We start from the raw sequence: 53,981 nt of genomic DNA on the forward strand, positions 1-53,981 counted from the left end.
GACAGCGTCCTCGGGCGCCATCGCCCCGTCCGTACGGAGTCCGGCGCGCAGGTCTCGACCGTCGACGAGTCGCATGTCGAGGAAGAGCACGCCGTCGATCTCGCCGTAGTCGTGGATCGGGATGATGTGCGGCTCGCCGAGCTTGGCGACTGCCTGTGACTCGCGCCGAAAACGCTCCTTGTACGTCTCGTCCTCAGCGAGTTCGGTCTTGAGCAGCTTCAACGCCACTTCACGGTCGCGGGCGGTGTCGAACGCGCGGTACACCTGTCCCATTCCGCCTCTGCCAATGACGGCGCCGAGGCGGTACGGACCGAAATCGGAGTCTTCGTTCATGTCGACGATCATTCCTCATGAGTCCGACAGTTTCGACACTCGTCTAGACGACTGTCATCCCTTCGTACGCCACTGCGCCATGCCGAGGAAGACCATTACGAGTTGCTTCTCGGTTCGCGCGACGAGGCTGCGCTCAGACGACTCCCGACCGTCACCGTCGAGGAGTTCGGCGACGGCGGTCATCATGATCGTGACGATCAGATCCGCGGCGACTTCGAGGTCTTCGGCCTCCCACGCGACGAGCGCAGGCGTGCGGGCCAGGTCGATCGCGAGCTCACGCGACAGAAGCCGGAGCTCGGTGCCGATCGCCCGGCGCACCTCGGTGACCCCACCGTGCTGTTCACGGACGAGGAAGCGGAACTGCTTCTCGTCGGACTTCACCTTCTTGAGCAGGATCGCCAGCGAGTCTCTCGCCGTCGGCATCCCGCGGCCGGCCAGATCGCGTCGAGCCTCGCGCAAGGCGCCGCGCAGTACCCGCATGGCGTCTTCGACAAGAGTGACGCCGAGGTCCTCCATGGAGGCGAAATGGCGATAGAACGCGGTGGGCACAATGCCCGCTCCGCGCGCGACTTCCCGCAGGCTGATGCTTCCGAATGAACGGTCGTCCACCAATTCGATGGTGGTGTCGAGCAGCGCCTGCCGAGTCTGTTCCTTCTTCTCCGCTCGGCTTCCGGCCACCAGAGCAGTCTAGTTCACCCGGCATTCACGCACGTCGGCACCGCCGATGAGGACACCCGGACTGGTGATGACCGACACATCGAACGCCGCTTGACACACATCCGTACAGCAGCCATTCTTTTTTGTGTACAGATGTTCACTGAAATCTTGAACGAACTGAAGGAGACCCGGCATGGCAAACCGCATCGCGACTCTCGTCGGATCACTCGTCGAAGCCACAGCGACCCCGTACCCGGTCGATCGCTACCTGGAGTTCATCGACCCCATGCTCACCTGGCGCGACACTCGCGCCAAGGTCGTCGACATCCGCCGCCAGACCGACCGCTCGACCACGCTGACGCTGCGCACCACACACCAGTGGAAGGGCCATACCGCAGGACAGTATGTCGAGGTCGGAGTGGTCATCAACGGCACTCGCCATCGCCGCTTCTACTCTCCGGCCAACGCCGAGGCACAGCGCGGCGACATCGAGCTGACCGTCGCCGTCCACGAGAACGGCCTGGTCTCGAATCACCTCCGCAGCAACGTCCGCGTCGGCGACGTCCTCAGCCTCGAGACCGCAGGCGGAACGTTCGCACTTCCCGCTCAGCGTCCGGCAGAGATCGTCCTCATCAGCGGCGGCAGCGGCATCACACCTGTCCTCTCAATGTTGCGCACGTTGGTCTCCGAAGGCCACACCGGACCGATCACCTTCGTGCACTACGCCCGCAGCCCGCAGGACGTGCCGTACAGCGTTGAACTCGACGCGATCGCCCGCTCGGTGCCCGGCGTCGAAGTCCGCCTGCACTACACCCGCACCGCGTCGCCCGAACACTTCGCCGCCGACCACATCAACGACGTCGCCGAGCGCGACGGTGCACAGGTGTACATGTGCGGCCCGGCCGCACTGATGAGCGCCGTCCGTGAGTACGCCGACACCGTGGGCATCTCCGACCGCATCCACTCCGAAGCATTCACCATCGAGGCGCCGACTCCGGCCTCCGCCGATCAACTGGGCGGCGACCTGGTGTTCGCCAAGTCGAATGTGACCGCTGAGAACGACGGCCGCACCATCCTCGAACAAGCCGAAGCCGCCGGCCTGACGCCGGAGTTCGGATGCCGCATGGGCATCTGCTTCAGCTGCACCAAGGTCCGCAAGACCGGAACCACCCGCAACGTGGTCACCGGCGACCTGGACTCCGAACCCGACAAGCACATCCAGATCTGTGTCACGGCGCCGTGCGGCGACGTCGAGATCGACGTCTGACCAGCGCCGGCCGCCCACTCACCCGAGACAACGAAGGATCACGCACATGACCATCGCACCCCTCGCACTCCGCAAGAAGCAGCCCACCGAGATCGACCTCACCTTCGACCAGGTGGAAGCGATCGGCGCCGAACTCGAAGCACTTCGGGCCCGCATCATGGCCGACGTCGGCGAAAGCGACCGCGACTACATCTACAAGATCATCGGCATCCAGCGGAAGCTGGAGTTCGCAGGTCGCGCCGCCATGTACGTGCCGTTCCTGCCGCCGGTCTGGCTCGCCGGTGTCGCCGCACTCGGCGTCTCCAAGATCCTCGACAACATGGAGATCGGCCACAACGTCATGCACGGCCAGTACGACTGGATGCGTGAAGACACCTACAACTCACGCGAGTTCGACTGGGACACCGTCTGCCCGGGTGAGCAGTGGAAGCACAGCCACAACTACATGCACCACACGTACACCAATGTGCTCGGCGAGGACCGCGACGTGGGCTACGGCATCCTCCGCATGGACCGCGACCAGAAGTGGAACCCCTACTACCTGGGCAACCTCGGCTACGCGACCGCTCTGATGCTGCTGTTCGAGTGGGGTGTCATGCTCCACGACCTCGAGGTCGAGAACATCATCCAGGGCAAGCGGAAGTGGAGCGACGTCAAGGGGCTCCTGAAGGGCATGTGGCGCAAGGCGAGCAAGCAGGTCGCCAAGGACTACATCATCTACCCGGCGCTGACCGGCCCGTTCTTCCTGACGACAGTCGTCGGCAATGCGGCGGCCAACCTCATCCGCAACGTCTGGACGTACTCGATCATCTTCTGCGGCCACTTCCCCAGCGGCGCGCAGACGTTCAAGGCCGAGGACTGCATCGATGAGACCAAGGGCCAGTGGTACATCCGTCAGATGCTCGGCTCGGCCAACATCAACGGCGGCCGACTGTTCCACATCATGAGCGGCAACCTGTCGCACCAGATCGAGCACCACCTCTTCCCCGACGTGCCCGCCAACCGGTACCCGGAGATGTCTCCCGAGGTCAAGGCGATTTGCGAGAAGTACGGGCTGCCGTACAACACGGGCTCGCTCAGCGCCCAGCTCGGATCGACGTGGAAGAAGATCGCGAAGCTGTCGCTCCCCAACTGGATGACGCGCGACGACAACAACGTCGTCGTCAACATCGAGCGCACCAAGGCCGTCGAAGCGGCCTGATCGTCGCGCCTGCGGGGATAAGGTGCGGGCCATGGCGCTCCACGAGATCACATTCCCCTCACACAACGGTTCCGACACGATCCACGGCTGGATCTACCAGCCGACGCGCCCGGCGCGAGCAGTCGTGCATCTGATTCACGGTCTCGGTGAGCATTCTCGCCGCTACCTGCATCTGATCACGCGACTGCTCGACGCCGGGTTCGTCGTTGCTGCGGACGATCACGCAGGCCACGGCAAGACCGCTGCGGTCTCCGGGGTCTGGGCCGATTCCGGCGACGACGGCGCGGAGACGGCGATCGCCGATGAAGAGACGCTCCGGGCCAAGGTCCGCGAGTTGCATCCAGATCTGCCATACGTCGTGTTCGGGCACTCGTGGGGATCGATGATCGCTCGGCCGCTCGCGTCCCGCCTCGGGGACGACCTCGACGGCCTGATTCTCTGCGGCATCGCAGCTCAGATCCCCGGAGCCGACGCATTCGACCGTGCCGCTCTCGCCGCCGAGCCGGACCGTGCAGGCGCCGCCGACCTCGCGTACGTCGGGGCCCTCTTCGACGGGTTCGTGTCGCGTTATGGCGACGGCGCGGGACCGACCGACTGGGTGGCCCGCAGCCCCGAGGTCGTGGCCGACCATGCGATCGACCCGCTCAACAACTTCGGAGCTCCGATGAGCGTCCGCTTCCTGCAGGGCTTCGTGGCGGTGTACGACCAGGCCAACAGTGACGACTGGTACGCATCCGTCCGCGCTGACCTGCCCGTTCTCATTCTCGCCGGCGACCAGGATCCGGTCACCAACTATGGCGAAGGCGCCTACCATGTCGCCAACAAGCTGGTCGCGAGCGGCCACCCGAGTGTCCGGACCCGCGTCTACCCCGGGTTCCGCCACGAGGTGCACAACGAACCCGAGATTCGCGACGACGTCGAGTGCGAGGTGATCGACTTCGTGGAGCGGGCGATCGGCGTGTGACCGGCGGTCACCGAGTGTCTGCGGTACGGTGCTGCCCGCGGAAGCTCGACGGCGTCTCCCCCACAGCACGTTTGAACATCGTCGCGAAGTTCGACTGGTCGTCGTAGCCGAGCGCTCTGGCGATGGATGCGACGGGTGCGTCTTCGTGCACCAACATGCGCTGCGCCTCGAGGACGACCCGTTGCTCGATCAGCTGACGGGGCGACTGCCCGGTGCCCGCGGTCACCAGCCGGTACAGCGATCGCTCGGAGCACGCGAGCCGTCTGGCGTAGGAGCCGACGGACCTGTCTGTCAGGAAGTGGGCGTCGACGTCGCTGCGGAACTGCCGCACCCTGTCGTCGCCGACCACTCCAGACGACTGACCGTCAGCAGTGGTCACCATTGCGAGCACCGCCGCCGACAAGACGTGGGCCAGAATCGTGTCGGCGAACGCGGAGCCCGCCACCCGTGACTGCATGTCGAGCAGCGTCCGGAAGTCTCTCGTGAACCGGTCTCCGCTCGACGGCCAGTGGGATCGGCGCCAACCGCCACGCACACCGATGACCTCCGAGTCGCCCGGACTGATCATGCTCGTCGGAAACATGCACATCACGCCGTCGACGGCATGGATGTCGCCCCACTCCTGAACCTGACCGGCGTGGACCCAGAGGACATCGCCTGCGGTCAACGAGTACGTCGCGAAGTCGACGCTGTGCTCAGTGGCGCCGGACTCGACCGCGACGACGAGTTCAAAGCCGAGTCGTTGCGACCCGGTGAACTCACCGTCGGCCGCAGCGTCGCGGATGTCGGCGATCGCAGTGACGTCGACTGTTCCGACTCCAGGGTCGGGCGAGTACCCGACGTCGCGGATCGATGTCTGAAAATCACCCATTCTTGTCATCATAGAACCTGGTGGACGGGCGTCGGCAAACATAGCGTGGCAGAGGTGAAAATATCGACGCTGGTCAGAACCCTCCTCTCAACAGTCTCCGCGGTGATCGTTGCAGTCGCGCTTGCAGCCTGCGGATCATCCGACTCCGGTCAGGTTTCCGAGGGAGACCACACATCTCAGGAGGCGAACCGCGCTCTCGTCGTCGACTTCTACAACGGCTTCTTCAACAGCCACGACATCAACGCCGCCTCGGTGGTCGCCGACGACTACAAGCAGCACAACCCGCAGGTCCCGGACGGCAAGGCGCCGTTCGTCTCCTACTTCGCCGACTACTTCCGGGCCAACCCGCAGGCGAGCAACCGGATCGTCCGCAGTGCCACCGACGCCGACCTCGTGTACCTCCACGTGCATTCGGCATCCGGTCCGGGCGACCGCGGACAGGCCGTCGTCGACATCTTCCGGGTCGCCGACGGCAAGATCGTCGAACACTGGGACGTGATCCAGGACGTGCCCGCTGAATCCGCCAACGGCAACTCGATGTTCTGACGCCCGACCAACTATCCTCGCGGGAGCAGCTACATCGGGAGGAGCAGTCGTGGTCGGTCGACTCGAACGGAACAAGGACCTTGCGCAGGAAGTGGTGGAGAGCACCGCCCGCCGGGTCGGGAACATCGCGTCGATAATCACGACGGCGGTCGCCGCCGTCGCCCATGAGATCGGCGAGCTCGTCACCGACGGTTTCGAGATGCGTGAGGCGGCGAAGGCGGCGAGCGCCGACGATTCGCCCGCGCGCAAACCCGCCATGGAACTCGACTCCGTCAACGGCTACGACGCCGACGACGAGGACGTCTGATCTGTGTCGACTCCGCACGAGGTGCTCCGCACCGTCTTCGGATACGAACAGTTCCGCGGCGACCAGGAGCAGATCGTCTCGCAGGTCGTCTCGGGCGGCGACGCCGTCGTCCTGATGCCGACCGGCGGAGGAAAGAGCCTCTGCTACCAGGTGCCTGCGCTCATCCGCGACGGGTGCGCGGTGGTCGTCTCACCACTCATCGCGTTGATGTCCGATCAGGTCGGAGCGCTGCGTCAGCTCGGTGTCCGCGCCGCCTACCTGAACTCCACCCAGTCGTCCGAGGAACGATCGGCGACCGAGCGCGCGTACCTCGCCGGTGAACTGGACCTGATCTACGTCGCGCCGGAAGGCCTCAGCCGGCCGTACACGCGCGACTTCCTGTCGCGGGGCAAGCTGTCGTTGATCGCCATCGACGAGGCGCACTGCGTGTCGCAGTGGGGCCACGACTTCCGGCCCGACTATCTCGCCCTCGGCGATCTCGCCGAACTCTGGCCGGACGTCCCACGCATCGCGCTCACCGCCACCGCGACGCGTCGGACGCACGAGGAGATCACCGAACGGCTGCACCTGCAGAACGCGCGACATTTCGTCTCGAGCTTCGATCGCCCCAACATCACGTACCGCATCGAGCCGAAGAACCAGCCCACCAAACAGCTTCTCGACTTCATCCGCACCGAGGGCGTCGTCGACGGTGAACAGGCCACCGGCATCGTCTACGCGCTCAGCCGCAAATCGGTCGAGTCGACGGCCGCGTACCTGGTCAAGAACGGCATCAATGCCCTGCCGTACCACGCGGGGCTGGACAAGCGTCTCCGTGACGAGACCCTGCACCGGTTCCTTCGGGAGGACGGGATCGTCGTCGTCGCGACCATCGCATTCGGCATGGGCATCGACAAACCCGACGTGCGGTTCGTCGCGCACATCGACCTGCCGAAGAGCGTGGAGGGCTACTACCAGGAGACCGGTCGCGCCGGCCGTGACGGCCTACCGTCGGTGGCGTGGATGGCCTACGGCCTGGCCGACGTGGTCCAACAGCAGCGGTTGATTCAGATGTCCGACGGCGACGCGGCTCACCGCAGATCGCAGTCGGCGCACCTGAATGCGATGCTCGCCCTGTGCGAGACGGCATCGTGCCGTCGTCAACAGTTGCTGCGGTACTTCGACCAAGACAGCGGCCCCTGCGGAAACTGTGACACCTGCCTGACGCCGCCCAACACATGGGACGGCACCGTCGCGGCTCAAAAGTTGATGGCGACCATCTGGCGCCTCGACCGCGAGTACCGGCAGCACTACGGCGCCGGTCATCTCATCGACATCCTGCGGGGTGTCTCCAACAAGCGGATCGAGCAACTCGGCCACACGAACCTGTCGACATACGGCATCGGCACCGAACTCGATGCCGCCGGATGGAGCAGTGTCGTCCGACAACTCCTCGCGTCCGGCTATCTGGAGACGCGCGGCGAGTACGGCCAGTACTTTCTCACCGAGGCCGGTGTTCCCGTCATGCACGGCAAGGTTCCGCTCGAGTTCCGAGAGGATGCGAAGAAGGCGGGCCGATCGTCACGGCCGGCCAGGGCCGCATCCGTCGCCGCCGATCTGTCCGAGGACGACGCCGCTCTGTTCGAGTCGCTGCGGAAGTGGCGGGCGGCTGTGGCCAAGGAGGCCGAGCTTCCCGCATACACGGTCCTCGGCAACAAGACTCTCGAAGCGATAGCGCACATCCGGCCGTCCACGCGCGGGCAACTGCTGGCGATCAACGGGATCGGCGAAGCGAAGCTCGAGCGATACGGCGACGCGGTCCTCGAAGTGATCAGCGCGTACGACAGCGGGGCTTGACCCGCGGTGCGCTAAACCCTCGACGCGGCATCAGTACATCCGTACTGTGGGGCCGTCTCGATCGAAGGAGCCGCCCGTGTCCAGCACTGAATCCGCTACGTCGCCCCTGTTCACGCAGGTCGACTCGTCGATCGCAGTCGAGTCGACGCCGTCGTGGCATCGCGGCGTCTTCGACTTCCCGAACCCGGTGAACGACTACGCCGCCCGCTCCACCGCAGGTCTGGTAATCGCGCTCGCCGCGGTGTCGATCGTGGTGAATCAGCCGTGGCTGTACGGCGTCCTCGCGCTCGGATTCGTTCTGCGCGTGGCGGGCGGCCCTCGGTACTCACCGTTCGGGCGTCTCGCCGTCCACGTGATCGCACCCAAGGTGTGGCGCAAGGAGAAGACCGTCCCGGGCCCGCCGAAGCGATTCGCCCAGACCGTCGGACTCGTGTTCTCCGGCACCGCCTTTGTGCTGTCCCTGTTCGGGTTCGGGCTCGCCGCCCAGATCGTCGTCGGCGCGCTCATCGTCGCGGCGTTCCTCGAGTTCGCGTTCGGCATCTGCCTCGGATGCATCGCCTTCGGTTACCTGCAGCGTGCGGGCGTCATCCCCGACGACGTCTGCGAAGCCTGCAACGACGTCACGCTGTTCGGACGTTCGTAGTCCGACCCCCTCGGCTCAAATCACGGAGTCAACGAGCCCATCCGGATCGTCTCGATCCGATCGACGCGCACATCACGAACACGTGTGAGTGATGCCCACGCCGCGGCTCCGCCCTTCGTTCGCAGAAGTGGGCCGACCGTGCGGTGGAACCTCGCGATCTCGTCGGGCGAACTCGACCGTTGCGGCCCGACGGCGCCGACCAGCCGAATCCCCGGCGGGCGCGAGAACCGCCCCCGCATCAGAGCTCGGCTCCAGAGCATCGGCCCGCTGTCGACCGCGAGGATCGTCACTTCTGGGGATCTGTCGACGTTGGCGGAGAGACGGGCGTTGAACACGTCGAAGTAGATACCTCGACCGAGGGGACCGAGCAGAAGGGAACCGATCGGCGTGACATGCGCCGAGCCGTCGGCGTTGACGCTCGCGATGCTGCAGTGCAGGCAAGACCGCACGGCGCGACGCGTCACGAGTCGCGCCTGCGTCCACTCGCGTTCGTTGATCATGACGACCGACCACCACCGGTCGCCACAGCGCTCCCCTGTCCGACGGCGCACTGCCGCTCGGTGCCGTCCGGCATCACGTTGTGGATCACGACAGTCGACGACGCCCCCGAGCGTCCTTGCTCCACGACGGTGGCCGTCGCTCGAAGGCGGCCGACCCTGGCCGTCCTCGAGTAGGTGACGGACATGCCCTCGGTGATGATGTCGGCACCCAGAACTGTGCCGCATGCAAAAGTGAGGGCGTTGTCGACCAGGTAGGCGAGCACACCGCCGTGGACGACGCCGTACTGCTGGCGGTGACAGTCTCGGATCTCCAGTTCAAGGATCGCCTCGCCTCCCTCGAATCGCTCGATCGTGGCGCCGACCAGGTTGTTGAACGGTTGCGATGCGAGGACCTGCGCCGCCGATGTGAGACCGATGTTCGTTGATGACATGCCGAACCTCCTAATAGAGTGAACACTCTAGAATTAGTAGAGCATATACTCCACAACTATGGGAAGGCCTGCCAAGCACGATGCCGACGACTTCATCGACGCAGCCGTCGCAGTGTTCGCCGCACGCGGCGTCCGGGCAGTGACGCTCGCGGCCGTGGCAGATCGACTCGGGGCGACGAACGGCTCGATCTACTACCGCTTCCCCGACCGGACGAGCCTGCTGCAGGCCGTCTGGCTGCGCACCACAGCAGAGTTCCGCCGGAACTATCTGGAGGTCGTCGGTGAACACCCGACAGTCCACGCCGCCGTCGACGCTTCCGCGTGGGTGGTCGAGTGGTGTCGCGACAATCTGGAGAAGGCTCAGGTCCTCCAGTCCGGGCCACGAACCTTCGACGCCGACGGCGAACCCGCTCAGCGGTCCGACGAAACCGCGACCGAGGCCGAGCTGCGGACCATCGTCACATCACTGACCGGCAAGACCGCCGCCACGGCGGACGAGATCGCATTTGTGATGATCGAGCTGCCGCTGGCGGTCGTCCGGCGACGTCTTCAGGCGGGCACGCCACCCGGCGACCGTGAAATCGACCTCGTCCGCGGTCTTGCAACGGCCGTCCTCGTCGGCAGGTGACCGGATGAGCACCGTCAGTCGACGAGGCCGGGCCCGACGCTCAGGCCTGCAATGATCGCGGCGTTCACGTCGTCCGCCGGATCGATCGGCAAGCCGTGGTGGCTCCCCGACGGCAGGATTGTCACAGATGCCTCCGGCAGACTGCGGCGCACTCCTTGTTCCACGGCTCGGACATCGTGCACACGACTGTCCGGTGCCAGAACAACCGTTGTCGGCATGGACAGCGCCGCGAGCGCTTCGCGCGACGGCCGTCTGGGGACCACCTTCTTCGCGGTCGGGCAGTGCTCCGTGCCATAGGAAGTCAGCGCGATCCATTCCGGGTCGAGGCCCACGCCCGACTCCCAGGCCAGGAGCGCGGATTGGCGTTCGGCGGAGGGCCGGATCAACACCGGCAGCGCATGCAGCAGGTACCGAATCGCCATCCCTGCAAAACACGAGGTCGGGTCGAGTAGTACGAGGTTGCGCACCCTCCCCGGTGAGGCCAGGGCAAAGGCGAGCCCGACCATCGCGCCGTACGAATGGCCTACGAACGATGCAGCCCTGACCCCCAGTCCGTCGAGCGTGTTCGACAGCCAGTCGACCAGTTCACCCGTCGTCGACGGCGCATTCGTGGCGACACTGGCGCCGACGTCACCGATCATGTCGATCGCATACACACGATGCCCATCGTCAACGAGGGCCGAAACGTTGGCAAACCACACCGTCGACGTCGCACCGGCACCCGACAGCAGAACCGTCGGGCGTCCGTCCGCGGCGCCACAGACGTTCACCCGAGTGCTTCCGAAGCGGCTGGACACAACAAGACTTGAGACGCCTGACGGCCACTTCGCCAGAACCGCCTCGTACCGCCGCTGAAACTCGACGCCAGTCGATCGGGAAACTCTCACCGCAGACTCCAATTTCTCTCGATAATCGAGAGACTAGTTTGTCGAGTGAATATTGTCTAGCATCGAGACATGACGTCAGACACCGCGATGAGAACCATCCACCTCCTGCGGGCAGTGACATTGCAGACGAACATGCTGGCGGCCGATTTCGCACGAGCGAACGCGCTGAACACCACAGATGTGCGCGCCCTGATCGGGCTCCTCGACCGCGAACGATCCGGTCTTCAAGCCACCCCCGGTTGGCTCGCAGAGCACCTCGCCGTCAACTCTGCATCAACGACAGCGTTGGTCGACCGGCTCGTCCGTCGCGGACTCGTCACACGCAGCCGAGACCACGTCGATCGACGTAGGGTCGTACTAGTTGTCACGCCGGCAGCTCGTGATCTAGGCGAATCATTCTTCGAGCCTGTCTTCAACCGGATCAGTGACGCTGCCAACGCCTTCAGCGCTGATGAGATGGACATCGTCGACCGCTTTCTCGTTGACGTCGCCTCGGCCCTGCGCTGAACTCCGAGTCAGTCCAGGAGACCGAGTGCGATGCCGTCGAGGATGTCGTGCTCGGAGACCACCATCTCGCTGATGCCCGCACGATCGGCGAAATTGCGGGCCAACTCCTGCGTGACGAGTGCACCGCCGCCGATCACGTCGGCGCGCCCGGGATGCATCGGGCCGAGGCCCATCCGCTCGTCGCGGGTCATCGCGACGATTCGTGAACACAATGCGTGCAGGTCGGCGAGGCCGATCCGCGAATGGTGGATCACCTCGGGGTCGTAGTGATCCAGGCCCGCGTGCACCGCCGCGAACGTCGTCAGAGTGCCCGCGACGCCCACCCACGTCCGCGCATAGGAGACGTCGACCGCGTCGAACGCCTTGGCGAGTTCGTCATGCGCGTAGCCGACCGCGGCATTGCGCTCGTCGAGCGTCGGCGGATCCGAGTGAAGAGCCCGCTCAGTGAGGCGGACGCAACCGATGTTCGACGAGTACGCACCGTGCACACCGGTCGACAGGTCGCCGACGACCACTTCCGTGCTGCCGCCGCCGAGGTCGGTGACGACGAACGGACCGTCGGCCGCGTCGAGTCCTCCGACGGCGCCTCGGAACGACAGTCTGGCCTCCTCGTCGCCGGAGATCACTTCGGCGACGGCACCGGGCTGAACACGGCCCAGCAGGTCGGCGGTCATCGCGAAGAACTCATCTCGATTCCCCGCGTCACGCGTCGCCGATGTCGCGACCATCCGGACCCGCTCGACTCCGGCGTCCAGCATCCGCTGCACGTAGCCGTCGAGTTCCACGCGGACACGTTCGATGGCCTCCGGCGCGAACTCGCCGGTCGCGTCGACGCCCTGCCCGAGACGAACCACCTTCATGTCGCGAGCTACGTCGACAAGCGACCCGTCCGACGCAGGCTCGGCGATCAACAGACGCAGCGAGTTGGTTCCGCAGTCGACGGCGGCGACTCGAGTCACGGCGTCTCGACTGCCGATGAATCGTCGCTGAACGTCGGCCAGTCGGCAGGGACCGCGATGCCGCGCAGCTTGTCCTCGTCGGCGATCATCGCGACGGCCTCGTCGCCGAACGGATTGACGCCCGGACCCTTCGCCAGCGCATGAGCGACAAGAACGTGCAGACACTTCACCCGGTCCGGCATGCCGCCGCCGGTGAAGTCCGTGCCGAGCGACTCGATGGCGTCGCGTTCAGCGAGGTAGCTCTCCCCCGCCGCTTTGTACGCTGCGGCGAGGTCGGCGTCGTCGGCGAGCCTCGCCTGCATCCCTCGCATCACGCCGCCCGATTCGAGTCGGCTGCAAGCCGCAGTGAGCCGTTGGTCGGTCAAGTAGTAGAGGGTCGGGAACGGTGTGCCGTCCGGCAGTCGCGGCGCGGTCTTCACCACCGCGGGCTGCCCGTCCGGTGTTCGATAACTGATGTCGAGCACGCCTCGCGGAGTCCGGCCGAGTTGCTTCTCGACGGCTGCCAGGTCGTTGTCCGAAACGCTCACTTGCCCTCCGGCGGTGTAGACACCGCATCCCACATGTTCTGGTACCACGGGTTGGCGGCGCGTACACGCTCCGCCTCGTCCGCGGCTTCTTGTTGTTCTCTGTTCGGCGCGATCACGACGACCTGCTTCTCACCGCGCTTGACGTACTGCAGTCGGGCGCGCGCCTGCGCCTCGATGTACGCCGGGTCGTTCTGCTCGGTGACCTTCTTCTGCAGGTCGGCCACCTCCGCGGACAGTGCCGCGTTCGACTCCTGCAGTCGATTGAACTCAGACCGCTGAGCGAGGTAGGTCCTCAGCGGCACAGCCAGCGTCAACGCGAGGAAGACGACGACGAGCCCGATGATCGCGGCCCGCTTCGGGTCCACGCGGGCCCACCTCGTCACGCGCGACGGCCGCGAGGTCTCACGCGACGCCCACCCTCGTGAAGTCGACGGCTTCTTCTCCGCGACGGCCTCGACCAGGACATCGAGGTCGTCGTCGGATCGTGTCCGGGCGCGTCGGGTGCGCGGACGTGACCGTGCGGATTCTGGTGTCCGACGGTCACTCCGGTCCCGACTGCTGCGCCCGGACGACGATCCTCCCATGTGTTTCAGCTAAGCACGATCAGACGGTGAAACGCGGGAACGCCAGGTCACCGGCGTAGCGAGCGGCGTCGCCCAGGCCCTCTTCGATGCGGAGGAGCTGGTTGTACTTCGCGACGCGCTCCGAACGAGCGGGTGCACCGGTCTTGATCTGTCCCGAACCGCATGCGACGGCGAGGTCGGCGATCGTGGTGTCCTCGGTCTCGCCGCTGCGGTGGCTCATCATCGACTTGTAGCCGTTGTTGTGCGCGAGGGCGACGGCGTCGAGAGTCTCGGTCAGGGTGCCGATCTGATTGACCTTCACCAGAAGAGCGTTGGCGATGCCCTCGTTGATGCCGCGCTCGAGGCGCTCCGGGTTGGTCACGAACAGGTCGTCGCCGACGAGCTGAACCCTGTCGCCGACGGCTTCGGTGAGTGCTGCCCAGCCGGCCCAGTCGTCCTCGGCGAGGCCGTCCTCGATCGACACGATCGGGTAGTCGCTGATCAGCTTGCCGTAGAAGTCGATCATCTGCTGCGCGTCCAGAGCCTTGCCGCCGAACTGGTAGGCGCCGTCACGGTAGAACTCGGTGGACGCCGAGTCGAGGGCGACGACGACGTCGCTGCCGAACTTCAGACCGGCGTTGCCGACGGCCTCGGCGATCACGTTCAGGGCGGCCTCGGTGTTGGGCAGGTCGGGGGCGAAGCCGCCCTCGTCGCCGAGCGCCGTGCTCATGCCCTGCTTGTGCAGCACCGACTTGAGCGCGTGGTACACCTCGGCGCCCCAGCGCAGCGACTCCTTGAAGGTCGGAGCGCCGATCGGCGCGATCATGAACTCCTGGAAGTCGATGCCGTTGTCGGCGTGTGCGCCGCCGTTGATGATGTTCATCATCGGAACGGGCAGGATGTGGGCGTTCGGGCCGCCGACGTAACGGAACAGCGGCAGGCCTGCCGACTCGGCTGCGGCGCGAGCGACCGCCAGCGAGACGCCGAGCAGCGCGTTGGCTCCGAGACGAGACTTGCCGGGAGTGCCGTCCAGGTCGACCAGGGTCTGGTCGAGGACACGCTGGTCGTCTGCCTCGATGCCGATCACCTCGGGAGCGATGTCGCCGAGGACTGCCTCGACAGCCTTGGTGACGCCCTTGCCCAGGTAGCGATCGCCGCCGTCACGAAGTTCCACTGCCTCGTGCTCACCGGTGGACGCACCCGACGGAACTGCGGCACGTGCGAACGTGCCGTCGTCGAGGACCACTTCCACCTCGACCGTCGGATTGCCTCGGGAGTCGAGGATCTCGCGCGCGCCGACCTGCTCGATAATTGCCACTTGTTCCAACCCCATTCAGATGGTCGTGCCGGCTCCGCTGCTGGGAGCATTGTCGGCGGGTACAGGCTCTAGCGTAATGGCTGCCGCGACGGGCAACACTCAGTACCTGACGTTGACCGAGTACGCGTTGGCGTGATTGCGCACGCGCAGCACGTAGTCCATCGAGTTGTTGTACGTCAGGACGGCTTTCTCCCAGCCCTCCGGCGTGGTCATGTCGCCTCCGGACGAGACGCAGAGGTAGCGAGCCGCAGACAGCGCAGCGTCGTCGATGTTGTCGGGATCGGCCTTGCCGTCGCCGTTGGCGTCGACGCCGAACCGCTTCCACGTCTCGGGGATGAACTGGAACGGGCCGACCGCGCGGTCGTACTTCTTGTCGCCGTCGATCACCCCGTTGTCGGTGTCGAGGATCTCCCAGTTTCCGTTGGTCCCATCGAGCTGAGGTCCTCGGATGTGAGGAGTGACGTCACCGTTGGGCTCGACATCCGCCCCCTTGTGCGTTCCGTGTTTGCTCTCGACGCCGCCGATTCCGGCGATCGTCGTCCACGTGATGCCGCATTCGGGGTACTGCTGCCGTTGGATCTCGGCCGCATTGCCGTACGCCTCCAGTGACGTCAACGGGATGTGCGTCTCCTCTGAGATCGGCGACGCCCAGTCCCGCATCAGATCGGCGGTCCGACCCGGCGAGTGGATGTTGATGAACGGCTGCTGCACCCCGGGACCGGGGGGTACGCCGTCGGGGATCTCCGGTCCGTCCCACGGCATCTCGACGTTGCACGCACTCACCGTCACCGCGACTGCAGCGGCAACCGCCGAGAGCGCGAGGCGTCGCACGAGTCGAGCCGTCGACACAGCTGATCAGTCCTTCCGAGGGATATCGAGCCACTACCGGGCCGGGCACAAGCGTGCCACATCAGTCAGACAACGCCAGCCGACCCGCCGAGGTTCCCCGTACCGTCTCAGTTGTGAGCGACATCAATCGCAGGCGCGGCAGACCGCCTGGCCCTCCCCTGGACCGCGACGCCAGGCGTGAAGCGCTCCTCGACGCGGCAGAAGATGCGATCGCGTCGTCGGGACCGGACGTGTCGCTCGCCGAGGTGGCACGCCGGGCGGGGCTGACCCGTTCAGCCGTGTACGCGGCGTTCGCTGACCGGGACGCACTTCTGGACGCTCTCGCATCTCGCCACGCGGCACGGCTTGTCGAATCGATGCGCGACGTCGCGGACAGCTCCGCCACCCCGCGGGATCAGACGCGGGCGTCGGTCGACCTGCTCGCCGCCTGGTTCGAATCGTCTCCCGACCTCGCAGGTGCACTCGCCGCTCGGTGGCGGACCGACGGGCGCTCGTTCGTGGAGTCCATGCTCGCCGACGTCTTGGCGGCGGGTTTCGTGGCGAGATCCCTCGATCCCGCACCCGCTCCGGTGTGGGCACGGGCGATGGTCGGCGCGGTGTCGGCGAGTGTCGAATGGTGGTCGATCACCCGCGACATCTCCCGAGGCGAGCTCGTGGACCACGTGACAGAACTCTTGTGGTCGGGACTGTCCGCCGCCAATCCGTGACCGGCACGACGCCGAACAGAGACGTTTCTTGACGTCCGTCTCACTAAAGGACACACTGTCTTTTATGGGGACGATCACATCCGACCAGGCAGCGGAGATCACCGGCGCACAGAATTGGCACGCCGTCGCCGAGGCTCATCCCGAACGAGCGTCGGCGATGGCCGACGGGCTGATGCGCGGCGACCCCCTCGCCGACGCAGTGGTCGCCGAGTACGTCGCCGCACAGGGAAAGCCGGGCGCTCTGACCTGGAGCGACGTCGTCGGAGCCCTCGATGAACCGACGTCTCCGATGCCGGCCGCCCTCACCCAGTTCATCGAGCGCACATCCCAGCCTCCGTCCTGGTTCGACCCCGCACTCGCACATGCGGGGGCCACCGCGTGGTGGCGATTCGGTTCACTGCAGTCGTCGACGCTCTACCAGTCGCTGATCTACGGCTACCAGGCACGAGGTTTCACCCGACCGCTCACCGAGACCGGCCGTCTCACCGAGGGAACCTGGGACCGTGTGCAGAGCACCGCCCGCTGGGTGGCCCTGGCCACCGCACCCGGACTCATGGACGTCGGCGGCCCCGGGTGGATCCAGACGTTGCGGATCCGCCTCGTCCACGCGTTGGTGCGCCACCATCTCATCGCACGGCAGGGCTGGGACGTCGAGCGGTGGGGTGTGCCCATCAATCAGACGTACTGCCAGTTCACGATCACCGCAGGTTTCCTCGCATTGCCGCTTCGAATCGCCGGCGACTTCGGACTCCACTATTCGCAGGCGGACAAGGAAGCGATCACCCATCTCTGGCGGTGGATCGGATGGACGATGGGCGTCGACGACGAGTTGCTGCCGAGAAGCTTCGCCGACGCTCGTGAGATCGATGTCGTCGCCCGTGAGTTCCGGATGGAGCCGGACGAACACGCACAGACCCTGGTCACCGCGCTGCTGGCCGACGGCTACCGCACCGAGGTCCCGCTCCCGCGGCTCCTCCGTCCGATGTCCGCCACGATCAACGGCGCGGTCCACGCGGTGACGCGGCCGATCCTCCGGCCCCTCTTCGCCGGCGTCTCGACCCGTTGGGTGGAACCGGAGATCGCGACCGCGATGGGATTGCGGGCGACGCCGCTTCGCAACGTCGTGGTCCTCGCCCGGCCGTTCGTCCGGTCCCGTGAGGTCCTCCGAACACTGGGAGTGCTCGGGTCCGACGTGGCCGTCGCGCAACGCGAACTGAGGATCGTCACCTCACAGTTGGGCCTGGACCTCACCGCGCCCGACGCCGATCGGTACCGGGGCGTCGCATGACGACGTTCACCGTCACGCGGGCGTTGCGGTGTTCACGCGAACAGGCGTGGACGATGCTGACCGTCCCGGAGCAGATGAACCGCTGGTCCACGGCTCGCATCGACCTCTTTGAGGACGGAGTCGGGGATCGACCGGACGGAGTCGGGACACTGCGCACCGTGACGCTTCCCGGCGGTCGTGCCCGACTCAAGGAGGTCGTCGAGAGGTCCGAGTTCCCATCACGCTTCGCGTATCGAGTGCATGACGGTGGACCGGCGCTGCTCGACCACCGCGGCGAACTATCATTCGTCGCCACCGCTGACGGATGCCGTGTCGTGTGGACAGTTCAGATGCGGCTGGTGTCGGCAGTCGCCACAGCTGCAGTCGCACGAACGATCAGGCGACAGCTCGGCGAGTCCCTCGACCACCTCGCGCTGCTCGATCCGCCCGAAGCCGTCGGCGCCCCGGCCCCTGTGGCGAGGACCCGGCACGACGTGACTCGACTCCGTGCGCGGGCGCTCGACGTTCTCGGTACCCAGCGGGCCACAGCGAAACGTCTCGCCGCCGACGACGACCCCAAACAGTGGTTCGCACGGGTCTACTCCTACGTCACCGAGGAGATGATCAATGCCTGCGACCGCGGCGACGTCGACAATCCGGACTGGGTTCTCGACCTCATTCCAGTGTTCGACGAGTACTACACGAAGAACCTCTCCGACTTCGAGGCCGGGCGCGCGTGCGAGCCGATGTGGCAGCGGGCGTGGTCGACGTGCGAGCGGAGAGATGAGCGTCGGCCGCACATTCCCGTGATGTCGGGGTTGCTCGCCGGCGTTGCCGCGCACATCGACGCCGACCTGCCCAGGGCTCTCGCCGACGTTCACCGGACGCGATACGCAGACACCGACCTACGGGCATTTCGTCCCGACTATCTCCGACTATCGCCCGTCTTCACGGCGGCATCCGATCTGCTACTCGCCGATCTCCCCCGTTCCCACAAGCCGTGGTGGACGGGGTTTGCCACGAGAGTTCATCCGCAGTTGAGGGACTCACTTCTCGCCCGAAAAGGCTATGACGTCGGACGACACCGTTTCGAGGCATTCGCCAGGGCCTTGAAAACAGCGTCCTGACTTTCGCCCTGTCGACTGTTTTCACATAGCTGAGGCTGCGCTATTCTGAGTCGCTGCCATAAGGCACGCCTAGCCTCAGGAAAGCCGAACACCGATGATCACGCTCGCCGACTCCACTGGACCGTCCGTCGCCACGCAGATGTTCGGCAGTGGGCTGATCGGCGTCCGCGAGGGCCTGGAGGCGGGCATCGTCGTGATGATCCTCGTCGCGTTCGCTGTGAAGTCCGGCCGGCGGGACGCCCTCAAGTGGATCTGGCTCGGTGTCGCAGGCGCGCTCGCCCTGATGATCGGCACCTTCCTCATCATCCAGTTCGGCACATCGACGATGTCGTCATTGGCGGCCGAGCTGATCGCGGGCCTCGCATCACTGGTCGCCGTGGTGATCGTGACATTCATGGTCCTGTGGATGCGCAAGGCCTCGGCGAGCATCTCCGGTGAACTCAAGTCGGGACTGGAGAACGCGATGGGCGCGGGCGGCGCAGCCGTCACCGGCCTGGCGTTCCTCGCTGTCGGGCGCGAAGGGTTCGAGACGGCGTTGCTCATGGTCGGTTACGCGGAGAGCGGCGACAGCGGGCCGTGGCCGCTGATCGGCCTGCTCCTCGGTGTTCTGGTCGCGGTCGGTCTGACGTTCCTGCTCTACCGCGGCGCGATCCGGATCGACTTCAACCGATTCTTCTTCTACACGGGACTGTTCCTGATCGTCGTCGCCGCGGGCATCGCGTCGTACGGCGTCCACGCATTGCAGGTGTACGGCTGGCTGCCGGGCCTGCACAACACTGCCTTCGACATCACCTCCGTGTACGACCAGAGCTCTTGGTACGGCGAAGTGCTGCAGGGCATCTTCAACTTCCGGCCCGAGCCGTCCTGGCTGCAGGTGATCGTGTGGGTCGGCTACATCGTCATCGTCGGCACCGCGTTCGTCCTGCGCGGCCGCACACCCGCCCCCGCGAAGACGGCAGCTCCGCCGTCGGATGCGCCAGCCGAGGCTGACGACGAGACCGTCGCCTCCTCCTGACGTTCCGCTCCCCGAGTTCGACCCCCGAAAGGAAACACCCCATGGTTATCTCGTCAACGTTCTCTCGTGGTCTCCGCACCGCGACGATCGTCGGGCTCGCCGCCGCGACACCGATCGCACTGGCCGCCTGTGAGGCGAAGTCGGACAGCGAAGGCGCCATCACCGTCACTTCGACGGACGACGGCTGCACCCTGTCGACCAGTGAGGCCCAGACCGGCCAGGTGAACTTCGAGGTCAAGAACTCCGGCGCCAAGGTCACCGAGTTCTACATCTACGCGCAGAACAATCGTGTGCTGGGCGAAGTGGAGAACATCGGCCCCGGCCTCACCGGCAAGCTCGGCGTGGAGATCGTCGAGCCCGGCACGTACACCGTCGCGTGCAAGCCCGGCATGGTCGGCAGCGGCATCCGTCAGGATCTGAAGGTCACCGGCGAGAAGAAGACGAAGAGTGAGGCTCCCGCCGACGTCGAGGCCGCCAAGGCGCGCTACCTCGAGTACGTCCGTGGCCAGGTCGACGCCCTCGTAGCCCAGACAGCGACCTTCGTCGACGCGGTGAAGTCGGGCGACCTCGACACCGCACGCAACACCTTCGGTCAGGTCCGCACCTCGTGGGAGCGCGTGGAGCCGGTCGCGGAGAGCTTCCCCGACCTCGATCCGCTGATCGACATGCGCTGGGACGACACCGAGGACGGCAAGGTCGAGTTCACCGGCTTCCACCGCATCGAACGTTTCCTGTTCCCGCCGCAGGCCTCCCAGATCGGTGAGGCCGAGGGACAGATCTCGCCCGCAGACGCCGCAGACGCGAAGGTCAAGGACACCAAGGACCAGATCGCGAAGATCGCCGACGGCCTGCTCGCCAACGTGAAGGTGCTGCAGACCGAGATCAACAAGTCCGACTTCGTCTTCGAGACGCAGAGCTTCGTCAAGGGACCGCAGGCGCTGGTCGACGAGATCGCCGCCACCAAGGTCGGCGGCGAAGAGGACCGCTACAGCCACACCGACCTGTGGGACTTCGCCGCCAACATCGACGGCGCCGAGACCCTCATCGCCGAGATGCAGCCGATGATCTCCAAGTCGAGCCCCGAGCTGATGGACAAGATCACCCAGCAGTTCGAGGCCATCCGCTCGGCGATCAACGCGCTCCGCGAGGGCGACGGCTACCGCTCGTACGACAAGGTCGACGCCGCAACGCGTCGCGACCTGTCGGACAAGATCGACGCGCTGTCGGCGAGCCTGTCGCAGGTCCCCGGCATCGTTCTGCAGAAGTAATGGCTGACAGGGAGGGCTCACAGAGCCAATTCTCGCGACGCGCGGTTCTCGGCGCGGCCGGTGCCGGCATCGTCGTGGGCGGTGCAGTCGGTGCGTTCGGCGGATACTCGGCGTCGTCGGACGCCGCCGAGGGCGAAGTCGACCGTACGGTGCCGTTCCGCGGCGACCGCCAGGCCGGCATCGTCACCGCCGCTCAGGACCGTCTGCATTTCGCCGCGTTCGACGTCATCACCGATTCGCGTGACGATCTGATCGACATGCTGAAGAAGTGGACATCAGCCGCCGAGCGGATGACGCGCGGACAAGAGACTGTCGAAGACGGGGCTCTCGGGCTCGGCGAGTACACGCCGCCCGCGGACACCGGCGAGGCTCTTGGGCTCTCCCCTGCCCATCTCACTCTCACGATCGGCTTCGGCCCCGGCCTGTTCGGACCTAGCGCATCGGATCCGAACCGTAAGGACCGCTTCGGCATCGCCGAGCGCAAACCCGCCGCTCTGGCCGATCTCCCCGCGTTCGCGACGGAGAAGATCGAACCGTCGCGCTCGTACGGCGACATCTGCATCCAAGCCTGTGCCGACGACCCGCAGGTGGCGGTGCATGCGATCCGCAACCTCGCCCGCATCGGCGTGGGCGTGGTCTCCGTCCGCTGGTCGCAGCTCGGGTTCGGCCGCACCTCGGCGACGACCCGTTCGCAGGACACGCCCCGCAACATGTTCGGGTTCAAGGACGGCACGGCGAACATCCGCGCTGAGGACACCGCCACCCTCGACAAGTGGGTGTGGGTCGGAGACAGTGACAATCCGCCTGCCGCGCAGTGGATGACCGGCGGGACGTATCTCGTCGCGCGGCGAATCCGCATGGACATCGAGCCGTGGGACCGGGCGAACCTGCAGGAGCAGGAGACGATCATCGGCCGTACCAAGGGCGAGGGCGCTCCGATCGGTCAGGACGGCGAGTTCGACGAACCCGACTTCCAGATCACCTCGTCCGGTGCTCCGCTGATCGCGAAGACCGCCCACGTCCGGCTCGCACACCCGACTGCGAACAACGGCGTGGAGATCCTCCGCCGCGGCTACAACTTCACCGACGGCTCGGACGGCTTCGGCCACTTGGATGCAGGCTTGTTCTTCATCGCGTTCAACCGTGACTCGTTCAAGCAGTTCGTTCCCATGCAGCACCAGCTGTCACGCAAGGACGCGATGACCGAGTACTTGATCCCGAACGGCTCCGCGTTGTTCGCGATCCCGCCGGGTCTCAAGGACGGCGAGTGGTGGGGTCAGCACCTGTTCTCCTGACCTGAACCGCCGCTTCTGCCGGTCGAACGAAGTCGAGGCGTCGACGAGTCACGCCGCAGCGTCAGCGTGACTCGTCATCGACCGCCTGGCATGCGATCTGATCGGCACCCGTGGCCGATCCGGCCGTGCCGGGTCGGCCGGTTCGAGGAACCAAGGATGGCTGTCGTGGCCGATGAACACCTCCCACCCGCTCTGATGAATCAGGGTGTGGTGCATCCTGCACAGCAGCACTCCGTTGCCCAGGCTCGTCGCCCCGCCTTCTGACCACGGCGTGCAGTGATGAGCATCAGTCCAGGTCACGGGCCGCCCACACCCGGGGAAGGCACATCCGCAGTCCCTCGCAGCGAGGGCCTTCCGAATGCCGGGTGTCATCAACCGCTGCTCCCGCCCCACATCGAGCGGGACGCCTTCGCCGTCGACGGTGATCCTGGTGACCGCCGAAGTGCACAGACTCAACGCGACCGTCGCCGGAGAGACGGGCCCGGTGAACCCGAGCCTCGCGACCCCATCACCAGGTGAACCGACTGCGGGAATGACGATCGACGCATGCGGCAAGACACCACCACTGATAGGCCGGTCCGATCCCGACAGATACGTCCGAATGATCTGCCCGAGCGCATCAGCCCTGCGCTGCCGAGTCGACCTCCGATCGGGTGACCCATCCGGCTCCGGAACCGGCCTGCACAACGGATCCAAAGCCGCATTCAACTCTTCACCGGTCACGACGTCGAGATCCATGGTGGCCTCGACGCGTCCTTCGTCGTTCAGATACAACGACATCTCATTGAGTTCCGGATTCTCCGACGCCGGAACCAGATCCGGATCATCGGACTCCGCAGCCAACGCGATCACCTCCCGCTTCGCCGCGGCCTTCACCTCGGCCGGCGTGGTGTTCAACGCGAGCTTGCGGGCCAATCGCTGCTGCTCGTCGGGGTTGAGTGGTACCCGAGCCGTAACGCGGGCGACGCCTGCCCCGATGGCATCGGCGATCTCTGCGGACATCGACCCGTCGCGCATCCCGCGCCCGACGTTGGCGAACCGCTCCGCGTGATGACCATTGCGAACAGTCCGATCCGCCACGGCGGGTGGGACACCGATCTCAGTCAGCAGCATCTTCGCCGACCGGAGGTGTTTGCGGAACGGGATCCCCGCCCGCTCAGCACCGCGCACCAGCTGAGCTTGGGCCGCGTCGAGAACATTGCGGGCCCGCGCGACTTCGACAATCGCCGACAGAATCTCGGCGTCGTCGGCGCCGACCTTGCTCGCCGACGCCAGCAGGCACGCCAACCTCGGCGACTCGCCCGAGTCGGGCTCGGTGGCGGTGGGTGGTGCGAGTTCGTCGACGATTCTGTCGGTGAGCTCGCGCACAATAGACGTGAACATGACAAACCCCCTTCTAAACCGAAGGTCGTCGGTTCGATCCCGACAGGGGGCTCTCTCGGCGGAACGCCGCCTCGTTGTCCTGCTCCACGCCCTCGTCTGGCCCATCCGGGTCGGCGGGGGCGTGTCCTGTTTCTAGCCAGTGCAAGTCGATCCCTGTCGCCATAGACCACGCCATGAGCGTCGTGCGACGGATCTGAGTCTTGCCAGCTTCGGCGCGTTGAACGGTCGCCGCCGATACTCCCAGCCGCTCTGCGAGCTCGCCCTGATTGAGGCCGACGAACTCCCTGGCGACGGTCAGCCGTTGAGCGTCCGTCAGCTCCGGGATGATGCCGCGCGGTGCGTTGGATCGAGTCATTGTGTTGCCTTCCCCTCTGCCTGTCGGCCGGTGCGGCCAAGGTTCTTCTGTGTGCGATTAGGGACTCTACCTGCGAAATGTAGGAGTTACAACACGTGTCGATCACGCGGATGAACGCAAGTGCTTGACAAAGAGTTCGAATTACTACACTGTCATTCGCATGCAGACGACGAAAAGTTCGAAAACAAACATCCCGATGGGTGTGAGTGAGGCTGCTCGGCTCTTGCGGGTCAACCCCGTGACTGTGCTTCGACTCATCAAGGCGGGCGAGTTGGCTGCCGAGCAGATGCCAGGGAAGACCGGCGCCTATCTCCTGCAGCGCTCCGATGTCGAAGACCTTGCGGCGAAGCGCGCGGCCAAAAAGGCCGGTGCGTGATGGCCCGCGATATCGCCGTTGACGTGCTCGACGAGGTGTGGCGCCGTGACTCCACCCCACAGGATGCGGCCTGCCGTTACTGCGGCGCGTCCGTGGTCCACAGCGTGCGGCGACCAGCCGAAGCAATCCGCGCCCACTTCGACGTTGTCGATCCGAACGAGCCCGCGACCGTCGACAACGTCGTCGTCGCGTGCCCCGCATGCAACATGCGCAAGGGCAACCGCACTCCGAGCGAAGCGGGGATGTCGCTGACCGAACCCGTGGTCGAGCGAGAGGCACCGTCGGGTGAAGGTCGGCGTATCGATCTGGCCCGCCGAAAAGTCACCCTTGCTCGGCGGACCGCGGACCGCCGTCGACGCGAACTCGCCGTCGCCAAGCACTGCATGCACGCCGCCGAGGACAGCTTGAGCGTCGCCGAGGACCGCGTGCGCGCCGCCGAGGCAGCGCTCGCCACAGCGCTGGCGGACAGCGTCCGGCCCGACGAGATCACGCGCGGCCCCGGTGCGCTCTACGGCCATACGACGGTCTCGCTGTATGACGACGCAGTACAGCCGGTCCTCTCGATCGTTGGCGCGGACGCGTCGCGGGTCCGCGAGGCCGCCGCCGCCATTCGTGCGGCCGAGTCTGCGCCAGGTGCGTGATGCACCCACTAGTCCTGTCGGCGCTCCTCACGATGGCCGTGTTCTCGCTCGTGGCTGGTGTCGATGCCTGGGCCGCGCGCCGTCGTCGCGACGCAGCTCGGCGTCGCCTCTCGTCTTCTCCTCGTCGAATCCGTGGGGGGTTCGCCGGTGGAGAGGTTGGCCGACGGCCGCGCACGGATGCGCGGCCGTCGCCCGGCCAACCGCCTGTGCTCGTGCTCGACCCGACTGACCCGCTGAACCGTGCGGTCGCCGAATGGCTCGCACGGGGGAACGGCTCGTACGCGGTCATCCGACCCGACGGGCAGCGCGCCGCCGACTAGGTCGGCCGCTCGCACCCGCTCGCTCTCGACTTCCCACCGCAACAGTCGGCGGGACCATCCAGAAGAAAGGCAACAAGATGCCCGGATTGTTCATCGCGTTCATCACCCTCGGGGTGATCGCGCTCCTCTTTGCCGCTGCAGGTCTGTTCGTGTCACGGATCGCGACACGCGCCGAGGACGCCGACCACCCGGACGCCGAAGGCGCACGGATCACGAGCCGCGCCGGTTACGGCGTCGCCATACTCCTCGCGGCGCTCTCGGCGCTGATGCTGCTGCTGTCGTCTACGACGATCGTCTCGACCCGCAACGTGGGCGTCGAAACCAAGTTCGGCCGGCCGACCGGCTCGAACCTGTCGAACGGTTTCCACTGGAAGAACCCACTGTCGCAGGTCCACGAAATGGACGGCGCCGTGCAGAACCTCACGCGCACCGGCGAGCAGGCCACAACAGTGCGCCTCGGCAACAACTCCCTAGCGACAGTCGACAACACGATCCGGTGGCGCATCAAGCCTGACGCCGCCCCGCAGCTCTACCTCGACTACCGCAGCTTCGAGGGCGTCACCGACAACCTCGTCGTCCGGCAGGCCAACGCCGCCCTGAACGAAGTCCTCGGCGGGTACAACCCGCTCGCCTCCCTCGAGGAGCAGAACAACGAAAACGCCAACGTCCGCATCGCACGACAGGTCCGCGACGTCCTGCGCCGCGAGGTCGGCGACGACATCGTCATCGAGCAGGTGATCATCCCGGTGATCCGCTTCGACCAGCCCACGCAGCAGCGCATCGACCAGTTCAACACCGAGGTCGCCAACACCCGCGTCGCCGAGCAGCGACAGTCGACCGCCCGCGCCGACGCCGAGGCCAACCGGATCATCTCCGACTCGGTGAAAAACGATCCGAACGTAATCACCTCGCGCTGCGTCGACGCCGCGATCAAGGCCAACATCAGCCCCGCCGGCTGCTGGCCGGGCACCACCACCATCACCGGAATCAAGTGAGGCACACCGCCATGCGCACAGCAACCAAGACCCTGCTCGCCACCATCGCGGCCGTCGCACTCGCACCGCTCGGCGTGGCCGCCGCGTCCGACATCATCGTCACCGACATCGACAACAGCAGCCCGTCCGGCACCGTCACCTCGAACGAGGTCAAGTCGCCCGGCGTCGACCGCTGCCCCGACGAGGGCGCCGTCTCCAACGCTTGGGAGTACGTCGGCACCGACGACACCGGACAGCCCGTCTACGCGTGGATCTGCCGCTACCCAGACGTCAACCACGGCCCGATGGAAAGCAACTGACATGGCCACCGGGAAGCACACCGCCGCACACCTCGGTGAGGACGCGAGACCCGTCTCGATGCCCTACACGCCGACCACGCGCCTGCCGTTCATCGAGGTCCCCTCGCGCACCGGCAAGCGGTTCGTCCGAGCGCTCAACACGTACAACCTGGTGAAGGCCACAGCGAACGAGATCGTCGGCCGCCGCGGTGGACAGATCCAGGTGACGACCGTCGACGACAGTGGACGCCTTGTCCTCGGCGACCCGAGCATGACCGGATCTGAGGGGTTCCGGTCACGCGCACACGCGGTCCTCGCCGACGGCACACACGTCACCGGCGAGTCCGACACGGTCCCACGCGACGAGTTCCTGACCGCTCACACGTCGCTGCTGTCGATGGCCACGGCGATCGAGCGGGTGGTCGAGCAGATCCACCTGCACCCGTGCGAAGCGGCGGCGGTCCGATGACGGCCGCCACAGTTCCGATGGCTAGATACGACATCCGAATCCACAGAGAGAGGCAGGACCCGGGCCGCGGGATACACGTGAAGGTGTTCGCCAGCAACGTGACGGAGGCCGAACAGAAGGCCCTCAGCCTGGGCGGAAAAGACTACCTGTGCCAGGCGACGTTGCAATCGATCACCGAGGTTGAGCAGGAGGCGCACCGCCTCGTCCCCGCGATGAAGCAGTGCGACATCCTGCGCGCGGCGGTGGAGATCGTCGCACGCGAAACCGGCCACGACCTGTACAACGTGACGGCACTGGCTGACCGCCTTGAAGCTGAGCAGACGGCGGCGGTCCGATGACTGTCCACACCATCAAGATCCGCACCGAATGGTGGGAGCGCGTCGCATCCGGCCAGAAGGTCGCCGAAGTCCGCAAGCTCGATCGCGACTATCAGGTCGGAGACCTAGTCGAGCTTGTCCCTGTTCGCGAGGGGCTCCTCGGAGTGCTCATCCGGGATGCGTCGCGAGGTGTCATTACCGCAGAGGTAGGCCACATCGTGCGCGGCGGCGCGGCAGGGAACATCGGTGTCACCGCCGGGTACGGCGTCCTCTCGCTCATCGAGGTGTCAGTGGGGGAACCGCCGGAGCCGGCCGTCGAGATCGAGGACGAGGGCAAGCCGGAGAGGCTCTGCGGCGCGACGTTCAGCACCGGCATGAACCTGGTCTACTGCGAGCTCGCCGAAGGCCACGACGGCCGGCACGCGCAAGCCACTTTCACCGTCGCGCCGACTTACGCCGCCGGGGACGGTGGCCGGTCATGAACGACGTGGACGTCCTGCGAGCCGCCGCGAAACTGATGGATGACAAGGACGGTCGCCAGACCAGGACCAGTGAGGCCATCCGAGATCGGGCCGCCGTGCTCGAGCGTGCAAGCCGCGAGCGGAAAGCGCTTGTGGAGAAGTGCATCAAGGCAGGGCTCGCGGCAGACGCCGACCTCGCTGGCGGGTATGGAAGCAGCCCGAGTCGGTATCGCATCTTCGTGGATGCGGTCCTTGATGTCGCCCTCGCCGACGGGCCGCCGCCGTGAGCAGGTCGCGGACCGCGCCGTCGGGGACGCGGCACGGTCCGCGCGTCTGCCGGGACTGCGGCGACCCGGTCCACTGGTGGCGCAACAGCCGCGACACCGCCCGGTGGGTGTTGGTCGGGTTCTCGCCCGACGACAAAGGCACCGTGCAGAAGGTCATTGGCACTGACCCCGACACCGGTAAACGCGTCCCGCTCGCTCTGGTCCTGTCTGGTCTCGATCTCGCGGAAGCGGTCGCCGACGGCCGTCTCCTCTTCCCGCTCCATCACACGACCTGTTCGGCCCGTCGCCGAGCAGAAGAAAGGTCACGCACATGACCACCGCTCCCGAGTACCTCGACATTCCGGTCGAGGACCTGATCCCGCACCCGAGCAACATTCGCCGATCCGTCGACGTCGACACGTTGGTGCCGTCGATCAAGGCGCAGGGCGTCCTGGAACCGCTCCTGGTCGCGCCGACCATCACCGCCGCAGGCTTCGACGAGGACGGGTTCGTGGTTCTCGCCGGGCATCGTCGTCTCGCCGCCGCCAAAAAGGCCGGCCTCACGACGCTCCCGTGCTGCTACCGCGCGGACCTCATCGACCCGACGGCGCAGATCGCCGTGATGATGGCCGAGAACGTTGAGCGTGACCAGCTCTCGGCCGCCGAAGAGGCCACGGGCGTGCAGGCCATGCTCGACCTCGGCAACAGCGTGTCGGCGATCGCCAAGGATCTCGGCATGTCCCGGACCCGGGTCGCGCAGCGCGCGAAGATCAGCAAGCTCGACGACACCATCCTCGACAAGGTCCACACGCACGCTGTCACGATCGCCGACGCGCTGTTCATCGCCGAGCACCCGGACTACACCGAGCAGCTCGAGGAGGCACTCGGCACCAACAACTGGGGCCAGCAGGTCGCCGCGGTCAAGCGCGCCGTCAAGGCCAAGCGCGAGTACAAGGCGTCCGTCGCTGCCGCCCGTGATCGTTACGGTGCCGTGGAGACCGAGGGCCCGGCGATCTCCGCAGTCGCGCAGCGCGACTTCGGAGACCTCGCCCCCGGTACCGCGACCGATGTCGCGTATGCGCGCGGTGCCACCTGGGTCGAGCAACTCGAGTGGATGGACGAGGCCGTCGCCCAAGCCGAGAAAGACGACGTAGACCACCGCGTGTACGTGTTCCTGAGCTACTCCACCCGACCGCAACTGGTGATCGCGACGGTACGTCCGGTGGAACAGGAGACGAGCGCGGAGCCTGACACCGACGCCGCGGAACCTGTGGACGAGCCCGCGGCACCGCCCGCAGAGATCGACGAGGCACTCAACGCCGACGTCGTCGACTCGGACCCGGACGTCGAGGCAGCCCGGCGGGCGCGCGCCGACGCTCGCGAGGGACGCGAGGCGGCAACAGATGCCCGCCGCACGTTCATCCGCGAGCTGTCGACAGATCGCCTGACCACTGCAGCCGATGCCGCGACGGAGCTCCTGGCGAAGATCCTTGAGCCGTCCGAGGACGGACTGTGGCTGTCGTGCGACCTGCGGTACGTCGACGTCACGCTCGAGGACCTCGGGTGGGAGGCCTACGACGAGGCCGCCCGGGGATGGATGGCGGCCTCGACGCCCGGCGAGATCGGCGCCGCAGTCGTCATCGCCACCGTCATGGACACCTGCGAGCGATTCCTCCGAGACGAGCCGACCGAGTTCGCGCTGACGACGCTCGCTCGACGCGCCGTCGCGTACGTCGAGTGGCTGCGCGGCATCGGGCACACGTTCTCCGACGTCGAGGAGCAGATCGCCGCCGAGTACGCCCAAGCCGTCCGCGTCGCCGACTCGGACGACGAGTGACCGACCTCGGCGCGTCGTCCGCGGACGCTTGGTGGGCCTCGCTCCCGCTCAAGCGACGCGAGCAGATCTGCCGGTGGGTCCGCAACCAAGACAGCCCGGACGACGTCGGCGAGATCCCGGGCCAACGCGCGATCTTCGACGTCGTCGACATCCCTATCTCCGAAGGAAACCGATCATCATGATGTTGTTCGACTTCACCGTCGGCACCTCGGACATCCGCAAGGCGCTGACCGCCGTGGCCGCGCACGCCGCGTCCCGGCCTGAGAACGCCCGGTGGTGGCGAGTCCGCATCCACCTCGACAACGACGGCATCCTCATCGCCGCGTCCGACATGTTCTCTGCAGGCATGGCCGCGGTGCCGGTGTGGGCGACCGGAGACACCGTCATCGACGAGGGATCGTTCGACATCGCGCCCCTCGACGTCCAGAAGATCCTGGCTGTGTTCAAGGTCGGCAAGGAGAAGCCGCAAGAGGGCGGGTCGCCGCAGTTCCTCCTGCGCGTCCAGGTGCACGACGAGCAGTTCCCCGCCGAGTCCAAGGACGACCCCGACGTCACTGTCCCGATGATCACCCTGACCGACGTCTCGGGTCTGATCCCCGGCGAGACACTCGAGGTGACGCTCCTGCCGCCTGACGACACCTACCCGGACTTCCCGTCGATGTTCGCCCGGTGGCGTGCCCGCGAGCTCTCCGCGCTCGACACGGTCGCCGTCGCCGGCGACCTCCTCGGCCGACTCAAGACGAGCGCGAGCGCGTACGGATCGTCACTGATCCTGTCCTCGCACTCGGGCTCGATCGTCGCCTACTGCGGCGAGAAGTTCATCGGCGCCGTGTCGCCGATGCGCCTGGTCGCCGACTACCGGACCTCGTTCGACGAGACGTCAACGGCCTGGGACGAGCGCCTACCCCGATCGACTGGCTTCGATCTGCGGACCGCGACCGGCCTGCACTTCATCGACCCCACCGACAAGCCAGAACCCGACGAGGACGACACCGACAAGGACACCGACCAGTGACACCGCGCATGAAGGCCCGCGTCTACGCCGGGCACTCGGTCAGACTCCCCGGCCACCTCGACGAGAACGGCGAGCGAACGGTCGTCGAGCCGTACGTCCCCGTCACCCTGCGACCCGCTGGTCTCGACGACGACGGCAACACCCTGTGGCTCATCCCGGCCGACGCGTTCCCGCCCGGTGCCCGGATCTCGACACCGCCCCTGCCGCCCGGCGCCCGCCTCGTCACCGCCATCCCACGCCCGAACCAGTAGGAGACACCATGACCGACCAGACAGACGACTCCGCTCAAGCCGACTACGTCGCAGACCTGCCCACGTTCGCGATCGTCGACGTCGAGACGACCGGCCTCGACGTCGGCCGACACGTCGTCCTCGAACTTGCCGCCATCATCTACGAGCCCAACGATGTCGGCGACTACCACGTCTTCGACGTCGTCGAGTTAGTCCCGAATCACCACCTCGAAGTGTTCGCCCACGCCGCGCCGGAGGCGATGGCCAAGAACCGCTACTACGAGCGACGCGTTGACAAGCGCACCCTTCGATCCGACTTGACCGAGGACATGCTCATCTCGCTGCAGGGCAAGCTGTCCGACGTCACCCTCGTCGGCGCCAACCCTGCGTTCGATGCACGGTTCCTCGACGCGCTCATCGCCGACAAGATCCCCGACCTGTACACCTCGGAACCGCCGTGGAACTTCCGACTCCTCGACGTCGAAGCACTCACGATGGGCCTCAAGAAGCTCACCCACGTCCCCGGCCTGACCGAGTGCGCGAACCTCTGGGGCATCCCCGTCGACCCGGCACAGGCGCACACCGCGCTCGGTGACGCCTGGACGACCCTGCGCGTCCTGCAGGCCTGCCTCGGCCACCCGATCACCCCGCACATCGCGGCGGCCACCCGATGAAGGCCAAGATCACGCGCCGCCAGCTCGTCGCCGACAACCGCCAGATGACCGCCGTCATCGGCATCCTCGCGTGGCTGCACGCAGAGCAGTCGCACATCGCCGCCGAACAGACCAAGGCACTCGCGACCACCCGCGCCGAGTACGTCCGCGCATCCGGTATCGCCGAGGCCGCACAGATCACGATCGCCACGCTCGAGAAGTCCGAGGCCAAGTGGCGCACCCTCGCGCAAACCACGATCGACCAACCGCCGGCCACCCGGTCGGTCCTGATCGACGGTCACGGCCTGTGGTCGCTGCGTGCACTGTCTGTCGCGCTTGACGAGTTCGATCGCTGCCGCGACATCGCACGGCGCGTCACCGAAGCACGCGACAGCATCCGCCGCCTGACCAACGACTCGCACTTCATCGGCATGTGCCACCCGATCTACGAGCAGGCCGTCCGCCTCCTCGACTCGCTCCTCTCCGACGCCGTTCCGCCCCGCCATCTGCACACCTCGACCGACAGGACCAAGCCATGACCGCCGCATTCACCCGCCGCACTGCCGCGGCGATCCTCACCGCCGCCGTCGCCACCACCGGACTGACTGCGTGCCGCGACACCAGCACCGACCGCTACTACGACGAGCAGGTCATCGTCTACCAGGACCGGCCCGGGCACACCACGACCAGCACCACCACACGCACGATCACCAAGGCCAAGCCGAAGGTCCGCATCACCAAGAACCGCACCACCAGGAGCAACCGCCGATGACCCTCGATCTGCAGTCCGTCGTCGGGCCGATCCCCGCAGGCGATGTGCCCGCCGCGTGGTGGATCACGACCGCCCCGGTAGAGATCGCGGCGTATGACCTCTACCGCCTCAAATACGCCGACTACTTCGACAACCGACTCAAGCCGCTCATGGATGAACTCGGCGTCGACACGGCCCGCACGTGGAGGTCTCCGCGCGGGACCTCACTGAAGGGATTCAGCGTCCCTCGAGGGATGGGCACGTGGCCCTCTCACCCCGACTACCGCCCGGTCCCGGACGGGTGGCGGATCGACAAGCAGAACAACCTGCTCGTGCCGATCCGGCGGACCAAGGCCGACCGCGACAGCGCTGCCAACCGGATCATGAAGGACCTACACGCCGTTCCCTCGGCAGAGCGCGTCATGTCAGGTCTCGCGCGCGAGCTGCACCTGCCTGGACACCTGTACTGGCCTCATTACCTCCGCGGCACGGCATCCATCATCGCCTACGTCGGTGGCGACCCGGACCGCGCTGACGTCCCGTACGAGGTCGACGAGAGCATCTGGACTCGCCGCACCGTAGCGGAGTGGCGTGAGCTGCAGGAGAAGGCCTCATGAGTGACATGTGGACCCTGCGCGACAAGAGCGCCGGCTCGAAGCTCACCGACGAGCGGTTCCCTGACCCGAAGTCGGCCGACGACCGTACGCGCTCGGTCATCTGGTCCGGGCGTCACTGGGTCATTCTCAGCCCATCCGGCACGGTCATGGCTGACTCGAGCGATCGCCGACCGAGCCCGCTCGATCAGGTGATCTGGGATCATCCCACCTTCGACACCGCCACGCTCCTCGCCAAGGCGCGCGCGGCACTCGAGGAGGACAGCGGGGACACCGAGGCAGCGATGCTCGTCGAGTGCATCGCCGAGCTTGAGCGGCTGACTGCGATGCATGGCGACTGGAAGATCCACCGCGACGAGCTACGGGCGGACCGTGACCGAGCGCAGGCATGGGCGGCATGGTTCGCCGCCGAGCGTGACTTTTACCTGCGCGACTACGACGAGAACGCTCGATGGCACCACCGTCGAACGAGACAGGCAGAGGCGGCCCTTGATCGCCTCGTCGAAGCTGAGCGAGCCGCGCGGGTGGAGTATCAGCCCCACCGCTGGCGGTGGATCAATGGATTCTGGGCCGAGTGCTCGTGCGGCCTGCGCGAGAACGGCTTCCTAGCGCCGCCAATCCGCCGGCGGATGGAGAAGCACGTGATCTCCGCGACCGCCGCTGATCTCGCCGCGGCGCAGATCCGAGAGGCAAGGCAGATCCGAGCAGTCAGGCGCCACTCGTGAGCGGCTACGTCATCGGCCCGCCGTACATGACGCGTTCTGGATACCCGGGGATGTACCCGGTGCCGAAGCCTCGGCAGGCACCTCGCGTGCCCGTGTACTTCCCGCGCATGAAGGTTCGCGGCCATCGCCGTCGCCGCAAATGGGAATGGCAGACCAGAACGTTCCGCTCGGCCCTCGCCGATGCTCGAACCGGATTGGACCGAACCGAATGAGCTACAAGTACGTGCCGCTCACGCGGAAAGAGCAGAGCTGGGTGGTCGAGACGATCGTCGCTGAGACCGACAGGGACCGCCGAGTGTTAGTCGTCGCCGAGCAAGTCAGCGAAGCCGGGTACGTCGCATACGTCGCGGCCGGAGAGCTCGCGAGGAACCGCACGACATGGCTGACCGGTGGCAACCACGATCCCGCCACGATCAAGCTCAGCGGCCGGTTCGCGGCGATGTTCTGCGCCCGTCGCAGCGTCGCGCGGCGAGCAGCCGACGTCAAGGTCGACACGGTCATTCTCTGCCCGCGCGTCGTCCTCTCCGACGAGGCGAAAGAGGTGTGCATCGCAGCGTGTGCAGACTCGCCGCTGCCCCGATTCATCAAGTACCCAACAGCGAAGGCGGCGTGACCATGGAACAGCCCGGATACGACGTCGCACCCGACGGACTGTCGTTCGACACCCTGCTGCCGTGGCAGCAGAAATGGGTGTCCGACCACTTCGGCTATGGACGCGTCGAGGCGTGCTGCCACGACAAGTTCGAGTGGTTCGACGAGGCCGTTGAGCGGTGCCCGGCGTGCGGCGCGAGGAACCCCGCGAGCTTCTGGACGATCTACACCGCCTCGGTGAGCACGGTGATCGACAGTCTCAAACTGCTCGGCATCGCGATGGGGCCGACAGTATCCGCGCTGTCGGCCGCGTACGAGGCCATGGTCGCTGACATCCTCGCGTCCGGCCGCCCGCCGCGCACCCCAGTGTTCTACCCGCGGATGAAGTACCGCGCCCGCCGGCGCCACGCCGGGTTGACCCGCACCGGGCGCCCGCGATGACCCGCGACGGTCGCCGCGCTCGCGGCCCGCCCAACCAGCAACTACAGCCCCTTGGTTCCGTCTCCCCGTGCTCTGAAAGAGGTCCAGTGTTCTTCCAAGTCGACGATCAGCTCCCGAGCTCTAAGAAGCACCGGTCGTTGACGGAACTGGCCCTTGCCGGCGACCCGAACGGGTTCGCCGCGATCGGCATGTGGACGATGCTCGGCGCACAGGTGCAAGCCACCCTCACCGACGGCGTGGTCTCACGTGCAGACGTCCTGCGGGTCGTTCTCAACGTGGGCCTGGCCGAGCAGTGGATCGGTTTGCTCGTCGACGTCGGACTGCTCCACGGCCACGGTCACGACTGCCCGCGCTGCGACGCCGTCGATCCCGAGTCGTGGATCTTTCACGACTGGTGGGCCCTCGGCTACGACAAGGCCGCGCAGGTGTCGGTGACGCGATTGAAGATGAAGGAGCTCAAGAACGCCGAGATCATCAACGCAGTGTGGGCCCGCGACTGCAGGGACCCGGCCAAGCCGACACAGGCCTACTGCCGGTACTGCAGCAAGGTCGTCAAGCGCAAGGACACCCGGTCTAAGCCCGGCGACCGCGCGCAACTCGACCACGTGGACCCCACCGTCGCCACCGGCGCACGCAACATCGTCGTCGCGTGCGGCGACTGCAACCGCAAGAAGGGCCGTCGAACGCCTGAACAGGCCGACATGACGCTGCTGCCCGCACCCCGCCAACTCGACACCGGAAGCCCTCGACCTGCCACCCCGACAGGCCACGAGGCGACCACACACGGCCCTGAGAGCGACCGCCGCCCGCGATCGACCTCGTCGACGAGCCCGCGACCCACCACCCCGGTGGAGACCGCACGCCGCGACCAGGACGACACCGCTGAACGCGCAACCGCACCAGGACCCGCCGAGACGGACACCAAGGACACGCGACCCGCCGTGGCCGACGCTGACCGCACCCCGCGACCGAACCCGACCCCGCAGAGCCCGCGACCCACCACGGTGGCACCCGCACGCCTCGAGGACCCGTTCGGCACCGCTGACCGCGACCAGCGCTCGACCACGGCGGACCACGCGCCGTCCACACAGGCAGCACCGCCGCCGACCACGGCCCGACCAAACCAAGACCACCCGAAACCAGCTATGCCCGCACGCGGGACGCGCGCGAGCGCGCGCCAGGCAGGGTCAGGGCAGGGTTCATCCTTGGGTTCTCTAACTGGGTTACACACTGCTGAGCCACAGGCTCAGCAGCAGTCCGGGCGTAAGCGTCGTCGTCGTGGCCGTAGAGGCTCTGGCACCGCACAGCCCGCACAGGTGATCTCTCCCTCCCACGACGCAGGTGAACCACCACCAGCCCCTCAACCTCCGCGATGGGATGCCGGTGAAGCTCCCGTCGTCCCGACCGCCGGTTCGCTCGGCTCGCCGTACTTCGGCTGGCGCGGACCGCCGGATGTCCTCGACGAGGACACGATCTGCCCCGACCACAACACCCCGATGCCGTGCCGCCGCTGCGTCATCGCCGACACCGACTAGGACAACCCACACCATGGCCCGACCCGTGAAGATCACCAACCGACTGAACCGCGACACTGGTCTGTGGGCGGTGACAGCCCGCGACGCCGAGACCGGCCTGCTGCTCGGCCGCATCAGCACCACATCGGCGCAGGCGGCGCTCGACATCGTCCGCAAGTGGGACGCGGGCCTGCTGTGACCGCCCGCGAGCCCAAGCGCGAGCCGTGCCGCTCGTGCCGATCCGAGGTCATCTGGGGCACCGACGCCAACACCCGCAGCCTGACTCTGATCGACGCGGATCCGTCGCCGAACGGCAACGTCAGTCTGTACGTCGACGACAAGGGCGGCGCGCACTTCGTCGTCTTGAACCCACTCAAGGCCGCCGCGATGCGAGCAGCCAAGCAGTCGCTCTACCTGTCGCACTTCGCCTCGTGCCCGCAGGCCGCTAACTGGCGAAAGGGTCGACGATGACCGACTACGACGTGACCACTCACCGGTCGTGGGGGCAGTCGGGACCGCGCCGTGTCGACCTGCGGCCACGTCGCCGGGTGTCGGCGTCTCGCCTGCGGGTGCTGCTGCTCGATCTCGCGGCCGACTGGCTGATGCTCCACACACTGATGCCTCGGCCGATGTCGGGCCGCGCAGGGCGTCGCGGGCCGTCCGGCGCGGTCGAGTCCGGCCACCCGGCCGAGTGGGCGTCCGACCAGGCCGCCCGCATCGCCGACCTGCTGTGGTCCTGGCACGACATGACGGCGGCGTACCTCGACGAGTCGCGGCCCCGAGTGATCGTCGAAGCCGAGCACCGCCGCCGTGAGAGCGACGTCGTGAAGGCCGCACTGAAGTACCTTGAGCCGCGCCTCGGGTCGATGCTTGAGGGCGGGTGCTGGCGTCCGCAGTCCGAGCTGCCCGTCCCGTGGGCCCGGTACTGGGACTGGCTCGTGGAAGACGAGGCGTTCGACGAGCTGTTCGATCTGCACCGTCAGATCCGCAACGCGACGGGCCGTGGCCGGCCGAAGTACATCCTGCCGATGCCGTGCCCGTCGTCGGACTGCGGTCTGCTCACCCTCGAACGACAGGCGGGGATGGCCGGCCGCGAGTTCATCGTGTGCGGTGCGTGCGGCTACTCGGTCGACGAGGGCAACTACCCGTTCTTGGTGGCGGTTCTCGTCGACACGCTCGACGCCGAGGCCGTGGCGAAGCTGTGAGTGATTCGCGTATCATGGTTGCAGCGGCACTCGTGTGCCCGAAACCTCCTCGACCGCACAGCGGCGTGGAGGTTTTGTCGTCTCACGGGTCGAGAGGGGCACCATGACCGCGACACTGACCGCACCTGACGGCGTCGACTCGCTGCTCACTGCAGCCGAGGCCAGCGCGCTGGCTCGCGTCTCGGCGATCTCGGTCCGCAACTGGGCTAACCGCGGATACCGAGGCGTCGACGGCCAGTGGCACCGCCTACCGGTCTCAGGCAAGGACCGACAAGGCCGCAACCTCTACAAGCTGATTGACGTGGCCAAGGCCGAGCGCGCGACCCGTGCTCGTGCCCGCCGCTCACACTGATGGTCACCACCACCGAGAAGGGCCTCGGCTGGACGCACCAGCAGCAGACAGCGGCCCTCAAGGCCGACCACACCGATGGTGAGCCGTGCTGGTGGTGCGGCCAGCCGATGTTCCTCGACCCGGCCCGCAACTGGGACCGCAAATCGCTCTCAGGCGACCACTCGGTACCCCGCGCGGCCGGTGGATCGGTCACTGACCGCCTCCTGCACGGCACCTGCAACAGCGAACGCGGCGACGGTAGCCGCGATCACCTCCGCCCGGCCGGCGGAAACGACGTCGACCCGTCCGAACCTGACCCGCTGGGCGTCAGACGCTTCGACTGGCCGTTCTGACCTGCACAAACAGGGGTGGGTGTCCGATTTATCAAGGGGGGTACCCACCCTGACGGCCTCGGTCGTCAGTCTTTTTTTCGTGCAAAACCGCTGGTGAGGAGGTTGCCAGATGTCCGCCGACCTCATCGAACTCACCGACGACGAGCAGCTCCTCTACGACGATCTGCTCGCTGAGTCCGAGTCCGAGGCGGTCCGCACGCTCGCCGCCGAGGCGATCCGCGTATGGCGGCGCTTGTGCGAGCTCGACCGCGTGCTGAGCGGCGACCGCGAGACCTGGCTGACCATCACCGACGGCCACGACGGCGACATCTCGCTCCGGATCGACGGCGCGCTCGCCGAAGCGCGCCAGCAGGGCGCCGCGTACCGCGGACTCGTCGCCGACATTCGCAAGCTCGCGCCGGTCAACGGCACTGGCGGCGGTGCCAACGACGATCTCGCGGGCATGCCGACATGACGGCGACCATCCTCGAGTTCCCCGGACTCGAGGGACGACAGGAACCGCACCACCTGCAGGTGACCCCGGCGTTCGCCGGGAGCGAGAAGCACGGCGACGCGGCCTGTCTGCTGCAGTCACGCGTCGCCCCGGGCAAGCGGTTGTTCCCGTGGCAAGACGAGTCGATGCACGCGACGCTCCGCTGGAACCCCGAGACGGGCCTGTGGACGCACTCGACGTGCGTCATCATCGTCCCGCGCCAGAACGGGAAGTCGGAGATCCTGCTCTACCGCGCTCTGTACGGCCTGTTCGTGCTGGGCGAGACGATTGTGTTCTCGGTGCAGCGGTGGAAGACCGGCAAGAAGATCGCCGACCGATTCTTCAAGATGGTGCGCGCGCGGTCGTCGCTGCGCCGTCATCTGGCCAAGGCTCCGACGATGTCGGCAGGCCAAGCCGAGATGGTCCTCAACTCGGGCGCGTCGATCAGCTTCATCACCCGGTCGCCTGACTCGGGGACCGGCTTCGAGGGCGTCGACCTCGTCATCTACGACGAGGCCTACAACCTGTCGGCCGGCGACAAGTCAGCGCTCGACCCGACACAGCTCGCCTCACCCAACCCGCAACGGATCTTCGCCTCGTCCGCTGTCAACCTCGACATCCACGCCAACGGCGTCGAGCTCACCGCGCTGCGCGAGGAGGGCCTCGCGGGGAACTCCGAAGGCCTGTACCTCGCCGAGTGGATGGCCGCGCCGAACATGGACCGGCTCGCCCCGGCGACGTGGCGCTACGCGAACCCGAGCTACGGGATCATCCAGACCGACGCGAAGATGCGCGACGCTCTACGCGGGCAGACCACACAGCGCGCCCGCACAGTGTTCGACGTGAACTACCTCGGCCGCGGCAAGTGGCCGCGCCTGGCCACCGACGTCGTGTCGATGTACGACGACACCGTCCTCGATCACGCCGAGTCCATCGGCGCCGCTGACGATCTCGTCCTGCAGCACTCGATCGCGCTGTCGGTCGATCGCAGTTACGCCGGCCGAGAGTGGTCGATCGCCGCCGCACAGCTCACCGCCGACGATCAGCCGTACCTCGAGCTCGGATTCACCGGGACCGCGACCAACGCCGACATCGTCGCCAAGATCAAGGCCGTCGTCGACGCGTGGGACCCGGTCGTGGTGGTGATCGACAACAAGAGCCCGGCGAAGGTCCTCGTACCGCTGTTGGTCGCTGCAGGCATCGAACCGGTGCTCACTCACGCCGGGCACATCGCCGCGGCGTGCAAGGGCATCGAGGACGACCTCCTCGACGAGCAACTCGCCATGGCCACCCAACCGGTGCTGCGTCAGGCGTGGACGGCGGCGGCCAAACGCACGATGCCTATGGGCGACTGGGCGTGGGACCGCGTCGACGGCGGCGAGACGATCGCGCCGCTCGTCGCGGCGACTCTGGCCCGGTGGGGCCTGCTGACCTACGGACTGCGCACAGGCGGCACACTGCCGACCTCGCCAGCCCACGCCGTCGCCGAGTGGGAGACCTCGTCGCTGGACATGCCCGACTTTGACCCGATGGCCGCAGGATTCTGACCGAGCCGAGGAGGTGCGCACCATGAGCATGCCGCTTGCTGAGATCGGCTACGTCAACGGACGTGGACAGGACGTCGCACTGTTCGACGAGTCCGAGCGCATCGCCGACCTACAGTGGCCCTCGTCGGTCGCGGTGTACGACCGGATGGCGACAGACGGTCGCGTCGCGTCACTGCTGCAGGCGATCGGCCTGCCGATCCGACGCACCACCTGGCGACTCGACCAGAACGGCGCCCGCGACGAGGTCACCGAGTTCATCTCGAAGAATCTCGGCCTCCCGATCGTGGGAGCCGACGACGCGGTCGTGCCGACCTCACGGCGCGGCGGTGCGCGGTTCTCGTGGGCCGAGCACCTCGCGACGGCGCTGACCATGCTGCAGTACGGGCACAGCGCGTTCGAGCAGGCCTACCGCCTCGACGACGAGACAGGCCTGCTGTGGCTGCGCAAGCTCGCACCGCGCCCGCAGAACACGATCAGCAAGATGACCGTCGCCCGCGACGGTGGACTCGAGTCGATCACCCAGTCGCCGCCTGCGTTCGACGGCCGCGTCCTGTACGCGCCGGCCGAGGTCGAGATCCCGATCAGCCGCCTGGTGATGTACGTCCGCGACATGGCGCCGGGCATGTGGATGGGCCGCAGCCTGCTGCGCTCGGCCTACCGCGAGTGGTTGCTCAAGGACGACATCATGCGCGTGCAGGCCACCGCGATCCGCCGCAACGGCGCAGGCATCCCGGTCGTCACGTGCGCGAAGGACGAAACCGATCAGGTCAAGCGGGCCGAAGAGATCGCCACGTCGATGCGCGCCGGCAACAACGCCGGTATCGGTCTGCCGCCCGGATGGAACGCACAGCTCCTCGGCGTCCAGGGCAACCTGCCCGACACGCAGCTCGCGATCGCCGGTCACGACAAGGCGATCGCGCTCGCGGGTCTGGCGCACTTTCTGAACCTCGACCGCGGCGGCTCGTACGCGCTCGCCTCGGTCCAGGCCGACACGTTCGTCCAGTCGGTGCAGACCTTCGCCGAGTCCGTCCGCGATACCGCCAACCGGCACATCGTGTGGGACCTGGTCGACCTGAACTGGGGGCAGGACGAGCCCGCCCCGCTGATCGTGTTCGACGAGATCGGCACCCGACAGGATGCGACAGCCGCCGCGCTCAACATGCTCGTCGGCGCCGGGCTGCTCTCGCCCGACGTACTCGTCGAGCGCAAGATCCGCCAGGATCTCGGCCTGCCCGCCGCGCCGCCGAACCTCGACGACACCACCGACGTCGAACCGGGCGCGGCCCCGATCCTGCAGCCGGTCGCCGCCCGTCGTGGTCGCCGACGTCTCACCACTCCCGACCCGGCACAGCCCGGGCTGTTCTAAGGACCCGCCGATGGCTGATCGCCACCCCGCCACCGAGCACCTGCTCTCACTGTTCGAGATGCGCCGCACTGACAGTGCGGAGCTCGACGCTATCTACGCCGGATTCACGCAGCTCGCCCACGACGTGGCCAACCGCCTGCCGGATGGCCCCGAGCTGACGACCGGTCTGCGCAAGCTCCTCGAGGCTAAGGACTGCTGCGTGCGTCAGGCCATCATCGGCCAGAAGGCGAAGGCCTGACCCGATGACTGCGCCCGCCGTCGACGTCCCGGCGCCGCCGCCGCTGTCGCACCTGCCGGGCGTCGAGCTGATGCACACCGGCACGTGGGACGCGTCCAGCGGGCGCCACACGTTCACGACCGACGACCTGGCCAACGCGGTGGCCGCCCTCGAGTGTCCGGCCGTGCGCCGGCCGATTCTCAAGCTCGGCCACACCGACCCGCGGTTCGACGGCGAACCGGCGGCGGGGTGGCTGGCGAACATGGCCACCGCAAACGACGGGCACTCCCTCGTCGCCGACTTCGTCGGGATGCCGGGATGGCTCGGCCCGATCCTCGCCTCGGCGTTCCCTGACCGGTCGATCGAGGGCCAGTGGGACTACCGCTGCGCGATCGGCCACAACCACGGGTTCGTCCTGACGGGCCTGGCGCTGCTCGGTGTCGCGCACCCGGCGATCGGCACTCTCGCGAGCCTGCAGGACGTCGGCCGCATGTACGGCGTCGAACTGTCCGAGGCGAGCGGGCCAGCGTTCACGATCGACCTGAAAGGACCACCCGCCATGTCCAAGACGACCACGGTCGCGGCGACTGTCAGCACTGAGGACGTCCGCCGCGCCTACTACGACGACGCGCCGTGGGAACTGTGGATCGAGGAGATATCCCTCGAACCGCTGCAGCTCATCGTCGTCAACGACGAGACCGGTGAACGCCTGCGCGTCCCGGTGATCGTCGACCCCGACGGCAACGGAGCCGACGGCGTCGAGTTCGGTACGCCCGTCGCGGTCGTCGTCCGGTACGAGGACGTCACCCCGGCCGCACCGGCAGCCGCCGACGCCGACGGCGAGTCCGTCGCCGCGTCGGCATCTCAGACCGTTCGATACGCCAGCCGTACCGAATCGCGCCCCGACCGTCCGGTCGCGGCGTCCACTCCCGCCGCAGCAGCGGACGGGCCATCCGAAGGAGTATCGGTCGTGGAGATCACGAACGAAGACCTGGCCGCGCTGCGCACTGCGCTCGGCCTGGACGACACCGCCGACCTCGCGGCGATCATCGCCGCCGTCACCGACACAATGACCACGTTCAACGAGATGATCGCCGCGCTGCGCACCGCGCTCGGCCTCGAGGAGACCGCCGACTTCGCGGCGATCATCGCCGCCGTCGAAGCGCTCGTCGCAGCGGCACCCGAGGGCACCGAGGTGGCCGCCGCCGCGGGCAGCGTCGTGAGCATCGACCGCGAGGCATTCGCGTCGCTGCAGCGCGACGCCAAGCTCGGTCGTGCCGCCCACGAACGCCAGGAGAGCGAGGCCCGCGAGAAGGTCGTCGACGACGCGATCCAGCTCGGCAAGATCCCGCCGTCGCGCCGCGCGCACTGGCTGACCCTAATGTCGGCCGACCCCAAGGGCACCGCCGACACCCTCGCGGGGATTCCCAACGAGACCGCGTTCCCGATCGCCGAACGCGGCCACTCGGTCACACCCGAAGTGTCTGCCGCCGCCGGCGGCGACACCGGATGGTTCAACACCGCACCGACTAAGGAGGCCTGATCATGGCGAACGAGAACATCGGAATCTACGAGCCCGGCCGCAATCTCAGCGTCCGCTGCACAGCGGCGGTGGTGGGTAAGCGGTTCCTCAAGATCTCCGGCAACCGCGTGAACGGCAACATCGCCGCCGCCCACGCTGACGCTGCCGGGCGCGTGCTCGGTGTGTCCGGCCGAGACGCCGCCACCGGCGAACTGGTCAACGTGCTGCGCGGCAACAGCCGCGTCTGCGCCGTCACCGCAGGGGCAGCGATCACGGCGTTCGCCGAGGTCGAGGTCGGCACCGACGGTAAGGCCATCCCCAAGGCATCGGGCGTAGCCGTCGGCTACGCCGTCACCGGAGCAGCGTCGGGCGCCGACGCCGAGATCTCCCTGTACTGATCGGAGAACAACAACCATGACCAGTCCTGCACCGGTCGCGTACCCGCTGGGTGCGCCGACCGTCACCGGCAATCAGCTCACCGTCGACCTGGCTCTCAAGCAGCCCGGCCGCATCACCAAGCGCATCGCGGACCTGACGCTGCAGAAGTTCATCGTCGACCGCATCTTCGCCTCGTCCGGCACGACAGTCGCCTCGGGCGCGGTCATCTACGACCAGGTCACCCGCAACGAGCTCTACACCGACCGCGACGTCGAAGAGCGCGCACCCGGCACCGAGTACGCGATCGTCGGTTCCGATCGAGGCCAGCCCAACGTCGCCAAGTCCGAGGACTGGGGCGGCAAGATCTGGATCTCGGACGAGGCAGTGCGGCGCAACGACAAGGTCCACTTCGACAACCAGGTCACGTCGCTGGCGAACACCATCGTCCGCAAAGTCAACACCCGCGCGGTCGCGACCCTAGAGGCCGCGATCGCAGGGCTGGGCGGTGCGGGCGTCGTTCCGGGCCACGACTGGTCGAACGTCACGCTGTCCGGCACGAGCCCGACACCCAACAACGAACGGCCGTTCGCCGACTTCGCCGGTGTCCAGCTCGCCGCCGACGTGGAAGAGCTCGGTGTTGTGTACGACCTGTGGCTCATCAATCCCCAGGAAAAGCACAACCTGAAGATCGCGTACGGCCCGGACCTCGACGAGATCCTCAAGGACTCCGGACTCGAGCTATTCGACTCGAACCGCGTCCCCGCTGGTACCGCCTACGGCGTAGCTCGCCAGCAGGTCGGGTTCCTCGACTACGAGCAGGGACTCGCCACCGAGACCTGGCGCGAGCAGGCGACCAAGCGCAACTGGGTCCAGTCCTCGGTGCTGCCGATCATGGGCGTCACCAACCCCTACAGCATCAAGAAGATCACCGGCCTCGCCGGCTGATCGGAGGAGATCTGATGGCTAAGCGCACAATCGCCGTCGCAACCTGGGAGTACCTCGTCAAGGGAGGGAAGCGGCGCCGCGGATACTTCGGCGACGTCGTCGACCTCTCTCCCGCGGAGATCAAGCGCGGCGAGGCCGCAGGCGCACTGGCCTCGGCCAAGCGCCCGCAGTCTCCCGCGCCGTCACCGGACGAGGGGACGCTGCCTCCCGCCGACGAGTCGACTGTCGACACCGGCACCTCGACCGGTGAAGGCGACGCGTCGGCCGGCGACGGCGACGATGACGTCCTGTCCGGCCTCGACACCGACGCCGACGGCGACAACGCCACGGGGGATGCGCCGGCCGACGGCGACGAGCCTGCCGCCGTGGCACGGCCGAAGCTGACCGCACCGCACGCGGAGTGGATCGAGTTCGCCGTCGCGCAGGGCATGGACCGCGCCGAGGCCGAGGGCACCGACCGCGCCGACCTGGTCAAGGCACTGTCGTGAGCGGGGCCGTGCCACCGGCATTCCTGACTGTCCAGCAGCTCGAAAGCCAGTGGCGCGGCCTCACCACCGCCGAGAAGACACTCGCCGAGTCTCTGCTGGACTCGGCCGGTGTGGCGATCCGCGAGGCGTACCGCGAGGCCCGCGGCGTCGACATCGATGACGCGCACCCCGCGGCGGTGACCGTGTCGTTCGACATGGTGCGGACCGCGATCTCAACTGGCGCTTACGCCGGGCACACCGCCTACTCTCGCACCGAAGGACCGCGCGCCAAGGGCGGAACGCTGATCGCGCCGGGCGGTTCGCTTGAGCTGACCGACTGGCACCGCAAGCAGCTCGGTCTGCCGATCGGCACACTCGCTCAGGCCTACTTCGACGACTGCTCTGATGCTCGGTACTGAGACCGTCACTGTCGCCGGTGACCTTCGCCGCGACAGTGACGGCAAGGTCGTCCCGGCCGGCGGCGCGCCGGTCGACATCGACGGGTGCTTGGTGACGCCGCTGTCCTCGGCCGAGGCGATCGAGCGGGGCCGGGAAAGCTCGGACTCGCTCGTGCGCGTCCAACTGCCGATCACTGCGGGGATCACCAAGGATTCGGTTCTGATCGTGCGCGGTCTGCGCTACACGATCGACGGCGACTCTCTCGCGTTCATCGCTGACGATGACCCCGAACTGTCGGGGTACGACGTCGTCGGCTACCGACGGAAGGGCTGACATGGCCAGGTCCGGTTTCCGCCGCGATCACCGCGGTATCGGCGAGATCCTCAAGACGCAGGCGGCGCCGCTGGTGAACGAGCTTGCCGAGCAGGTTCGGGCGCAGGCGGCCTCGGCGATCGACGACGACACCGTCGAGGTCACGGTTACGCCGTACACGACGGACCGATCGGCGGCGACGGTCACCATCGCCGACCCTGACGGAATGGCGCTGCAGGCTCGCGACGGTGTCCTCACCCGGGCGGCTGCTGCTGTCGGGTTGGAAGTGAAGGCGTGACGATCCGTCAGCCTGCCGATCCGGCGCAGACCATCAAGGATTGGCTCGCCGTCGAGCTGCCGAAGATCTGGCCGCAGGTCCGCGTGGTCCTCGAACTGCCCGACGACTGGGAACTCGGCGCGGATCCGGTGCTCGTCGTCGCCGACGATGCCGGCCCGGTCGTCTGGCCGATCCTCACTGCGCACACGATCCGCATCTACTCGATGACCACCGGCCGCGACACCGAGTACGTGCGCCGCGCGCTGGGGCTGCTGCTGTCGCAGAAGGTCCCCGGCATCGCATCGATTCTCCCCGGCACCTCGGTCATCGAGGCCCGGGACAAGCGCACCCGCGGGGACCTCGCCTCGGCGACGGTCCGCGTCCGGGCGCGCACTGTCGTCGTCTAACTCGCGGCGACGCTCTCTGATCCACCACCCCTCTCGGGTGGCTACCGCACTGATCCATTCATCCACCACACCCTTAGAGAGGGGACCTCACCATGGCTGGTGATCCGAACAACGTCAAGATCTGGGCCGGAGCAGATGTGCTCGTGCTCAAGCCGTCCGACATCCCGCAGGGCCAGAGCATCGAGGACATGATCCCGGCGACGGTCAACGACCCGTTCCCGCCCGCGTGGCGCCCGGCAGGTCTGCTGTCCGGCGATGCCGGGTTCGAGGAGTCGGTCGAGTGGGACAAGACCGAGCACACCGCGTGGGGCTACGGCGTCATCAAGATCGGGTTCAAGGACTTCAAGATGGAACGGAAGTTCACCACGCTCGAGGAGAACCCGACGACCCGCTACCTGCGGTCGAAGAACGACACGGCCGACCGAGTGAAGGTGTCCAAGCCCGCCGAGGTCTACACCGCGTACGAGACCCGCACCGACGAGGGCGACATCGAGCGCCTGATCTCGCTGATGCCCGCCACCACCGAGTACGGCGGCCGGACGAAGAACGAGTCGGACCTGCCCGAGGTCGAGTTCACGCAGACCATCGTCCCCAACTCGGACAAGGAGCTGTTCGCGGTCCAGTCGACCGCCGACGACTTCGGCCTGACCGCCTTCGACCTGACGGTCGCGATGGTCGGTACTCCGACCGGCGGCACCTGGAAGCTCATCGTCGCAGGGCAGGAGACGACCGCGCTGCCGTTCGACGCGGCCAACACCGCGGTCAAGGCCGCGCTCGAAGCACTGTCCACGGTCGAAGGGACCGTCACAGTCAGCGGCGCCGGCGCGACGCCGTGGCGTGTGGTCTACACCGGCGAGGGCGCACTCGTCCCGGGCGACAACTCGCTGACCGGTGGCACCAACCCGAAGGTCACGGTCGTCACGACCCCCTGACCTTCGCTCTAGTCGTCGGGCCCTCTAGGGGCTCGACTCGTCCCGGCCGGGTTCTTGTGCGGTGCCCGGCCGGGACGCTCTCCCACATCACCGCACGATCACCTCCTCGAGGAGCACTCGTGGCTACGGTCTCGCGCTCTGCCCCCGTGATCGCCTGGTCGATCCTGCTCGGATCGGTCGTCGCCTACGAGGCGCAGTGCGTCGCACGGGACCGACCCGAGGATCTCCTCACTCGCGGCGTCGCCCGCGCCCGGTCGCGCTCACCACGCCACCGGGCCGGTGTCGACGCCGCCATCGTCATCACCGCCGCACACCTGATCGGTGTGCTGCCCCCTCGCATCGACCCGTTCGCGCTGGCATTCAGCGCGGCGTCGATCCTCCGCTGAATCGAGTCAGATCATGAGCCGCACTCAGATCACCCGCGACACCTACCCCGACCAGTACTTCGCGCTGCTGCCGCTGCTGCAGGCCCAACCGGACCTGTGCCTCGGTAACGGCGTCGTCCGTGTCCCGGACGGCCGCGGGTGGATCGTCCAGTCGCCCCTGCACAAGCCGTTCGTCGAGGTCGAAGTGTTCGTCGTCGACGTCGACGAGCAGTTGCTCCCGACCGATGCGACCGGCGACGAGGTGCTCATCGAGGACACGCTGCGGCGGATCGAGCTGCCCGAGGACTTCCCGCTGCCCAAGGCCGGTGCCTGATGGCGCCGAAGGCCCCGACCGAGGCCGAGATTCAGGCAGCCGCCGAGCAGCTCGGGCTGTTAGACGAGCACGGCCGCTACGACCGCGCCAAGCGCGGGCACCTGGCGAAGGCCGTGATGATCGCGTGCGCCGAGCGTAAGTCGGCGGCGAAGGCGAACACGAACCGGTCCCGGTTCGTCGCCGAGGTCGCCGCCCTTGAGTCCGAGCTGATCACGGCCGGAGTCACACCACAGACCACCGCCGGAGTAGTGGCCGCAATGAGTGCGGCGCTCTGGCGTGGAGTACGAGAGGAAACCGCACAGCTATGACCACCGACATCAGCATCGACGACTACGACGCCGACGAGTACGCCGATAACGTCCCTGCCGCTCCCAAGCGCGCGAAGGCGAGCAAGCCGAAGAAGGCCAAGGCCGCAGGGCCCAAGCTCCCGGGGAACCGCGAGGAGCGCCGCGCAGCGGCACGCAAGAGCACCGCTGTCGAGCGCGAGGCGAACGGAATCACGGTCGCCCGCATCGAATACGACGGCGAGACGTACTGGGTCCCTGCCGACGTCCTGGACTGGGACCCCGAGGCGATGATGGCGTTCGAGAACCAGAAGGCAATGAAGTTCCTGCAGGGCATCCTCGAGCCCGACGAGGACGGCCGGGACGGGTTCGCGCACCTGATGGAAGTCAAGCGCCGCAAGGGCTACCGGATGCGTCAGCTCAACGAACTGTACGAGGAGATCGCCAAGGCTCTGGGGTTCGTCTCGGCGGGAAACTAGCCGCCCTCGTCGCGCTGCTGCGGTCGGACCGACTCGACACCCTCGAAGCGGATCTACGCCGCGAGTACGGGGTGGTGCTCGGCGACCTGTGGCGGCGCGACGAGGACGGCCGCCGACGACTGACGCTGCGACAACTGCACGTCTACACCGTCAACCTCACCCCTCGGTCCGGCATGGCGACCGCCGAGAACGGCGGGCAACGCGTCTGGGACGTCGCCGACTACCTGCTCGCCGATCTGTGGGAGCAGACCGCCAACCGAGGCCGCAAGCGCGGCCGGCAGATGAAGCGGCACCCGGCCCGACCCGTGGCCAAGAAGGTCAAGACCGCCGAGCAACAGCGCCGAGACGACGCGAACCTGCGTCGTCACCGCCGCAAGTACCAGGCCTACTACGGCACTTAGGAGGCGGACCCGGACATGTCGACTATCGGCTACGCGACTCTGCAGATCATCCCCTCGATGCGCAACGCATCGGGAATCGTCGAGCAGAGCATGTCCGGACTCGGCGCGATCGGCACCCGGGTGGGTGGCCAGATCGGGCAGGGCATCGCCGGCGGTATCGCCGCCAAGCAGGCCGCCGTCGACAAGGCCTCGGAGAAGGTCGCCAAGTCCCGCGAGAAAGAGATGGACGCCGCGGGCAAGGTCCGCGTCGCCGAGGCTCAGTTGCAGGAGCTCCGCGACCGAGGCATCACCAGTGGTGCCCGGTTCACCGCGGCGACCGAGCGACTGGCCACGGCGACGCGCCGGTCGGTGTCTGCGACCGACGCCGCCCGCTCGGCGTCGCGGGATCTCGACGCCGCGCAGACCCGCCTGGCTGAGTCGACCGACGAGGCCGAGACCGAGACTGATTCGTTCTCGGACTCTCTCAGCGGCGTCGGTGAGGGTGCCCGCGGCGCGATCGGTGATCTCGGCAAGATGGCGATCGCCGCCGCTGGTGTCTCCTCGGCGATGGAAGTGGCGTCGTCGGCGATGGACTTCGAGTCCGCGACGGCCGCGATGAACGCGGGCCTGGGTGCGACAGGTGCGCTTGCCGAGGAGTACGGGCAGGTCGCCGGGTCACTGTGGTCGGCCGGCATGGGCGACTCGATGGAGGACGTCACCGCTGCGGTCAAGGCGGCGACGACGTCGTTCCAGACTCTCGGGTTCGAGGGCGAGGCGTCGCTCGAGACGGTCGCGACGCGCGCGATGAACTTCGGCAAGGTCTTCGAGGTCGACGTCACCGAGGCGATGCAGTCCGCGTCGCAGTTGGTGACCAACGGTCTGGCCGCCGATTCGACGGCTGCGTTCGACATGATGACGACCGCGTTCCAGCGTGTGCCCGCCGCGATGCAGGGCGAGCTGCCGGAGATCCTCAACGAGTACGGCACGCACTTTCGGGCGCTCGGGTTCGACGGGCAGACCTCGTTCAACGTCCTCATCGCTGCTGCTCAAAAGGGCAAGTTCGCGCTCGACAAGACCGGTGACGCGCTCAAAGAATTCACGATCCGTGGCTCGGACATGTCGACCGCGTCGACTGATGCGTTCAAGGCTGTCGGCCTGGACGCCGAGGAGATGGCGCGCAAGATCGCCGCCGGCGGGCCGGGCGCTCAGTCCGCGCTGCAGGAGACCGCCAAGGGGCTGCTCGCGATCAAGGACCCGGCCGAGCGAGCGAACAACGCCATCGCCCTGTTCGGCACGCCGCTTGAGGATCTGTCGGTTGATCAGATCCCTGAGTTCCTGTCGTCGCTGACCGGTAGCGAGAACGCGATGGCCGGGTTCGAGGGCGCCACCGACCGCATGGGCGACACGCTCAACGACACCGCGCAGGCGAAGCTGACCGCGTTCACGCGGGGCCTGCAGCAGGGCGTCGTGGACGCGCTCGGTAAGGCCATCGGTTTCATGTCTGAGTTCGGCGGGTGGCTCAGCCGCAACCGCACCCTGCTGACCGGAATCGCGATCCCGCTCGGCGCACTGACTCTCGGACTGGTCGCGGCGAACGTGCAGATGAAGATCGCCGCCGCCGGCGGATTCTTGAACTTCATCCGGTCGCTGTCGGTCGCGACCCGAGCCTCGGCCGTGGCGCAGGTGTTGTTCAACACCGCGCTGTGGACCTCACCTATCACGTGGCTCGTCGCCGGGATCGCGGCGTTGGTCGGGGGCCTGATCTGGTTCTTCACCAAGACCGAGACCGGTAAGCGGATCTGGGAGACGGTGTGGAACGCGATCAAGACGTCGGTCTCGGCGGTCTGGGATTGGATCTCGGGCACGCTCTGGCCCGGCCTGATGGGGTTCTTTCAGAAGGTCGGCGACATCGCGATGTGGCTGTGGACCAACGCGATTCAGCCCGCGTGGAACGGCATTAAGGGCGCGATCGCGCTCGTGTGGGACTGGCTGTCGACGACGGTGTTCCCGCTGATGCAGGCCGCTTTCCGCGTCATCGGCGACGTCGTGATGTGGCTGTGGAACAGCGTGATTCAGCCTGCGTGGGCCGGTATCCAAATCGCGATCGGTATCGCGTGGAACATCATCAAGGGTTACTTCGCGCTCTGGCAGTTCGCGTTCAAGCTCGCGGGCGCGGTGGTGATGTGGCTGTGGAACAACGCGATCGCCCCGGCCTGGAACGGCATTAAGGCCGCGATCGGCGCGGTGTGGTCGTGGCTGTCCTCGACGGTGTTCCCGCCGCTGCAGGCTGCGTTTCGGATGGTCGGCGACGTCGCGATGTGGTTGTGGACCAACGCGATTCAGCCCGCGTGGGAGGGCATCAAGTCCGGCATCTCTGCGGCGTGGGACGGCGTGATTAAGCCCGCGATGGACGGGCTGATGAACGTGCTGCAGTTCGTCGGCGACAAGGCGATGTGGCTGTGGCAGACGGTCATGGTCCCGGCGTGGGACGCGATCAAGGGTGCGATCTCGGCAGTCTGGGACTTCATCAAGCCGATCCTCGACAACATCGGCAAGGGTATCCAGGCTCTCGGCGACATCGCCTCGAAGGTCGGCGACGCGATGCGCAACGCGTTCGACGGTGTCGTCGACGTACTCAAGGCTCCGATCCACGCAGTCGGCAAGCTCCTCGCGTCCCTGCCGGGGTCGATCATGGGTGTCGACATCCCCGGTATCTCGACGATCAAGTCGTGGGGCGAATCGATGCAGTCGCTTCGCACCGGTGGTGTCGTCGGGTCGAGCGCCGGCCGCACCCGCGACGGCGTCCTGTGGGGGCCTGGCACCGGCACGTCGGACTCGATCCTCGGCATGGACGTGCGCGGCGTTCCGACGGCGTTGGTGTCCAACCGCGAGGGCATCGTCACCGAGGATGCGATGGACGGCGGTGGCGCCGGTATCGTCGCCGCGCTGAACCGCGGGTGGCGGCCGAGCAAGGCAGCGCTCGCCGCTCTCGGTCTGCCCGCGTACGCGACCGGTGGTGTCGTCGGCGGTGGCTACGGTCTGCCGGCGGGGACGAACACCGGTGGCTACGGCTCGTCGGGCTCGGTGTTCCCGGACTGGGTTCACCAGCTCGAAAGCAAGTACGGGGTGAAGGCCTCGACGTACCCGGGGCACCAGGAGTCCGACCGCAACGAGGCTGGCTACGCGCCGAATCCGAACGGGTTGAACCGCGGTATCGACTGGTCGGGTCCGCTCGAGAAGATGCAGGCCTTCGCCGAGTGGCTGCTGTCGATCGCGCCGACGGTCCCGGCGCTCGAGCAGATCATCTGGCAGAACCCGAACACGCAGGCCAAGATCGGGTGGCACGGCCGCACGCAGGACGACGGCTCGTACTTCGCGAGCGACTACCCGGGTCACCAGGATCACGTGCACACCCGTCAGTCGGCCGAGATCGGCGCGGCCCCGGCAGCCGCACCGGCGGCACCGGTGGCCGGCGGGGCGCTTGAGCCGTGGCCCGGTGGCGGCGGCGAGGGGAACCTCAAGCCGATCGCGGTGATGGTGCGCCGGATGATTCACAAGTGGTGGCCGTCGATCGGCACCATTGGTGGCTACCGGGCGTCCGACCCGTACCCCGACCACCCGTCGGGCCAGGCTCTCGACATCATGACCTCCGACGTCAAGGTCGGGACCGAGGTCAACGACTGGCTCCACCAGAACAAGTCGCCGTTGAGCCTGAACTACACGATCTGGCAGCAGAAGTACGCCAAGGCCGGGCAGAACCCGGGCGAGCTGATGGGCGACCGCGGGTCGCCGACGCAGAACCACATGGACCACATCCACGCACTGTTCGGCGAGATCGGGTCCCCGCCCGCCGCGGATCCGAACAAGATCCCCGACGGGCTGCAGTTGCCGGCCGGGGCGGCGCCGCTCAAGTCCGAGACGACGACGGCGACTCCGACGTACAACTCGCCGGACACGACAGGCACTCCGACTGGCGAGAAGCCGGAGAAGAAGCGGATGAAGTCGTTCAAGGAGCTCGGGCAGGATGCCGGTGGCATCCTCGCCGAGGGCATCGGGGAGACGTTCGGCCTGCCGTCGTGGATCATGGACCCGGCCTCGGCCGTGTCGGGTGACGACGGATCGAACGTCCGGACCACCGACTCGGGCAAGACCACGACGACGCCGACCACGACCGCACCCACCGGCACGGCACCGACGACGACGGCACCGACGCCGCCTGTCGCACCGGCGCGGCCGACCGGGTCGGACGGGTACAGCTTCGACATCACCAAGACCGCCAAGGACATGGGCCTGCCCAAGGGCGC

74 protein-coding genes (2 of these 74 cut by a window edge) are annotated in these 53,981 nt (G+C 67.1%); 61 read left to right on the forward strand and 13 right to left on the reverse strand.

What is annotated here, in order from left to right; genetic code table 11:
- Both WFK36_RS16325 and WFK36_RS16330 read right to left on the reverse strand, forming a co-directional pair.
- Window positions 1-333 carry the beginning of a serine/threonine-protein kinase gene (locus tag WFK36_RS16325; protein ID WP_336792925.1) on the reverse strand. 1,086 nt of this gene lie to the left of the window's left edge, so the window shows 333 of its 1,419 coding nt (coding positions 1-333); it begins with the start codon at window positions 331-333; its stop codon lies off the left edge, out of view.
- Window positions 334-387: 54 nt separating this feature from the next.
- Window positions 388-1,011: a TetR family transcriptional regulator gene (locus WFK36_RS16330; RefSeq protein ID WP_336792926.1), complete on the reverse strand. Its 624-nt coding sequence runs from the start codon at window positions 1,009-1,011 to the stop codon at window positions 388-390.
- Between the two features lie 172 nt (window positions 1,012-1,183).
- Between WFK36_RS16330 and WFK36_RS16335 the strand changes: the two genes are divergently transcribed.
- From WFK36_RS16335 to WFK36_RS16345, 3 genes are read left to right on the forward strand one after another with little or no spacing between them, the layout of a single operon-like run.
- A complete protein-coding gene (locus WFK36_RS16335) occupies window positions 1,184-2,257 on the forward strand; it encodes a ferredoxin reductase (protein ID WP_336792928.1) in 1,074 nt (357 codons plus the stop codon).
- A 46-nt stretch (window positions 2,258-2,303) separates the two neighbouring features.
- Window positions 2,304-3,458, forward strand: a complete 1,155-nt coding sequence (locus WFK36_RS16340) for a fatty acid desaturase family protein (RefSeq protein WP_008380989.1) — start codon at window positions 2,304-2,306, stop codon at window positions 3,456-3,458.
- Between the two features lie 31 nt (window positions 3,459-3,489).
- Window positions 3,490-4,422, forward strand: coding sequence for an alpha/beta hydrolase (locus WFK36_RS16345; RefSeq protein ID WP_336792929.1), 933 nt, complete (start codon window positions 3,490-3,492; stop codon window positions 4,420-4,422).
- A gap of 7 nt (window positions 4,423-4,429) precedes the next feature.
- Here WFK36_RS16345 and WFK36_RS16350 read toward each other — a convergent pair whose 3' ends face one another.
- The gene (locus WFK36_RS16350) at window positions 4,430-5,293 is read right to left on the reverse strand and encodes a helix-turn-helix domain-containing protein (protein ID WP_336792931.1); all 864 of its coding nucleotides are present in this window, start codon (window positions 5,291-5,293) and stop codon (window positions 4,430-4,432) included.
- A gap of 102 nt (window positions 5,294-5,395) precedes the next feature.
- Here WFK36_RS16350 and WFK36_RS16355 point away from each other — a divergent pair, with 102 nt between their 5' ends.
- The 4 genes from WFK36_RS16355 (at window position 5,396) to WFK36_RS16370 (ending at window position 8,625) form a co-directional block, all read left to right on the forward strand.
- Window positions 5,396-5,839: a nuclear transport factor 2 family protein gene (locus WFK36_RS16355; RefSeq protein WP_336792933.1), complete on the forward strand. Its 444-nt coding sequence runs from the start codon at window positions 5,396-5,398 to the stop codon at window positions 5,837-5,839.
- A gap of 49 nt (window positions 5,840-5,888) precedes the next feature.
- On the forward strand, window positions 5,889-6,146 hold the full coding sequence (locus WFK36_RS16360) for a hypothetical protein (RefSeq protein WP_008380983.1): 258 nt from the start codon (window positions 5,889-5,891) through the stop codon (window positions 6,144-6,146).
- 3 nt (window positions 6,147-6,149) lie between these two features.
- Entirely contained in the window at window positions 6,150-7,982 is a 1,833-nt protein-coding gene (gene recQ, locus WFK36_RS16365) for a DNA helicase RecQ (protein ID WP_336792935.1), read from the forward strand.
- A gap of 130 nt (window positions 7,983-8,112) precedes the next feature.
- Window positions 8,113-8,625 (forward strand): DUF4395 domain-containing protein, encoded by a 513-nt coding sequence (locus tag WFK36_RS16370; protein ID WP_336793087.1) that lies wholly within the window; start codon window positions 8,113-8,115, stop codon window positions 8,623-8,625.
- Between the two features lie 20 nt (window positions 8,626-8,645).
- Here WFK36_RS16370 and WFK36_RS16375 read toward each other — a convergent pair whose 3' ends face one another.
- Together WFK36_RS16375 and WFK36_RS16380 are read right to left on the reverse strand one after the other, a co-directional pair.
- Window positions 8,646-9,125 (reverse strand): pyridoxamine 5'-phosphate oxidase family protein, encoded by a 480-nt coding sequence (locus tag WFK36_RS16375; RefSeq protein WP_336792937.1) that lies wholly within the window; start codon window positions 9,123-9,125, stop codon window positions 8,646-8,648.
- Complete coding sequence (locus WFK36_RS16380) at window positions 9,122-9,556, reverse strand: PaaI family thioesterase (protein ID WP_336792939.1); 435 nt, start codon at window positions 9,554-9,556, stop codon at window positions 9,122-9,124. The genes WFK36_RS16375 and WFK36_RS16380 overlap by 4 nt, the downstream gene beginning before the upstream one ends.
- Before the next feature lie 58 nt (window positions 9,557-9,614).
- Here WFK36_RS16380 and WFK36_RS16385 point away from each other — a divergent pair, with 58 nt between their 5' ends.
- Complete coding sequence (locus WFK36_RS16385) at window positions 9,615-10,184, forward strand: TetR/AcrR family transcriptional regulator (RefSeq protein WP_336792941.1); 570 nt, start codon at window positions 9,615-9,617, stop codon at window positions 10,182-10,184.
- 14 nt (window positions 10,185-10,198) lie between these two features.
- On the opposite strand, the gene WFK36_RS16390 is transcribed toward WFK36_RS16385, so the two are convergent.
- Window positions 10,199-10,981: an alpha/beta fold hydrolase gene (locus WFK36_RS16390; protein ID WP_336792943.1), complete on the reverse strand. Its 783-nt coding sequence runs from the start codon at window positions 10,979-10,981 to the stop codon at window positions 10,199-10,201.
- A gap of 159 nt (window positions 10,982-11,140) precedes the next feature.
- On the opposite strand from WFK36_RS16390, the gene WFK36_RS16395 reads away from it, so the two are divergent.
- Window positions 11,141-11,578, forward strand: coding sequence for a MarR family winged helix-turn-helix transcriptional regulator (locus tag WFK36_RS16395; RefSeq protein WP_336792945.1), 438 nt, complete (start codon window positions 11,141-11,143; stop codon window positions 11,576-11,578).
- Between the two features lie 8 nt (window positions 11,579-11,586).
- Here WFK36_RS16395 and WFK36_RS16400 read toward each other — a convergent pair whose 3' ends face one another.
- The 5 genes from WFK36_RS16400 to WFK36_RS16420 all read right to left on the reverse strand — a co-directional run bounded on the left by WFK36_RS16400 (window position 11,587) and on the right by WFK36_RS16420 (window position 15,794).
- Window positions 11,587-12,537, reverse strand: coding sequence for a Ppx/GppA phosphatase family protein (locus WFK36_RS16400; RefSeq protein WP_336792946.1), 951 nt, complete (start codon window positions 12,535-12,537; stop codon window positions 11,587-11,589).
- A complete protein-coding gene (locus WFK36_RS16405) occupies window positions 12,534-13,064 on the reverse strand; it encodes a DUF501 domain-containing protein (protein ID WP_336792948.1) in 531 nt (176 codons plus the stop codon). Before WFK36_RS16405 ends, WFK36_RS16400 begins: the two co-directional genes overlap by 4 nt.
- Window positions 13,061-13,648, reverse strand: coding sequence for a septum formation initiator family protein (locus WFK36_RS16410; RefSeq protein WP_081604319.1), 588 nt, complete (start codon window positions 13,646-13,648; stop codon window positions 13,061-13,063). Before WFK36_RS16410 ends, WFK36_RS16405 begins: the two co-directional genes overlap by 4 nt.
- Before the next feature lie 19 nt (window positions 13,649-13,667).
- The gene (gene eno, locus WFK36_RS16415; RefSeq protein ID WP_336792951.1) at window positions 13,668-14,945 is read right to left on the reverse strand and encodes a phosphopyruvate hydratase; all 1,278 of its coding nucleotides are present in this window, start codon (window positions 14,943-14,945) and stop codon (window positions 13,668-13,670) included.
- A gap of 99 nt (window positions 14,946-15,044) precedes the next feature.
- Window positions 15,045-15,794: a lytic transglycosylase domain-containing protein gene (locus WFK36_RS16420; RefSeq protein WP_336792953.1), complete on the reverse strand. Its 750-nt coding sequence runs from the start codon at window positions 15,792-15,794 to the stop codon at window positions 15,045-15,047.
- Between the two features lie 113 nt (window positions 15,795-15,907).
- Here WFK36_RS16420 and WFK36_RS16425 point away from each other — a divergent pair, with 113 nt between their 5' ends.
- The 6 genes from WFK36_RS16425 (at window position 15,908) to efeB (ending at window position 22,473) form a co-directional block, all read left to right on the forward strand.
- The gene (locus WFK36_RS16425; RefSeq protein WP_336792954.1) at window positions 15,908-16,501 is read left to right on the forward strand and encodes a TetR/AcrR family transcriptional regulator; all 594 of its coding nucleotides are present in this window, start codon (window positions 15,908-15,910) and stop codon (window positions 16,499-16,501) included.
- A 64-nt stretch (window positions 16,502-16,565) separates the two neighbouring features.
- Complete coding sequence (locus WFK36_RS16430) at window positions 16,566-17,789, forward strand: oxygenase MpaB family protein (RefSeq protein WP_336792956.1); 1,224 nt, start codon at window positions 16,566-16,568, stop codon at window positions 17,787-17,789.
- Window positions 17,786-18,895 (forward strand): DUF5995 family protein, encoded by a 1,110-nt coding sequence (locus tag WFK36_RS16435; protein ID WP_336792957.1) that lies wholly within the window; start codon window positions 17,786-17,788, stop codon window positions 18,893-18,895. The genes WFK36_RS16430 and WFK36_RS16435 overlap by 4 nt, the downstream gene beginning before the upstream one ends.
- Before the next feature lie 94 nt (window positions 18,896-18,989).
- Window positions 18,990-19,910 carry an iron uptake transporter permease EfeU gene (gene efeU, locus WFK36_RS16440; protein WP_336792958.1) on the forward strand — a complete coding sequence of 307 codons (921 nt, stop codon included), beginning with the start codon at window positions 18,990-18,992 and terminating at the stop codon, window positions 19,908-19,910.
- Window positions 19,911-19,951: 41 nt separating this feature from the next.
- Complete coding sequence (efeO, locus tag WFK36_RS16445) at window positions 19,952-21,178, forward strand: iron uptake system protein EfeO (RefSeq protein WP_336792960.1); 1,227 nt, start codon at window positions 19,952-19,954, stop codon at window positions 21,176-21,178.
- Window positions 21,178-22,473: an iron uptake transporter deferrochelatase/peroxidase subunit gene (gene efeB / locus WFK36_RS16450; protein ID WP_336792961.1), complete on the forward strand. Its 1,296-nt coding sequence runs from the start codon at window positions 21,178-21,180 to the stop codon at window positions 22,471-22,473. The genes efeO and efeB overlap by 1 nt, the downstream gene beginning before the upstream one ends.
- Before the next feature lie 48 nt (window positions 22,474-22,521).
- Here the strand turns inward: efeB and WFK36_RS16455 are convergent, their stop codons facing one another.
- Together WFK36_RS16455 and WFK36_RS16460 are read right to left on the reverse strand one after the other, a co-directional pair.
- Complete coding sequence (locus WFK36_RS16455) at window positions 22,522-23,856, reverse strand: HNH endonuclease signature motif containing protein (RefSeq protein ID WP_336792962.1); 1,335 nt, start codon at window positions 23,854-23,856, stop codon at window positions 22,522-22,524.
- Between the two features lie 13 nt (window positions 23,857-23,869).
- Complete coding sequence (locus tag WFK36_RS16460; RefSeq protein WP_336792963.1) at window positions 23,870-24,211, reverse strand: helix-turn-helix domain-containing protein; 342 nt, start codon at window positions 24,209-24,211, stop codon at window positions 23,870-23,872.
- 196 nt (window positions 24,212-24,407) lie between these two features.
- On the opposite strand from WFK36_RS16460, the gene WFK36_RS16465 reads away from it, so the two are divergent.
- From WFK36_RS16465 to WFK36_RS16690, 46 genes are all read left to right on the forward strand, one after another.
- A complete protein-coding gene (locus tag WFK36_RS16465; protein WP_336792964.1) occupies window positions 24,408-24,587 on the forward strand; it encodes a helix-turn-helix domain-containing protein in 180 nt (59 codons plus the stop codon).
- Window positions 24,584-25,228, forward strand: a complete 645-nt coding sequence (locus WFK36_RS16470) for an HNH endonuclease (protein WP_419717503.1) — start codon at window positions 24,584-24,586, stop codon at window positions 25,226-25,228. Before WFK36_RS16465 ends, WFK36_RS16470 begins: the two co-directional genes overlap by 4 nt.
- Window positions 25,229-25,625: 397 nt before the next feature.
- Entirely contained in the window at window positions 25,626-26,543 is a 918-nt protein-coding gene (locus WFK36_RS16475; RefSeq protein WP_336792966.1) for an SPFH domain-containing protein, read from the forward strand.
- An 11-nt stretch (window positions 26,544-26,554) separates the two neighbouring features.
- Complete coding sequence (locus WFK36_RS16480; protein WP_336792967.1) at window positions 26,555-26,842, forward strand: hypothetical protein; 288 nt, start codon at window positions 26,555-26,557, stop codon at window positions 26,840-26,842.
- 1 nt (window position 26,843) lies between these two features.
- A complete protein-coding gene (locus tag WFK36_RS16485) occupies window positions 26,844-27,290 on the forward strand; it encodes a hypothetical protein (protein ID WP_336792968.1) in 447 nt (148 codons plus the stop codon).
- A 77-nt stretch (window positions 27,291-27,367) separates the two neighbouring features.
- Complete coding sequence (locus WFK36_RS16490) at window positions 27,368-27,628, forward strand: hypothetical protein (protein WP_336792970.1); 261 nt, start codon at window positions 27,368-27,370, stop codon at window positions 27,626-27,628.
- Window positions 27,625-28,089 carry a DUF3850 domain-containing protein gene (locus WFK36_RS16495; RefSeq protein WP_336792972.1) on the forward strand — a complete coding sequence of 155 codons (465 nt, stop codon included), beginning with the start codon at window positions 27,625-27,627 and terminating at the stop codon, window positions 28,087-28,089. The genes WFK36_RS16490 and WFK36_RS16495 overlap by 4 nt, the downstream gene beginning before the upstream one ends.
- A complete protein-coding gene (locus WFK36_RS16500; protein WP_336792973.1) occupies window positions 28,086-28,355 on the forward strand; it encodes a hypothetical protein in 270 nt (89 codons plus the stop codon). Before WFK36_RS16495 ends, WFK36_RS16500 begins: the two co-directional genes overlap by 4 nt.
- Window positions 28,352-28,669: a hypothetical protein gene (locus tag WFK36_RS16505; RefSeq protein ID WP_336792975.1), complete on the forward strand. Its 318-nt coding sequence runs from the start codon at window positions 28,352-28,354 to the stop codon at window positions 28,667-28,669. The genes WFK36_RS16500 and WFK36_RS16505 overlap by 4 nt, the downstream gene beginning before the upstream one ends.
- Entirely contained in the window at window positions 28,666-30,171 is a 1,506-nt protein-coding gene (locus WFK36_RS16510; protein ID WP_336792976.1) for a ParB/RepB/Spo0J family partition protein, read from the forward strand. The genes WFK36_RS16505 and WFK36_RS16510 overlap by 4 nt, the downstream gene beginning before the upstream one ends.
- Window positions 30,168-30,353 (forward strand): hypothetical protein, encoded by a 186-nt coding sequence (locus WFK36_RS16515; RefSeq protein ID WP_336792977.1) that lies wholly within the window; start codon window positions 30,168-30,170, stop codon window positions 30,351-30,353. Before WFK36_RS16510 ends, WFK36_RS16515 begins: the two co-directional genes overlap by 4 nt.
- Complete coding sequence (locus WFK36_RS16520; RefSeq protein WP_336792978.1) at window positions 30,350-31,186, forward strand: hypothetical protein; 837 nt, start codon at window positions 30,350-30,352, stop codon at window positions 31,184-31,186. The genes WFK36_RS16515 and WFK36_RS16520 overlap by 4 nt, the downstream gene beginning before the upstream one ends.
- Entirely contained in the window at window positions 31,183-31,437 is a 255-nt protein-coding gene (locus WFK36_RS16525; protein ID WP_336792979.1) for a hypothetical protein, read from the forward strand. The genes WFK36_RS16520 and WFK36_RS16525 overlap by 4 nt, the downstream gene beginning before the upstream one ends.
- 8 nt (window positions 31,438-31,445) lie before the next feature.
- Window positions 31,446-32,090, forward strand: a complete 645-nt coding sequence (locus WFK36_RS16530) for a 3'-5' exonuclease (RefSeq protein ID WP_336792980.1) — start codon at window positions 31,446-31,448, stop codon at window positions 32,088-32,090.
- The gene (locus tag WFK36_RS16535; protein WP_336792981.1) at window positions 32,087-32,608 is read left to right on the forward strand and encodes a hypothetical protein; all 522 of its coding nucleotides are present in this window, start codon (window positions 32,087-32,089) and stop codon (window positions 32,606-32,608) included. The genes WFK36_RS16530 and WFK36_RS16535 overlap by 4 nt, the downstream gene beginning before the upstream one ends.
- Window positions 32,605-32,841: a hypothetical protein gene (locus WFK36_RS16540; RefSeq protein ID WP_336792983.1), complete on the forward strand. Its 237-nt coding sequence runs from the start codon at window positions 32,605-32,607 to the stop codon at window positions 32,839-32,841. The genes WFK36_RS16535 and WFK36_RS16540 overlap by 4 nt, the downstream gene beginning before the upstream one ends.
- Window positions 32,838-33,437, forward strand: coding sequence for a hypothetical protein (locus WFK36_RS16545; protein ID WP_336792985.1), 600 nt, complete (start codon window positions 32,838-32,840; stop codon window positions 33,435-33,437). Before WFK36_RS16540 ends, WFK36_RS16545 begins: the two co-directional genes overlap by 4 nt.
- On the forward strand, window positions 33,434-34,159 hold the full coding sequence (locus WFK36_RS16550; RefSeq protein ID WP_336792986.1) for a hypothetical protein: 726 nt from the start codon (window positions 33,434-33,436) through the stop codon (window positions 34,157-34,159). Before WFK36_RS16545 ends, WFK36_RS16550 begins: the two co-directional genes overlap by 4 nt.
- Window positions 34,156-34,371 (forward strand): hypothetical protein, encoded by a 216-nt coding sequence (locus tag WFK36_RS16555; RefSeq protein WP_336792988.1) that lies wholly within the window; start codon window positions 34,156-34,158, stop codon window positions 34,369-34,371. Before WFK36_RS16550 ends, WFK36_RS16555 begins: the two co-directional genes overlap by 4 nt.
- Complete coding sequence (locus WFK36_RS16560) at window positions 34,368-34,772, forward strand: hypothetical protein (protein ID WP_336792989.1); 405 nt, start codon at window positions 34,368-34,370, stop codon at window positions 34,770-34,772. The genes WFK36_RS16555 and WFK36_RS16560 overlap by 4 nt, the downstream gene beginning before the upstream one ends.
- A complete protein-coding gene (locus WFK36_RS16565) occupies window positions 34,769-35,191 on the forward strand; it encodes a hypothetical protein (RefSeq protein ID WP_336792991.1) in 423 nt (140 codons plus the stop codon). The genes WFK36_RS16560 and WFK36_RS16565 overlap by 4 nt, the downstream gene beginning before the upstream one ends.
- 86 nt (window positions 35,192-35,277) lie before the next feature.
- Complete coding sequence (locus WFK36_RS16570) at window positions 35,278-36,726, forward strand: HNH endonuclease (RefSeq protein WP_336792992.1); 1,449 nt, start codon at window positions 35,278-35,280, stop codon at window positions 36,724-36,726.
- 13 nt (window positions 36,727-36,739) lie between these two features.
- A complete protein-coding gene (locus WFK36_RS16575) occupies window positions 36,740-36,904 on the forward strand; it encodes a hypothetical protein (RefSeq protein WP_336792993.1) in 165 nt (54 codons plus the stop codon).
- Window positions 36,901-37,176: a hypothetical protein gene (locus tag WFK36_RS16580; RefSeq protein ID WP_336792995.1), complete on the forward strand. Its 276-nt coding sequence runs from the start codon at window positions 36,901-36,903 to the stop codon at window positions 37,174-37,176. Before WFK36_RS16575 ends, WFK36_RS16580 begins: the two co-directional genes overlap by 4 nt.
- Window positions 37,173-37,910 carry a hypothetical protein gene (locus tag WFK36_RS16585; RefSeq protein ID WP_336792996.1) on the forward strand — a complete coding sequence of 246 codons (738 nt, stop codon included), beginning with the start codon at window positions 37,173-37,175 and terminating at the stop codon, window positions 37,908-37,910. Before WFK36_RS16580 ends, WFK36_RS16585 begins: the two co-directional genes overlap by 4 nt.
- A 103-nt stretch (window positions 37,911-38,013) precedes the next feature.
- Complete coding sequence (locus WFK36_RS16590) at window positions 38,014-38,262, forward strand: hypothetical protein (protein WP_336792998.1); 249 nt, start codon at window positions 38,014-38,016, stop codon at window positions 38,260-38,262.
- Window positions 38,262-38,594 carry a hypothetical protein gene (locus WFK36_RS16595; RefSeq protein WP_336793000.1) on the forward strand — a complete coding sequence of 111 codons (333 nt, stop codon included), beginning with the start codon at window positions 38,262-38,264 and terminating at the stop codon, window positions 38,592-38,594. The genes WFK36_RS16590 and WFK36_RS16595 overlap by 1 nt, the downstream gene beginning before the upstream one ends.
- 109 nt (window positions 38,595-38,703) lie before the next feature.
- Window positions 38,704-39,048, forward strand: coding sequence for a hypothetical protein (locus WFK36_RS16600; protein WP_336793001.1), 345 nt, complete (start codon window positions 38,704-38,706; stop codon window positions 39,046-39,048).
- Complete coding sequence (locus tag WFK36_RS16605) at window positions 39,045-40,613, forward strand: hypothetical protein (protein ID WP_336793002.1); 1,569 nt, start codon at window positions 39,045-39,047, stop codon at window positions 40,611-40,613. Before WFK36_RS16600 ends, WFK36_RS16605 begins: the two co-directional genes overlap by 4 nt.
- Window positions 40,614-40,635: 22 nt before the next feature.
- Complete coding sequence (locus WFK36_RS16610; protein WP_336793003.1) at window positions 40,636-41,979, forward strand: phage portal protein family protein; 1,344 nt, start codon at window positions 40,636-40,638, stop codon at window positions 41,977-41,979.
- A gap of 10 nt (window positions 41,980-41,989) precedes the next feature.
- Window positions 41,990-42,217 carry a hypothetical protein gene (locus WFK36_RS16615; protein WP_336793004.1) on the forward strand — a complete coding sequence of 76 codons (228 nt, stop codon included), beginning with the start codon at window positions 41,990-41,992 and terminating at the stop codon, window positions 42,215-42,217.
- 4 nt (window positions 42,218-42,221) lie between these two features.
- The gene (locus WFK36_RS16620; protein WP_336793005.1) at window positions 42,222-43,739 is read left to right on the forward strand and encodes a phage protease; all 1,518 of its coding nucleotides are present in this window, start codon (window positions 42,222-42,224) and stop codon (window positions 43,737-43,739) included.
- A gap of 2 nt (window positions 43,740-43,741) precedes the next feature.
- Window positions 43,742-44,116 carry a DUF2190 family protein gene (locus WFK36_RS16625; protein ID WP_336793006.1) on the forward strand — a complete coding sequence of 125 codons (375 nt, stop codon included), beginning with the start codon at window positions 43,742-43,744 and terminating at the stop codon, window positions 44,114-44,116.
- A gap of 16 nt (window positions 44,117-44,132) precedes the next feature.
- Window positions 44,133-45,041 carry a major capsid protein gene (locus WFK36_RS16630; protein ID WP_336793008.1) on the forward strand — a complete coding sequence of 303 codons (909 nt, stop codon included), beginning with the start codon at window positions 44,133-44,135 and terminating at the stop codon, window positions 45,039-45,041.
- A 14-nt stretch (window positions 45,042-45,055) separates the two neighbouring features.
- Window positions 45,056-45,529, forward strand: a complete 474-nt coding sequence (locus tag WFK36_RS16635; protein ID WP_336793009.1) for a hypothetical protein — start codon at window positions 45,056-45,058, stop codon at window positions 45,527-45,529.
- Window positions 45,526-45,927: a hypothetical protein gene (locus WFK36_RS16640; protein WP_336793010.1), complete on the forward strand. Its 402-nt coding sequence runs from the start codon at window positions 45,526-45,528 to the stop codon at window positions 45,925-45,927. The genes WFK36_RS16635 and WFK36_RS16640 overlap by 4 nt, the downstream gene beginning before the upstream one ends.
- Window positions 45,914-46,240 (forward strand): head-tail adaptor protein, encoded by a 327-nt coding sequence (locus WFK36_RS16645; protein ID WP_336793011.1) that lies wholly within the window; start codon window positions 45,914-45,916, stop codon window positions 46,238-46,240. Before WFK36_RS16640 ends, WFK36_RS16645 begins: the two co-directional genes overlap by 14 nt.
- A gap of 1 nt (window position 46,241) precedes the next feature.
- Window positions 46,242-46,517 carry a hypothetical protein gene (locus tag WFK36_RS16650; protein WP_336793012.1) on the forward strand — a complete coding sequence of 92 codons (276 nt, stop codon included), beginning with the start codon at window positions 46,242-46,244 and terminating at the stop codon, window positions 46,515-46,517.
- A complete protein-coding gene (locus WFK36_RS16655) occupies window positions 46,514-46,903 on the forward strand; it encodes a hypothetical protein (RefSeq protein ID WP_336793014.1) in 390 nt (129 codons plus the stop codon). Before WFK36_RS16650 ends, WFK36_RS16655 begins: the two co-directional genes overlap by 4 nt.
- 92 nt (window positions 46,904-46,995) lie before the next feature.
- Entirely contained in the window at window positions 46,996-47,835 is an 840-nt protein-coding gene (locus tag WFK36_RS16660) for a hypothetical protein (protein ID WP_336793015.1), read from the forward strand.
- 119 nt (window positions 47,836-47,954) lie between these two features.
- Window positions 47,955-48,221: a DUF7427 family protein gene (locus WFK36_RS16665; protein ID WP_336793016.1), complete on the forward strand. Its 267-nt coding sequence runs from the start codon at window positions 47,955-47,957 to the stop codon at window positions 48,219-48,221.
- A gap of 13 nt (window positions 48,222-48,234) precedes the next feature.
- On the forward strand, window positions 48,235-48,534 hold the full coding sequence (locus WFK36_RS16670; RefSeq protein ID WP_336793018.1) for a hypothetical protein: 300 nt from the start codon (window positions 48,235-48,237) through the stop codon (window positions 48,532-48,534).
- A complete protein-coding gene (locus WFK36_RS16675) occupies window positions 48,534-48,842 on the forward strand; it encodes a hypothetical protein (RefSeq protein WP_336793019.1) in 309 nt (102 codons plus the stop codon). The genes WFK36_RS16670 and WFK36_RS16675 overlap by 1 nt, the downstream gene beginning before the upstream one ends.
- The gene (locus WFK36_RS16680) at window positions 48,839-49,297 is read left to right on the forward strand and encodes a hypothetical protein (RefSeq protein WP_336793021.1); all 459 of its coding nucleotides are present in this window, start codon (window positions 48,839-48,841) and stop codon (window positions 49,295-49,297) included. Before WFK36_RS16675 ends, WFK36_RS16680 begins: the two co-directional genes overlap by 4 nt.
- A gap of 74 nt (window positions 49,298-49,371) precedes the next feature.
- A complete protein-coding gene (locus WFK36_RS16685) occupies window positions 49,372-49,698 on the forward strand; it encodes a hypothetical protein (RefSeq protein ID WP_336793022.1) in 327 nt (108 codons plus the stop codon).
- 15 nt (window positions 49,699-49,713) lie between these two features.
- Window positions 49,714-53,981, forward strand: partial view of a VldE C-terminal domain-containing protein gene (locus WFK36_RS16690; protein ID WP_336793024.1) — the 5' portion only. Its footprint extends 604 nt past the window's final position; the window shows 4,268 of its 4,872 coding nt (coding positions 1-4,268); its start codon is at window positions 49,714-49,716; the stop codon falls past the right edge of the window.

Source organism: Gordonia malaquae (genome assembly GCF_037148075.1).
GTDB classification, from domain to species: Bacteria; Actinomycetota; Actinomycetes; order Mycobacteriales; family Mycobacteriaceae; genus Gordonia; species Gordonia malaquae.

Bases quoted from the DNA above. Each gene is read 5' to 3' on its own strand.
- WFK36_RS16335 (WP_336792928.1), top strand. From the start codon at position 1,184: ATGGCAAACCGCATCGCGACTCTCGTCGGATCACTCGTCGAAGCCACA.
- WFK36_RS16340 (WP_008380989.1), top strand. From the start codon at position 2,304: ATGACCATCGCACCCCTCGCACTCCGCAAGAAGCAGCCCACCGAGATC.
- WFK36_RS16345 (WP_336792929.1), top strand. From the start codon at position 3,490: ATGGCGCTCCACGAGATCACATTCCCCTCACACAACGGTTCCGACACG.
- WFK36_RS16350 (WP_336792931.1), bottom strand. From the start codon at position 5,293: ATGGGTGATTTTCAGACATCGATCCGCGACGTCGGGTACTCGCCCGAC.
- WFK36_RS16375 (WP_336792937.1), bottom strand. From the start codon at position 9,125: ATGATCAACGAACGCGAGTGGACGCAGGCGCGACTCGTGACGCGTCGC.
- WFK36_RS16380 (WP_336792939.1), bottom strand. From the start codon at position 9,556: ATGTCATCAACGAACATCGGTCTCACATCGGCGGCGCAGGTCCTCGCA.
- WFK36_RS16385 (WP_336792941.1), top strand. From the start codon at position 9,615: ATGGGAAGGCCTGCCAAGCACGATGCCGACGACTTCATCGACGCAGCC.
- WFK36_RS16395 (WP_336792945.1), top strand. From the start codon at position 11,141: ATGACGTCAGACACCGCGATGAGAACCATCCACCTCCTGCGGGCAGTG.
- WFK36_RS16410 (WP_081604319.1), bottom strand. From the start codon at position 13,648: ATGGGAGGATCGTCGTCCGGGCGCAGCAGTCGGGACCGGAGTGACCGT.
- WFK36_RS16430 (WP_336792956.1), top strand. From the start codon at position 16,566: ATGGGGACGATCACATCCGACCAGGCAGCGGAGATCACCGGCGCACAG.
- WFK36_RS16435 (WP_336792957.1), top strand. From the start codon at position 17,786: ATGACGACGTTCACCGTCACGCGGGCGTTGCGGTGTTCACGCGAACAG.
- efeU (WP_336792958.1), top strand. From the start codon at position 18,990: ATGATCACGCTCGCCGACTCCACTGGACCGTCCGTCGCCACGCAGATG.
- efeO (WP_336792960.1), top strand. From the start codon at position 19,952: ATGGTTATCTCGTCAACGTTCTCTCGTGGTCTCCGCACCGCGACGATC.
- efeB (WP_336792961.1), top strand. From the start codon at position 21,178: ATGGCTGACAGGGAGGGCTCACAGAGCCAATTCTCGCGACGCGCGGTT.
- WFK36_RS16455 (WP_336792962.1), bottom strand. From the start codon at position 23,856: ATGTTCACGTCTATTGTGCGCGAGCTCACCGACAGAATCGTCGACGAA.
- WFK36_RS16460 (WP_336792963.1), bottom strand. From the start codon at position 24,211: ATGACTCGATCCAACGCACCGCGCGGCATCATCCCGGAGCTGACGGAC.
- WFK36_RS16465 (WP_336792964.1), top strand. From the start codon at position 24,408: ATGGGTGTGAGTGAGGCTGCTCGGCTCTTGCGGGTCAACCCCGTGACT.
- WFK36_RS16475 (WP_336792966.1), top strand. From the start codon at position 25,626: ATGCCCGGATTGTTCATCGCGTTCATCACCCTCGGGGTGATCGCGCTC.
- WFK36_RS16480 (WP_336792967.1), top strand. From the start codon at position 26,555: ATGCGCACAGCAACCAAGACCCTGCTCGCCACCATCGCGGCCGTCGCA.
- WFK36_RS16485 (WP_336792968.1), top strand. From the start codon at position 26,844: ATGGCCACCGGGAAGCACACCGCCGCACACCTCGGTGAGGACGCGAGA.
- WFK36_RS16495 (WP_336792972.1), top strand. From the start codon at position 27,625: ATGACTGTCCACACCATCAAGATCCGCACCGAATGGTGGGAGCGCGTC.
- WFK36_RS16500 (WP_336792973.1), top strand. From the start codon at position 28,086: ATGAACGACGTGGACGTCCTGCGAGCCGCCGCGAAACTGATGGATGAC.
- WFK36_RS16510 (WP_336792976.1), top strand. From the start codon at position 28,666: ATGACCACCGCTCCCGAGTACCTCGACATTCCGGTCGAGGACCTGATC.
- WFK36_RS16520 (WP_336792978.1), top strand. From the start codon at position 30,350: ATGATGTTGTTCGACTTCACCGTCGGCACCTCGGACATCCGCAAGGCG.
- WFK36_RS16530 (WP_336792980.1), top strand. From the start codon at position 31,446: ATGACCGACCAGACAGACGACTCCGCTCAAGCCGACTACGTCGCAGAC.
- WFK36_RS16535 (WP_336792981.1), top strand. From the start codon at position 32,087: ATGAAGGCCAAGATCACGCGCCGCCAGCTCGTCGCCGACAACCGCCAG.
- WFK36_RS16540 (WP_336792983.1), top strand. From the start codon at position 32,605: ATGACCGCCGCATTCACCCGCCGCACTGCCGCGGCGATCCTCACCGCC.
- WFK36_RS16545 (WP_336792985.1), top strand. From the start codon at position 32,838: ATGACCCTCGATCTGCAGTCCGTCGTCGGGCCGATCCCCGCAGGCGAT.
- WFK36_RS16550 (WP_336792986.1), top strand. From the start codon at position 33,434: ATGAGTGACATGTGGACCCTGCGCGACAAGAGCGCCGGCTCGAAGCTC.
- WFK36_RS16560 (WP_336792989.1), top strand. From the start codon at position 34,368: ATGAGCTACAAGTACGTGCCGCTCACGCGGAAAGAGCAGAGCTGGGTG.
- WFK36_RS16575 (WP_336792993.1), top strand. From the start codon at position 36,740: ATGGCCCGACCCGTGAAGATCACCAACCGACTGAACCGCGACACTGGT.
- WFK36_RS16585 (WP_336792996.1), top strand. From the start codon at position 37,173: ATGACCGACTACGACGTGACCACTCACCGGTCGTGGGGGCAGTCGGGA.
- WFK36_RS16590 (WP_336792998.1), top strand. From the start codon at position 38,014: ATGACCGCGACACTGACCGCACCTGACGGCGTCGACTCGCTGCTCACT.
- WFK36_RS16595 (WP_336793000.1), top strand. From the start codon at position 38,262: ATGGTCACCACCACCGAGAAGGGCCTCGGCTGGACGCACCAGCAGCAG.
- WFK36_RS16600 (WP_336793001.1), top strand. From the start codon at position 38,704: ATGTCCGCCGACCTCATCGAACTCACCGACGACGAGCAGCTCCTCTAC.
- WFK36_RS16605 (WP_336793002.1), top strand. From the start codon at position 39,045: ATGACGGCGACCATCCTCGAGTTCCCCGGACTCGAGGGACGACAGGAA.
- WFK36_RS16610 (WP_336793003.1), top strand. From the start codon at position 40,636: ATGAGCATGCCGCTTGCTGAGATCGGCTACGTCAACGGACGTGGACAG.
- WFK36_RS16615 (WP_336793004.1), top strand. From the start codon at position 41,990: ATGGCTGATCGCCACCCCGCCACCGAGCACCTGCTCTCACTGTTCGAG.
- WFK36_RS16620 (WP_336793005.1), top strand. From the start codon at position 42,222: ATGACTGCGCCCGCCGTCGACGTCCCGGCGCCGCCGCCGCTGTCGCAC.
- WFK36_RS16625 (WP_336793006.1), top strand. From the start codon at position 43,742: ATGGCGAACGAGAACATCGGAATCTACGAGCCCGGCCGCAATCTCAGC.
- WFK36_RS16630 (WP_336793008.1), top strand. From the start codon at position 44,133: ATGACCAGTCCTGCACCGGTCGCGTACCCGCTGGGTGCGCCGACCGTC.
- WFK36_RS16635 (WP_336793009.1), top strand. From the start codon at position 45,056: ATGGCTAAGCGCACAATCGCCGTCGCAACCTGGGAGTACCTCGTCAAG.
- WFK36_RS16645 (WP_336793011.1), top strand. From the start codon at position 45,914: ATGCTCGGTACTGAGACCGTCACTGTCGCCGGTGACCTTCGCCGCGAC.
- WFK36_RS16650 (WP_336793012.1), top strand. From the start codon at position 46,242: ATGGCCAGGTCCGGTTTCCGCCGCGATCACCGCGGTATCGGCGAGATC.
- WFK36_RS16660 (WP_336793015.1), top strand. From the start codon at position 46,996: ATGGCTGGTGATCCGAACAACGTCAAGATCTGGGCCGGAGCAGATGTG.
- WFK36_RS16670 (WP_336793018.1), top strand. From the start codon at position 48,235: ATGAGCCGCACTCAGATCACCCGCGACACCTACCCCGACCAGTACTTC.
- WFK36_RS16675 (WP_336793019.1), top strand. From the start codon at position 48,534: ATGGCGCCGAAGGCCCCGACCGAGGCCGAGATTCAGGCAGCCGCCGAG.
- WFK36_RS16680 (WP_336793021.1), top strand. From the start codon at position 48,839: ATGACCACCGACATCAGCATCGACGACTACGACGCCGACGAGTACGCC.